Below are 57,671 nucleotides of genomic sequence, written 5' to 3'. Positions count from 1 at the left end.
GCCCCTACCCGAGCAGCCGCCCCGCCGCTCGTCGCGCGGCCGCCGCCCACGGGCGCGCGGGGTCCGCCTGGGCGCCGGCCATCGCACCGTCGTAGAGGAGGCACAGCTCTAGGGCGGCGGCGTCCGCGTCCTCGACACCGGCGTCGCGCAGGAGTCCCGTGAACAGGTCGCGGACCCACTCGCGGTGGCGCAGCGTCACGGCGTGCGAGACGTGGCCCTCGCCGTACTCCGCCTCCGCGTTGATGAAGGGGCAGCCGTGATAGCCGGGCTCGGCGAACCACTCGCCGAGCAGGTCGAACACGGCGAGCAGGCGCTCCGAGGCCGTCCGTCCGCGCCCGGGCAGCTCGGCCGCCACGTGCGCCTGCCAGGCGGCGCTCCGCCCGCCGAGGTACGCGACCACCAGGTCGTCCTTGGTGCGGAAGTACGTGTACAAGCTCGCCTTCGAGATGCCCGCCTCGGCGGCGATCAGGTCGACGCCGACCCCGTGGATCCCCTGCTCGTAGAAGAGGCGGTCGGCCGTCGCGACGGCGCGGTCGCGGGCCGGTCGGCGGCGGACCTTCGGGGACGGAGTCGAGCTCATGGGTTTGACTTTACCAAACAGATCTGTACAGTCACATCTCGTAGCCGAACAGATCGGTTCAGATAGGGATGATCATGACCGACCAGCAGAAGACCGCCCAGCAGAAGACCGCCCTCGTCACCGGCGCCACCAGCGGCATCGGCCGCGCCGCCGCCGAGCAGCTCGCCTCGCGGGGCCTGCACGTCCTCGTCTCGGGCCGCAGCGCCGAGCGCGGCGAGGCCGTCGTCCAGGGGATCCGCTCGGCGGGCGGCACCGCCGACTTCCTGCTCGCCGACCTGCGCGACGAGGCGAGCGCCCGCGACCTCGCCGGCCGGGCGACCGCGGTCACGGGGCGCGTCGACGTCCTCGTCAACAGCGCCGGCGTGTTCCCCTTCGGGCCGACCGCCGAGACCACGGAGGAGGGCTTCGACGCCGTCTTCGCCCTCAACGTGAAGGCGCCCTACTTCCTCGTCGCCGCGCTCGCGCCGGCGATGGCGGAGCGGGGCGAGGGCGCGGTCGTCAACGTGACGACCATGGTCGCCGAGTTCGGCGCCGCGGGGATGGCGCTCTACGGAGCGAGCAAGGCGGCGCTCGTCCTGCTCACGAAGGCCTGGGCCGCCGAGTTCGGAGCGGCCGGCGTCCGGGTCAACGCGGTGAGCCCCGGCCCGACCCGCACCGAGGGCACCGCCGCGATGGGCGAGGCGCTCGATCAGCTCGCCGCCGCCGGCCCCGCCGGTCGCCCGGGCGAGGCGTCCGAGGTCGCCGAGGCCATCGTCTTCCTCGCCACCGACGCCGCCTCGTTCGTGCACGGCGCGGTGCTCCCGGTCGACGGCGGCCGGATCGCCGTCTGAGTCCGCAGCCCGCGGTCAGCCGGCACGCAGGGCGAGAGGGACAGCCGGAACGGCACGCCGTGCGAGGCGAAGAGCGGGTCCGCGATGAAGCAGCCCCAGAGGATCACGGGCGTATCGAGGTCCACCGCCCCTCGGAGCCGGGTCTCGATACGCCCTTCGGGCTACTCGACCAGCATGGGGCGCCCCGCGGCCGCCTCGACCGGCAGGCAGCGCCCTTCGGGCTACTCGACCAGCACGCAGCGCCCTGCGGCCTCCTCGACCGGCAGGCAGCGCCCCTCCGCCTCCTCGACCAGCACGCAGCGCCCCTCGGCCCCCTCGATCGGCAGGCAGCGCCCTGCGAGCTCCTCGACCCAGGCGACGCCCCGTGAGAGGCTCGCCCGGTGGACGGCGGGGACGATCAGCGCGACGGCGCGGAGCCGAGCCCGGTCGAGACGACCGAGCGGCTCCTGCTCCACCGACCCGCCGAGGCGGACCTGGACGAGCTCTTCGCCCTCTACTCGGATCCCCGGCTGGCCGAGGGCGATCCCCTCCTCCTGCACCCCTCCCGCGCGCACACCCGCGCGGTGCTCGATCGGCGGCGGGAGCAGTGGGCGCGCGACGGGCTCAGCAGCTGGGTGGTCCGCGAGCGGAGCCCGCGCGGCGGACCCGGCCTGATCGGCGTCGGCGGCTGCTCGCTCCTCGCGGGCACGGCCTGGAACGTCGCGTTCACCCTCCACCCGGACCACTGGGGCAAGGGCTACGCGCAGGAGATCGCCACCGCGGGCATCGGCCGGGCGCGACTCCTCCGCCCGGAGCTGCCGATCACCGCGGTCGTCGCGGAGCAGAACCGGCGCTCCCACCGCGCCGTCGAGCGCCTCGGCCTCGTGCGGGCGTGGGCGGGCACCGACGCGCACAGCCCGGACCCGACGGCCCGGGTCGTCCTCTACGCCGACCGCCCGCTCTCGGCGGAGCAGATAAGACTGCTGACGAGCTGACGCCTCCTGTGGTTGGGTTGCCGCACCGACGACACCCGGAGGACGACGATGCCCGACCACGACGAGACCTGCGCCGCCGAGCCCCGCAGCCGAGCAGCGGCGGTCCCGGCATGAACGGCGTCGGCCCGATCGACGTCGCCTTCACTGCGCCGATCGGCGTCACCGTGAAGGGCGACCTCTGGTCGTGCGTGGAGGTGCCGGACTCCGCCGCGCTGTTCGGCACGGGCAAGGCCGTGAAGGTCGTCGCGACCGTCGACGGCGAGCCGCTCACCGCCGGCCTGATGCCCACCGGCGCCGGCGGCCACATGCTCTCGATCAGCGCCAAGCTCCGCAAGAAGCTCGGCAAGGACCTCGGCGACGACGTCGCCGTCCACCTGACGGAGCGCCTGACCTGACGGTGTGACCGCGGGAGAACGGTGGATCTCGATACGCCCGCGCTGCGGGCTACTCGATCAGCATGTATCGACGACCGGCCCCTGTGCATGCTGGTCGAGCAGCCCCGGAGGGGCGTATCGAGACCACACGTCCAGCACAGCGGCGGATCTACTTGGAAGAGACGCCCGCAGACATGCTGGTCGAGTAGCCCCGCAGGGGCGTATCGAGACCCACCACCGCAAGGACGTCGGTCTCTTCCCCGCCCTGCGCTGGCGCCGAAGGCGCCCCCTCCGCTCGATACGCCCGCGGAGCGGGCTACTCGATCAGCATGGGACGGCCACTCGGTCAGCACAGGGTCACGGCAGGACGCCGTCCGGACTCCGCCACTCCGGATGGCGGGCCTCGACCGCGTCGGTGGTGGCGTACTGGGTGTCCGTCGTCAGGGCGAACGGGCTCTGCACGTCGACTTGCACGTAGTCGAGGCGGTCCCAGACGGAGACGTGCCAGTCGCCCGGGGAGTCGCCGTCCCAGGTCGCGGTGCCCTCGGCGCCCGGCCGGGTGAACCACAGCTCCGCGCCCTCGCCGGTCTCCGCGGCGTCCCGCGTCAGCTCGTCCGCGACCCAGCCGTCATCGAGCAGCTCGCCAGCGATCGCCTCCTGGATCTCCCGACTCGCCTCGGGCCCCGCCACCTGCGGCACCAGGCGCAGGAACAGCTCCACCCAGCGCTCGTCGTCGTGCCGCGCCGAGGGCTTGCCGCCGCGCACCGACACCCGGAGGTCCGCACCGATCAGCACGGGATGCAGCGACTCCGCGGCGGTCACCGCGCTGTCGCCGAGCCCCTCCGCGGCGAGGATCTGCTCGTCGACGCCCGCCGTCGGCCCCGGCGCGCAGCCGGTCAGCAGCCCGAGCAGCACGGCGCCCGCGAACGCCGCCCGCCTCGATCTCATCCGCCCACCGTATCGACAGGTGCGGTCGGGCCCCGCGAGGGCTATGCTCCGCGAGACGCGACCCGACGCGGATGGACGGATCCTGGCCGGCCACGATCGTCGGTGCGCCCGCATTCGGAGACCCCTTGGACGCTCGACGACGCCTGCTGGTGGTGGCCGGGGCACTCGCGCTGGTGCTGGTCGCGGGGGCCCTCGTGCTCGACGCGACCGCCGGCGGCCCCGGCGACGGCAGCCCGATCAGCGCGGGAGCGACCGGCTCCGCGGGCAGCTCCTCCCCCGGCACACCCTCCTCCGGCACCACCTCCTCCCCCGGCGCACCCGCGACCCCGGGCGCGACCTCCACCGCCACCGTCACCCCGCAGGACCCGTCGAACCCCGCCGCCGTCGCCGACCCCTCCGCCCCGCTCGAGGTCTCCGGCCCCGCCCCCGTCGACACCGGCCTGCCCGACTCCACCCCGCGCGCCGCCCTCGTCTCCCTCCCCCTGCCCGCCGCCGCCAGCGCCACCCGCGCGCTGGTCGCCGGCTACCCCTCCGCCGTCGTCGCCCCGCTGCCCGACTCGGTCGTCGCCTCGAGCTCGGTCGAGCCCGCCGGCGACGCGCTGCGCTCGGGCCTCACCGCGACCGTCGCCCTCGACGCCGAGCAGATCGTCGAGAGCTACCGCCGCTCGCTCGCCGCGCAGGGCTTCACCTCCGCTGCCGTCGACGCGCCCGCCGACGGCGCCGCGATGGTCTTCACCGCGGGCGAGGACAGCGTGAGCCTCTCGGTCGCCCCCACCGGCACCCCGCGGATGAGCTACTCGCTGATCGCCGTCCTGCACCCGAACGGCGGCTAGGCGTGTACATCTCCCTGTCCGACCGACCCGAGGGCGCGGCGGAGCAGCCGGCGCGCGGCACCGGCCCGTCGCGCATCGCCCCCGCCGTCATCGCCCTCGGCATCGTCAGCCTCTTCACCGACATCTCCTCGGAGTCGACCGCCGCGATCCTCCCCTTCTACATCACCGCCGCGCTGGGCATGTCGACGCTCGCATACGGCTTCCTCGACGGCCTCTACCAGGGCGTCAGCGCGTTCGTCCGGATCGGCGCCGGCTGGACCGCCGACCGCACCGACCGGCCCAAGCTCGTCGCCCTCGCCGGCTACGGCCTGTCGATGCTCGCGCGCCTGGGCCTGCTGGCCGGCAGCGGCCCGGCCGCGCTCACGGCGGTCGTCACCGTCGACCGCCTCGGCAAGGGCATCCGCACCGCGCCCCGCGACGCGATGATCTCCGCCTCCTCCGAGCCGGCGTCGCTCGCCCGCTCGTTCGGCGTGCACCGGATGCTCGACACCGTCGGCGCGACGATCGGGCCGCTCCTGGCCTTCGTCGTGCTGCTGCTCGTACCGGACGGCTACTCGACGGTCTTCGTACTGTCGGCCGCGTTCGCGACGCTCGGAGTGGTGGTGCTGCTACTGTTCGTGCCGGACGTGCGGACGCGCATCGCCGGCGGTACGGCGCGGACCCGCCTGCCCTGGCGCCGCCTCTGGGACCGGCGTCCGCGCCGCCTCCTGCTCGCCGCCGGCTTGCTCGGACTGCTCACGGTCGGCGACGGCTTCGTGTACCTCGTGCTGCAGAGCCGCAGCGGCTTCGCGGCGCAGTGGTTCCCGCTGCTGTACGTCGGGACGAACGCCGCCTACCTCGCCCTCGCGATCCCGTTCGGGCGCCTCGCCGACCGCTGGGGCCGCGCGCGGATGTTCGCCGCCGGCCACGTGCTGCTGCTCGCCGTCTACGTGCTCGCCGCGTCGCCCGCCTCCGGCCTCGCGGTGACCATCGCCTGCCTGCTGCTGCTCGGCGCCTTCTACGCCGCGACCGACGGCGTGCTCGCGGCCGTCGCCGGAGCGAGCGTGCCCGCCGAGATCCGGGCGAGCGGGATCGCCGCGGCCCAGACGGTCGTCGCGGTCGCGCGGCTGTTCGCGTCGGTCGGCTTCGGAGCGCTGTGGCTGTGGCTCGGCCGGGAGGGCGCGATGATCGCGGTCGCCGTCGGTCTCACGGCGGCACTCCCCCTGGCGGTGCTGCTGCTGCGCGAGCGCTTCGCGGAGAAGAAGGGATGACGGCCGGGCAGGCGGGCCGTCTCTCGGACCGCGCGCGCTGGATCATCGCCGTGGTGGCCGCCGTCGCCCTGCTCGGCGGAGCCGCTGCGTACGGGGCCGGCGCTTGGACGCGGTACCAGGCGCGCGCCTCGGCCGACTCGGCCGTCGCCGTCTCGACCGGCGCCCCCGCGGACGGCGACCGGATCGTCTTCCGCAACACCGCGAGCGGCCAGGGCTACGGGCTGGTCGCCTCCGTGCCGCTGGCCGACCCGGGCGCCGCGCGCACCCTCACCGACCGCGCCTGCGACCGCGTCGCCGCGACCGAGTCGATGGAGCTCTGCCTGCGCACCGACCGCGGCGTGCTGACCACCTTTGAGGCCGTGCTGACCGGCGCCGACGGCGAGACCCTGCAGACGTGGCCGCTGCCGGGCATCCCCAGCCGCGCTCGCATCGGCGACGGGATGCTCAGCACCACCGCGTTCGTCACCGGGCACTCGTATGCGCCGACCACGTTCTCCACCCAGACCGTGATTCGCTCGCTCGACCCGGCGGTGCCGGATCCGGGGGATCTGGAGTCCTTCGCGCTGAGCGTCGCGGGGGCGCCGCTGACGGCCGCCGACCGGAACCTGTGGGGCGTCACCTTCGCGGACGACGGGGACACCTTCTATGCGACCGCGGCGTCGGGATCGCGGACGTGGCTGGTGCGCGGGAGCATGTCGGCGCGGACGATGACGGCGATCCACGACACGGCGGAATGCCCCTCGCTATCGCCGGACGAGACGCGGGTCGCGTACAAGAAGGACGTCGGGGACGGGGTGCCGGACTGGCGGATCGCGGTGCTGGATCTCGCGTCGGGGGTGGAGACCGTGCTGCCGGAGGAGCGGAGCGTGGACGATCAGGTGGTGTGGCTGGATGACGGGACGCTGCTGTACGGGCTCCCGCGGGAGGGGGCGGCCGGCGATACCGACGTCTGGTCGATCTCGGCCGACGGTGCGGGCGACCCCGAGCTGTACCTCGAGCACGCATGGTCCCCCTCGGTCGTCCGGCGCTGACATCGCACTCCCTGCAGGAGGCTTGCCTCCGCTCAGCTCCACGTGTCCTGCGGGCGGATCGACTGGCGCGGTTGCTGGCGCAGGCCATCGCTGGCGAACCGCAGGTATTCAAGGATCGCGTCGCGGCACGGCTGCCCAGCAGAAGTGTCCGGATGGAATCTGGGCCCGTGTCCGTCATGATTTCGGCCGACCCTTTTGCAGAGACATCCTGGATGCCAAGATCTTTCTATGCAAAATCCAGTGCCGAACTCCGATCTACCAGTGATGTGCCTGGCACACATTGAAGACACCGATCTACTCGGGCAGTTACAACACGTCTCCAGCCTCGCGGCATGCACCATCTGCGGCAAGGTGCGACAATCAGGTGAAAGAAATGCTGCGCTAATAGCAAATCTTGCCTCTGTCGTGAGACGCGCTGTTGAACTCAAATATGATCACGAAGGATTCGTCATTGACGACGACCACCTATCGGCACCCATGACCACCACTGAAGTAATACTGATCACACTCGATCCGAGCGTCGACGCCGTCTTCTCAAACCAAATCGTCGCTACCGTTACTGCTTATTTTGACCTGAGCGAGACCTGGTATGAGAAGTCAACAGAATACTTCGATGCCGACATTCAATTTGAATGGTACGACTTCGAGCAGAGCATCAAACATGAGTCTCGATTACTTGCGCCAGCACTCGACGGCAAACCGAAAACATCGCCCGAGAGAAACTACGCATTCGTCCGATCACTGCTTGTCTTTGCGGAGCAACGCTCAGGCCTCATTCGCACCCTGAAACGGGGAACGAAACTCTACCGTGCAAGAGCTGAACGCGATGTTCGGGCACTCGAGGAGAAGATTACAGCGAACCCATCGAGGGAACTGGGACCGGCGCCCTCTCACTCAGCAAGCGCAGGCCGAATGAACGCGCAGGGAATCTCGATGTTCTACGTCTCTCAACAGGTTGAGACTGCTTGCGCAGAAGTAGCATCACACAGCCCCTATAACGAAGTGGTCGCTGGCACCTTCGTCCTGCAACAAGAACTGCGTATTCTCGATCTGACTCAAGTTCCTCCTTCGCGTAGCGTCTTCAACACAGATCGAGCGGTCGGCGATGAACGCATCCAAGCACTGAACTTCTACAGAGAGCGAATCACACAACCAGTAATTCATGACCATAACCATCCGGTTGACTACGTTCCGTCACAAATACTCACGGATGCTTTTCGATATTGGACCAACCCTCCGCTGGACGGGATAGCCTTTTCGTCGAACGTGCACGAGGGAGGAACAAATGTCGTTCTCTTCTTTGGGGACCCGATTTGGTATGAGACCGACGGCATTTCAGCTCCTCGCCTGGCTCGGTTCCTCAGGGAGGACAAAAGGAAGCGACCAGGTCCCCTGTTCGTCATCCGACCAGACACCGTACGTCGCTACAAGGTGGAACGAACTATTCGTGTGCGCAACCGACGTCGACAAACGCTCTAGCTGAGTACCGCACGCGCCCCTTGCGCCTGGCCATACCAGTCGGCTAACTCGATGGCCAGTCGATGGGGCGTTGCGCGGAGCGGGCTTGGGGAAAGCGCCTAACGTCAGTGCCGAGCTGCCAGAGCGCCCACTTCGCGTGTCAGGGGTCCTGAATGGTCACTTCCATGCGCAGGCACCCGTCGGAATCGACTGTCTTGTGGGTAGTGGTCGCTCCTGCGGCCCAGGTCCTCTCGTCGGCGCAAACCTGTGAGGACGAGCGAGGTTAGCTGCGAGCCGTTAACTCGGCACTTCGCATGGCGCCTTCGCCAGAGTTCTTCGAGCTCGACGGCCCCGGACCCGTGGCCGGGCTCGTCCAGCTCTTCGGCGCTAACCTCTGGCGCGTCACCGTCGCCACCGACGGGGACACCTATCACGCGACCGCGGCGTCCGGCTCGCTGACGTGGCTGGTGCGCGGGAGCATGTCCGCGCGGACGACGATGGCGATCCAAGACCCGACGGAATGCCCCTCGCTCTCGCCGGACGACACGCGCGTCGCGTACAAGAAGGACGTCGGGGACGGGGTGCCGGATCGTTAGATCTCCGCGCAAAACCTGGCGTCGGGGGTGGAGACGGTGCTGCCGCAGGGATAGAGCGTGGACGAGCAGGTGGCTGGCTCGATGACGGGACGCTGCCGTGCGGGTTACCCCAGAAGATGTTGCGGAGACACAGGGATCCGTTTCATCTTGGTAGACGGTGCTGGTCCCCCGAGCTCTACCTCGAGCACGCGTGATCCCCCTGGATCGTCCGGCGCCGATACCCCATTTCCCCATCGGACTTGCCGCCGCTCAACTCGACGGGCACTGCCGGCGGCTCGACTCGAGCTCGACCGGCCGCACGGTGGACCGCGCGACATCCCAAACACGCCGTTGAAGAGGTACCGGATGAAGGACCTGGGCTAGGCGCTGGGGGAACGAGCCACCGGCTGTCCGACCATGTACGTCACTGACATATTGATGCCACCGAGACGGGTGACGTGCGCTGCCGACCTGCCATGTGTCCAGCGCCGGGCTCGCCTGCAAACGCGAGGACAGCCAATCAAGCTGAGCCGCCAGGTGTACGCGAGCGGTTCCCGAGGCGTTAATGCTCCCGAACGCTACAAGGACTCCGTCCGCGCGCCGCAAAGCATCCTCCAAGTTTTCCCTCGCCGACACCCACCCTGTCTCCGCCGCCCCAAGATGGCTGATGTCGCGGGAGCTGGGGCTGGGAATGTTGAAGACGTTCCCCAGCTCAACAACCTCAAAGCCGAGCAATTGCGCCGCCACCTCGACCTGGCGTTCGGTACGGGAACGGGGAGTGAGAGTGGGGTTAGCGAGGACGGCAAGAAGGGTCAAACCCCCACCATGCCGGGCAGAGTCGGCGCTCACGCCTTCTGCATGACGAGAACGGTCTCACGGATCATCGTCTCGCCTCGCGCGTTACGGGTAGCAATGCGCTTACGCGAGGGAAGCAACCGCTCAACGCGGGTCACCCACGTTAGGCCCGCAGCCTCGAGCACCTCCTGCGTGAACCGCACCAGGGGGACGTCGGCACCGCTTACGCGCCTCTCGCCCAGCGTCAGGAATGCGAACCCGCCGGCCCGAACACGTCCGATGGCGTGGCGCAAAGCTATCCGATAGTCGTCCACGAAGGTGACAACTTTCTGCGTCGTGGCATCCTGCACTTCACGTTCACTGAGCCACTTCACGAGGCTCGGCACTTCATCGCGTAAGTGCGCGGGCACGGGGCGAGCGGTGTACCGGTTACCGCCGAGGCTGAGGGTGTCCAAGCGCCCCGGCACCTCGAAGTCCGACGGATCAACATCACCCACCAGGTCAGCAGGATCGATCCATTGCAACGGCAGGTAGCTGTACTGTCCATAGGGGACGGTGGTGTGATTATCTCCGTAGGGAGGCGACGTCATCAGGACGTCTGCAAGTTCTGTTCGGGGGGGAAGCGCGTCATTCACACTCGCGCGCAGAAGCGTTGGGGCATGCGCCGTCCTTATCAGGGTTCGCTCATGCGCACGAATGCGTTCGACGTTGCTCACTAACACGGCTGCGAACTGGCGAACAGCGTCCGGTTTACGCGCGGCGAGGTCTGCGTCGCTGTAGAGGTGCAACTTGAAGGTGGACGGACGACTGTTGGAGACGAAGCGCACCGTCTCCGCCAGGCACACCCACAGGAACCGCCTCACCTGCTGGTCCGAGATCGCCTGGATCGCAAACCGTAGCCGAGTCAGGCCGAGGCTGACGTCCGGTTCGAACCACTTGTCACGAAAGTTGAAGGTGATGGGACGGCTCCGCCGAGACCGGCGGGCGCGGGCGAGAACCTCGACACCGGCCTGGCGAGCAGCATCGCTGGCCGGCGGGTCGGCTTTGACGGCGCTGAGCAACACCGCCATCGGGTTGATGTCGGAGCCGATGAAATCCAAACCGAGGTAGAGAGATTCCAGCATGACCGTGCCGGAACCCATGAACGGGTCGTACACCCGGCTGACCCGAGGATCGACGGCGACGAGGTCTTCGAGCAACGCGCGCTGCAGCTCCGGCACCATCATCGCGGGGTACTGGAAGTAGCCATGCCCACCATCGCGCCCGTAAATCGAGGAGAAATCCCAGAACGTGGCGTCGGCTGCGGACCGGGCGGCGAGTCGGGTCGCCAACAGAGCGGCCGTCGACGGCGGCGAGGCGGTCACGGTCGACATGGTGCAGCGAGGCAGGTCGACAAAATCATCTTCCGCTGAGCCTAGCGGCTGGTCGTTGGAGGGTTTCACTCAGGAGCCGCCTTCGCGCCTCGCGACACCGAGCTGACGCGCCAGCTTCTATTTGCTACTGCAGCGTCTTAGGCACCTTCGCTTTGCGAGGATCGACCGCCTTGAGCAAAGACTGAGGCAGGTCCGGGCGGGTGTGGAAGTGCGAGTACTGGATGAGCAGGGCCTTCGCGTGCGCAGCGGATAGGCGCCCGACGCGGCGGATTCCGGCCACCAACTCGTGATTCTTCCCCTTATCGTTGGAGTCGACCGACGCGTTGATACTGACCTTTCCATCCACGAACTGACGGCCTAGGTCGCCCTTCACCACCAGGTCGACGACTGCCTGCCGATGCTCGATCTTCAGTTGCGAGCCCGGAAACTGTCGGTAGGCCTGACGGGCCGAGTCAACCTTTCTAATGCCCCACGCGTCGACCTTCTTACGCCATTTCGCCCACGATTGCGTCGGGATGTCTTCGTCGGGGACTCCGGTCGGGATACGGCTAGTGCCGTCGAAATTCAGCACGCAAGCATCCAAGAGCTCAGGCGGCATGAACGCTCGATCGGCGAGGTTAATCTTCCAGTTACCCGCGCGCCCCGGGAGTATCCCGACGCTAAGGGTGCGAGGCGCGTCGTGGTAGTCACTGTCAATATCTTCTTCATCATCGCCACGAGGCGGGATGGGCTCACCCTCCTGTATAAGTCGCGCCAGGACGAAGTACCCGCTGCTGGCATTATCCCGGGCGCCGCGGCTGCGCACCTGTAGGTCGCATGGCTGAGCGAGCAGGATGTAGAGCATTGACGCGCCGTTCGCGCCGGAGAACTCGTAGATGTCGCCCACGTCGGTGGGCGATAGCGCCGCGCAGAGATGCTCGGCGTTCTCGAAGGCGTCCTCGACCGGCCCTACCTCAGCCGGGTCTGGGTGCCCGAGGTCCAGCTCAATATCCATAACCTGACGGATACGGTTTACCGCCTCTTTCGGAACGTTTGAGACGAGCGCTGTCTCCACATTACGGCGAAGGGCAGTTGACATCATCCGGGCAACGCCGGAGCCTTCGTACAAACCTTCGCCGTACGCGCTTCGCGCCGCCGCGAGCAAGGTAACGTAAGCGAGGTTGCCGGTGGTGCTGAGCGCCGCGGTAAAAGCCACCGCCGTTGCATCTAATACGTGACTGCGTAGCCGGTGCAGGTCGTGCGCGAGAATGAACGCCTGCATCCCGAGGGCGAACTGTTTCGCGGAGTCGAGACGAAACTTGCCGAGAACAGGGACGGCTTCGTCCGCCGTGCCTAGGCGAGAGGATGCCTCGCTTTCACTTTCAAGATTGCGAACCTCTTGGGTGAGAAGGCCACAGAAAACACTTGCGAAATTGTGAGATTTAAGATCTCTCAAAAGCCGTTCCCCGCCCTTTTCACCCAGACCCGCGTCGGTGAGATTTTGATCGAAGAACACTAAAGTAGGAGTATTTTCTTCAAAAAGGGAAAGATAGCTTTCAGAGTGCCAGCCTCGCGCACCTTGGGGAAGAAAGGTGACATCCTTCGGCAAATAGTGCGCAATACGGTTGAGGTAGGGCGTCTCGACCCCGCGGGTCGCATCCTGCAGGCGGTGACGCTCCTCGTCTTGCAGATCGCCCCACAGTGCGGTCAGAGCGTCGCGAAGTTCGTCGTCATTATGGAGTAGCTCACCTCGGATATCAGTCAGGTCGGAGTCCGGGTACGCCCCGGCCAGGTCTACTAGAACCTTCCGAGCGGCCGAGATGTCGCTGCGCACCCGAAGGAGCGCGTTTTCGGCCTCCGCAGCATCAACTTCGTCGTCGATGACAATGACCCGGGTCACGCCTAGAGCGTGCAATGTCTCGGCGATCATAGTGTTTTCTAGCGCTTCCGTCATTCCCCCTCCAACGGGTGCGTGAAGTCGACGCGGAACCTGAATCGGTTCCCACGGTCGTTGCGTTCATGGTCAAGACTTGCAATAAGACCTTCAGTTTCGAGTAGCTGCTTGGTGACAAACAACCCGAGACCTCTGCCGACTCCGCGGGGCTTGCGGGTGGTGAAGGGGTCCCACAGCGCTGCTTCGACGCTCTTTTCCACGCCCGGACCATTGTCTTCGACGGTCAGGTATGGGGCGTCAATGCTGATGCGGATGCGCGGCTCGTGCCCGTCAGTGCCGTTGATGTTCACCCAATACGACGCGTTCAACAGCAGGTTGTCCAGAGCCTGCGAAAGTTTACCTTCGCTCGTTTTCACTCGAAGCGGCGTCCGTTCCACCACTTCGAACTGGATGCCGGGGGCGGTCGCTGCCTCCTCGAAGTAAGAAACCAACCTGCGGGAGAGATCGCCGACATCCACGAGGGCGCGACGCTCCCGCACGTACCGCAAGGACGCGTCCATTCGCGAGGCCTGCTTCTGCAGCGATTGAGTAGTAGAACGCACGTGCTCTACGTAAGTCCCCATCCGCGCGTCCCGCAGTTGCATATCGTTATATTTTGCGATCTGACGGCTTGAAGCGCCCAGGCGCCCCGTGAGATTGAGGATTTCGTGGGAGACCGTTTCCGCCGTAATGCCGAGAGACATCAGCTCCCAACCGTCGGAAACTTGATCCCGCGCCTCCTGCAACCTCCCGAGGAGCAGATCGACGCTGTTTCGGCGCTCAACCGACTCGGCAGCCGCTTGGCGGACAGGCTCGGTCGCGGCGTTCAACTGCTCTATCGCCTCGGTCACCTGGCGTGCGAGGTCACGCACCCGAGCAACAAGCCCCGGGTCAGAGAAAATCTCCCGCTCCAGCGTTTCGGCCTCGGCCACCAGGGCATCGGCGGCACCGGTGAGATTTTGGCGAGCGAATTCACCTTTCTGCACATTCTCAGCAGCAGCGGATACTTGGCCGAGAGCATGCTTGATATCCTGGCCGATCTCCGCGGAGGTGGAGGTAGGCGTGATTCCCGCGGGGGTCGGCGTCATCTTCTTGACATAGTCAAGATAGTCACGTCCCAGCGCTGTCTGAAACTCCTCGGTAATGCTCAACCAGTGACCAAAGAGGCGGACAAAGTTCCGGAAGTGCGCGGTGTCGCGAAACTCTTCTCGACTAGTCGTCTCTTCCAGTTGCGCGTTGGCTTGAGCGCCAATGTCGACGTAACCAATTACATTACTGGGACGGATAGCATAATAAGACAAGCCCGTCATCCACCGCTCGAAATTCAACCAATCCGATTTGGTGCGGATACCAAAACCATCTCGGTATATCCGTACGCCTGCGGCTTCCTTTATCCAACTTCTAAACTCGGCACTCGAGTCGAAATGACTAGAAGCAGCGCGTCGCTGAAGAACATCAACGCGGGCGGTGAAAGGCCCCGGGTCCGCTAGCTCAGGTCGACCACGCTGGTCGAGATCTGCTTCAGCCTCAACGTCGGCGAGAACTACCTCGGTCGTGAAATGGCAGAAACGCTGATCGTCACCGTGCTCGACCCCAAGCTTGCTCAACCTGCGCCCGGAGGCGAGCGCCTCCTCGAGGAACGCAAAACCATTATCAGGGCGGATGAGGCGTTCCCACTCTGCAGTTTTGTCCTCATCGCGGTCAGGTAGAAGAAATTCGGCACGTACAGATCCCCTGATGGTGAGGACACCGTCGCGGTAGTCGAGGAGGTAGCGGACCGCCGAGGCATCGAGAACGCGTTGCGACACGTTCTGTAGGTCAATACTTTCACCATTGAGGCGAAAACGTACCCGGAAGCCGCGGGCTGGGGAGTACGGGGAGATCAGTTCGGCAAGTTTGGCTTGCAACCCGCGCACATTCGACCAAGCGTCCAGTGACGACAGGCCGCGAATGGTGATGGCGGTACCCACTTGCGTTTCCTCAGGGGCGCGGGTGATGTCGATGTTGATATCGCGTAGCGCGTGAGCCGTATGAAAGCGCGCCCAGTCGATTGTGCAGGCCAACGGTGCGCTATTTTGCGTTCGCGTGACGAGGTCGACGACGCGGCCCAGTCGTTGTACGCCGAGACGCCCTAGGCCTTTGTCACCCAAAGGCGTGCGGGTGGAGTTCGACCCGACGACCGGAGTATTCCGCATGCGCCGTTTCAGTTCGCGCTTGGGGCTGGCCGAGACGGTGAGCCAGCCACGCTCAATATCGGTCCGGTCCATGCCAGACCCTGCATCCGCTACGATGATGCGGCCGCGAAGGTACGTCGCCTGGGAGCGAAGGAGCGCAGCCGCGTCCGCCACCTGATTCGCGTCATTCGAAGAAAGGGTGTCGTTTGTCGAGGCCAGCAATTCCTCTGACGCAGCAAGAAGCGCTGGGATGAACTGGATGTCGTCCTCGCTCAGATTGAGCTGAGGTGAGTACGTTGCCGGCAACAGGCGAACGAGTTCGGCGCTCAGACGAGCGGCCTCGGTGTTTGCCTGTTCGGCGACACTGGACGGTACATCGCCACCCTCGGCGTCGGTCCACACACGGGTGTCGACGCTCACTTCCGCGCCCGGAGACCCTGCATCGTAGGAGTTCTTGATGAGTTCGACGAGAGCTTGGAGGTCGTCGGTGATGAGGTCTTCCCCCAGCTTGAAGACGACGGTCGGATGGACACTCAAGGTCATAGGACCGAGGTCGCTCACAAGCGCTCCGTTCGTCGACGTACCAGCACGTCCAACTTTACTCATTGTTCTTCGCCGGGCTGCATCGGAGGAGCCGTCGACATACGCGTATTCGTCCGGAGCCCGTGATGTCCTCGCGAAGTTTGAGCGGTCGCAGTAGCGGGTGCGCGAGGTGGTGAACGGGGCAAGGGGGTACGCAGGGCCGCCGCTTCGCTGCCGCCGGCGTCACATGGCTGTGGGGTACCCGGCCTAATTCAAGTCACGTCTATCAAACCGATCGTGTCGGTCTAGGAAAATTCATCCGCGGCTCTGATGATGTTGCCTGCTGAGACGAGGGCCGTGATTCGCAACATGCCTTGGAGGGGGTTGCGGTGATCCACAGTGCTTGGGGGCGCTCTGGCGCGCGAGTGCAGTTTGCCTGTTTCTCGCCATGCACACTCCGCGATCTTGGCGAGACACACGCAGGTTTGACTTTCAGCTCGGGTTCGTCAGCCGGTCGCTGACGGGGGCCGAAGGGACCGCGGCGTCCGCACCTCGGTTGCGTTCGATTCAGGCTCGGAATTGGTCGCGTTCGACGGCGATACAACCAGCGTCCACCGCTCTGGCGATGACGACGTCACGGCTCATCAGTGCGGCGTAGAGTGCATCGCGGTCTTCGTCTTGTCATTCGTCGTGCCCTCAGTACACCTCGAGCGGGGTCAACAGCGCTGCCGTCGGATGGCGCCCCTGCCCGCGGCACAACACAGCGTCCGTGTCGCCTGTGCTCAGCGACCCCGTCACGAGTACCACTGCCACATTTCTCGTCGGCCGTACCACTTTCGGCAACACCTAGTCACTGGTCGTACGTCAACACCGAGCTCGATCACCTCCCCCCACTCCACAGAAGGACCCACCCACATGAGCATGGAAGGCGTCGCCTGGAGCTCCCTCTACCGGATCTCCTCCGCCCAGAGCGGCAAGCACGGCATCTCCCGCGAGTCCGTGCGCCGCATCATGACCTTCGCGGTCCCCTACCGCGCCCGCCTCCTCCTCTTCATCGGCCTCAGCGTCGTCGGCGCGTTCCTCGCTGTCGCGACGCCGGTGCTCGCCGGGCGGGTGGTCGACACCATCGTCGCCCGGGGTGCGGTCGAGACGATCGTGCAGCTCGCCGTGGTCATCGCCGTCGTGGCCGTGGCCGACGCCGGCGTCTCGCTCGTCACGCGCTGGTACTCGGCGCGGATCGGCGAGGGCGTCATCCTCGACCTGCGCACCGCCGTCTTCAACCACGTGCAGAAGATGCCGATCGCGTTCTTCACCCGCACTCGCACGGGCGCCCTCGTCAGCCGGCTCAACAACGACGTGATCGGCGCGCAGCAGGCCTTCAGCGGCACGCTCTCCGGCGTCGTCACCAACGTCGTGGCGCTGGTCCTCACCCTGATCGTCATGCTCAGCACGTCCTGGCTCGTCACCGTCCTCGCGGTGATCATGCTGCCGATCTTCCTCATCCCCGCGCGCCGGATGGGCAGCCGCCTCGCCGCGCTCCGCCGCGAGGCCGCCGACCACAACTCCGCGATGAGCACGCAGATGACCGAGCGCTTCTCGGCGCCCGGCGCCACTTTGGTCAAGCTGTTCGGCCGGCCGGACGAGGAGGCCGAGGAGTTCCGCGTCCGCGCCGCCCGCGTCCGCGACATCGGGGTCCGCACGGCGATGCTGCAGCTCGTCTTCGTCACCGCGCTGACCCTCGTCTCCGCGCTCGCCCTCGCGCTCGTCTACGGGCTCGGCGGCGTCCTCGCGCTCGGTGGGCAGCTGGACACCGGCGCGGTCGTCACCCTGGCCCTCCTGCTCACCCGCCTCTACGCGCCGCTGACCAGCCTCGCGAACGCCCGCGTCGAGATCATGAGCGCGGTCGTCAGCTTCGAGCGCGTCTTCGAGGTGCTCGACCTCCAGCCGCTCATCCAGGAGAAGCCCGACGCGGGCACCGTCCCAGAGGGCCCGGTGTCCGTCGAGTTCGACGACGTCCGCTTCGCCTACCCGTCCGCGGACAAGGTGTCGCTCGCCTCCCTGGAGGAGGTCGCCGTCCTCGACACCCGCGGCGGCGAGGAGGTGCTGCACGGCCTCTCCTTCCGGATCGAGCCGGGGCAGACCGTCGCGCTCGTCGGCACGTCCGGGGCGGGCAAGTCGACGATCGCGCAGCTGCTCTCGCGCCTCTACGACGTCGACAGCGGCGCGGTGCGCCTGGCCGGCACCGACGTCCGCGACGTCACCTTCGCCTCGATGCGGCACACCCTGGGGATGGTGACGCAGGACGGCCACCTCTTCCACGAGACGATCCTGTCCAACCTGCGCCTGGCCCGTCCGGAGTCGACCGACGACGAGGTGTGGGACGCCCTGCGCCGCGCGCGGCTCGAGCCGCTCATCCGCTCGCTGCCCGATCAGCTGGACACCCTCGTCGGCGAGCGCGGCTACCGCCTGTCCGGCGGCGAGCGCCAGCGGCTGACCATCGCGCGGCTCCTGCTCGCCCAGCCGCGCGTCGTCATCCTCGACGAGGCGACGGCGGCGCTCGACTCCACCTCGGAGGCCGCGGTGCAGGCGGCGCTCAGCGAGGCGCTCGAGGGCCGGACCGCGATGGTGATCGCCCACCGCCTCTCCACCATCCGCAGCGCCGACCTGATCCTCGTGATCGAGGACGGCAGGATCGTCGAGCGCGGCACGCACGAGGAGCTGCTCGCCGCGGCCGGCCGCTACGAGGAGCTGCACCGGACGCAGTTCGCGGTGCAGAAGGACGTGGCGGCGGAGGAGGAGGCGCTCAGCGGGTCCTGACCCCGACCGACGTCGCTGGGGTGGGTGGGTCTCGATACGTGCCTCCGGCGCTACTCGACCAGCAAGTGTGCGGGCGTCTCGAGCAAGGCCCACCGTCGTCTGCGGGGCTGGTCTGCACACTCGCTTTCAGCAGGGACCGCGACGGACGCACCAGGAGCCCTGCTTCAGCGGCTCTCGGCTCGGCCCCGCCCGCCCTCCTCCCCGCCTCCGGGCGGCCACTGCCCTATCGTTACCGCTAACACGGGATCAGGCGGCGGGGGACGAGCATGGCCGACAGGCAGCAGCGCGCGGCGACCATCTACGACGTCGCCCGGGCGGCGGGGGTCTCGCATCAGACGGTGTCGCGGTTCCTGACGGGGACCGGCGGCATCCGCCCGGCGAACCGGGTCCGGGTCGAGGAGGCGCTGCGGACGCTCAACTACCGGACCAACGCCACGGCGCGCTCGCTCGCCACCCGGCGCACGCACCGCCTCGGGGCACTGGTGCACGAGCTGTCCGGGACCGGCCCGGGCAAGACGATGCAGGGGGCGAGCGACGCCGCCCGCCGGGCCGGCTACTCGCTGGACATCATCAGCCTCGACACCTCCGACGACGTCGAGCTCGCCGACGCTCTGGACGCGCTCGGCAGCCGTGACCTGGAGGGCATCCTCGCCACCGCGCCCACCGACGAGGTCGATGCGACGCTGCGCACGCTCGACCTGCCGATCCCGATCCACATCGACCGCGGCGGCGAGCGGACGGACGGCTCGTCGGTGGTCGGCACGCGGCTCGCCGTCTCGCACCTGCTGGAGCTCGGCCACCAGCGCATCGCGCACCTCGCCGGCCCCGAGCGCTGGATCTCCGCGCAGGACCGCGCGCGCACCTACCAGCAGTGCATGGCCGAGGCGGCGCTGCCCACCCGTCCGCTCGTGCACGGCGACTGGTCCTCCCGCTCCGGCTACGCGGCCGCTCCGCAGCTCTTCGCGGAGGCCGGCGTCACGGCGGTCGTCGCGGCGAACGACCGGATGGCGCTCGGGCTGCTGCTCTGGCTGCACGACAACGGCCGGCGGATCCCCGAGGACGTCAGCGTCGTCGGCTTCGACGACATCGCCGAGGCGGAGTTCTTCCACCCGCCGCTGACGACCGTCCGCCAGGACTTCACGGCGATGGGCCGCGCCTCCGCGCTGGCGCTGATCGCCCTGGTCGAGGAGTCCGACCGGGCGGGCACCGTCGACTACCCGGCGCCGGAGCTCGTCGTGCGCGCGTCGACCGCCCCTCCCGCCTGAGGGATCCGCGAGCCCGCGGAACCTCGACCGCTGACCCTTCGATCCCCGAATCGTGACCGGTAACGATTAATCCTTGCGGAGTCGCGGACGGCGCTCTACGGTGATCCTGTCGCACAGTTCGTTACCGGTAACGAAACCCGGATCCACGACGCGACGCGCCTTCTGCAGAGCAGCAGAGGATTCACGCAGGGATGAAGACACCGATGAGAACGACGAAGTTCCGCAGGCCGCTCGCGGCCGTGACCGCCCTCGCCGCCGCCGCCCTCCTGGCGGGCTGCACCGGCGCGACCAGCCCGGCCGCGACAGGCGACGCCGACGGCCCCGTCACCCTCGAGTACTGGTCGTGGGCCCCCAACATCGAGAAGATCGTCGACGTCTGGAACCAGGCGAACCCCGACATCCAGGTGGAGGTCAACACCTCGACCGGCGGCGCGGAGATCGTCGCGAAGCTCAGCGCGGCGAAGCAGGCCGGCACCCTGCCGGACCTCTCGAACACCACCTACGAGAACCTGCCGAACCTGATCACGAGCGAGATCGCCTCCGACGTCACCTCGATCATGGGCGACCGGGAGGCGGAGACGGCCGGCCCCGCCTGGGAGCTGACGACGTTCGACGACGTGAACTACGCCGTCCCGCAGGGCACCGCGCCGATGTTCCTCTACTACCGCACCGACATCTTCGAGGCCAACGGCCTGGCCGTCCCGACCACCTGGGACGAGTACGCCGACGCCGCCCGGGCCCTGCACGCCGCGGACCCGACGAAGTACCTCGCGACCTTCCCCGCGAACGACGCGCAGCTGTTCGCCGGGCTCAGCCAGCAGGCCGGCGCCGAGTGGTGGAGCCAGGAGGACGGCACCTGGACGGTCGCGATCGACGACCCCGCCTCGCAGAAGGTCGCCGACTACTGGCAGGGCCTGGTCGACGACGGCAGCCTCGCGACCTTCAAGACCTTCACTCCGGAGTGGCAGGCCGCGCTCGCCGACGGCACGCTGGCCAGCTGGCTCGGCGCGGTCTGGACTCCCCCGCTGCTGCAGAACAACGCGCCCGACACGATCGGGAAGTGGGCCGCGGTGCCGATCCCGCAGTGGACCCCGTCCGACCCGAGCTCGGGAGTCCTGGGCGGCAGCGGCACGATCGTGACCACCGGCTCCGACCACCCGGAGCAGGCGCGCGAGTTCGCGCTCTGGCTGAACACCTCGACCGAGGCCCTCGAGGCGTACATCGAGTACGCCAGCATCTGGCCCGCCGCGCTCTCCGGCCGCGAGCTGCCCGAGCTGCAGCAGGCCCCGGCGCTGCTGCCCGAGCAGACCGACTTCTACGCCACCGCCGACGAGATCGACCAGATGACGGCCTCGGTGACCTGGGGGCCGAACGTCTCGGTCGCCTACGACGCCTTCAACAACGCCTTCAGCGCCGCCGTCAACGAGAAGGGCAGCTTCGCGGAGGCCCTCGCGAGCGTTCAGGAGGCGACCGTCGCGGACCTCGAGAAGTCCGGCTACGACGTCGCCGGGCAGTGAGGCTCCCGTGACGACCACCGCCGCGCCCCGGACCGGGCGCCCCTCGACCCTCGCCCCGCGCGCGGCACCCTGGTTCTTCGTCGCCCCCGCGGTCCTGCTCGCCGTCGCTCTCCTCGCCCTCCCGCTGCTCTACACGGTCTGGCTCAGCTTCCGCGGCAACACCGTCAGCGGCAGCGGGCTGGGCGTGAAGAAGGAGACGTTCGTCGGCTTCGACAACTACGCGCGCACCCTCGCGGACCCCGCGCTCTGGGCCGGCTTCGGCCGGATGCTGACCTATGCGCTGCTCTCGGTCCCGGTGACGATGATCCTCGCGCTGGTGTTCGCGCTCCTGCTCGACAACCTGTCCACCCGCTTCGGCCGGTTCTCGCGGATCGCGATCTTCGTGCCCTACGCGGTCCCGGGCGTGATCGCCGCGCTGATGTGGGGGTTCCTCTACCTCCCGGGCGTGAGCCCCTTCGTCGATGCGGCGACCGCTCTGGGGCTGCCCGCTCCGATCTTCCTCGGACCGGACTCGGTGTTCCTCTCGGTCGCGAACATCGCGATCTGGGGCTCGGTCGGCTTCAACATGGTGATCCTCTACACCTCGTTGCGCGGTCTGCCGTCCGAGATCTACGACGCCGCCCGCATCGACGGCTGCTCCGAGCGCCAGCTCGCGCTGCGCATCAAGCTGCCGCTGATCGTGCCGGGAGTGATCATGACCGGGCTCTTCTCCGTCATCGGCGCACTGCAGGTCTTCTCGGAGCCGAACACGCTCGTGACGCTCACCACGGTGATCGGCTCGGACTGGGTGCCGATGATGCTGATCTACCGCGACGCCTTCGTGACCAACGACCTGTTCTCCGCTTCGGCGACCTCGGTCGTGGTCACCCTCCTCACCCTCATCGCCTCGCTCGGCCTGCTGCGGTTCCTGCAGTCGCGCGCCTTCGGAGAAGACTGACCATGACCGACACCCTCACGAAGCTCCCGCCCGTCCTCGAGGACCCGCGCCGGGCCGCGCAGTCGGTCCGCTCCCGCCGCCGGGGCCCCACGATCACCCGGCCGCGGGCCGCGTTCTGGCCCACCGCGGTCCTGCTCGTCGGAGCCGTCTACTGCCTCCTGCCCGTCTTCTGGCTCTTCACGGCCGCGACCAAGCGCTCGGGCGAGCTGTTCACCACCTTCTCGCTCTGGCCGAGCTTCACCGGCGGGTTCCAGGAGAACTTCGCCCTGCTGCTCGGGGTCGGCAACGGCGCGTTCTGGTCCTGGTGCCTGAACAGCCTGATCTTCGCCGGCGGCGGCGGACTGCTCGGCACCGCCGTCTCCGCCCTCGCCGGCTACGGCCTCGCGAAGTACTCCTTCCGCGGGAAGAAGCTCGTCTTCAACTTCCTGCTGATCGGAGTGCTCATCCCCGGGGTCATCCTCGCGATCCCGCAGTACCTGCTGCTCTCCTCCGTCGGGATCGCCGGCACCTACTGGTCGGTGCTGCTGCCCTGCATGATCAGCCCGTTCAGCATCTACCTCTGCCGCATCTACGCCACCGCGGTGGTGCCCACCGAGATGCTCGAGGCCGGGCGGATCGACGGGGCGAGCGAGTGGCGGATCTTCTCGCGGATCGCCGTCTACCCGATGGTGCCCGGGCTGATCACCGTGTTCCTGCTGCACTTCGTCGGCATCTGGAACAACTTCCTGCTCCCCTTCATCATGCTCTCGCGCACCGACATGTTCCCGCTGACGGTCGGCTTCTACTCGCTGATGAACCAGGGCAACGACCAGCCCAACACCTACAACGTCGTGATCATGGGCTGCCTCGTCTCGACCATCCCGCTGATCGCGCTCTTCCTCTTCCTGCAGCGCTACTGGCGCCTCGACCTCGTCAGCGGATCCCTCAAGGGCTGACCGCCCGGTTCCGCCGACCTCGCCGACCGCTCCGCCCGACCGCTTCTCCGCGCCGACCACCTCTCTCACACCGAAGGATCGACATGACCACCACCGAGACCGCCATCGCCCCGAAGGCGACCGGCAGCACCCTCCCCCACGGCGGCTGGCCCGTCATGCTCACCCCGTTCCGCGAGGACCGCTCGCTCGACTTCGAGCAGGTCGACGCCCTCACGGACTGGCTGATCGACAACGGCGCCGCCGGCATCTTCACCGTCGCGCTCTCCAGCGAGATGTACGACCTCACCGAGGAGGAGCGCCTCGCCCTCGCGACGCGGGTCGTCGCCCGCTCCGCCGGCCGCGTCCCGGTGGTCGCCTCCTCCGTCTCCTCGGGCACCCCGGACGAGCAGGCCGCGTCCGCTGCCGCGATGGCCGCGACCGGGGTCGACGCGGTCGTGCTGATCTCCTCGCTGGTCGGCGGGCTCACCACCACCGAGGAGGAGTGGCGCGCGACGGTGCAGCACATCCTCGACACCGTGCCGGGGGTCGACTTCGGGATCTACGAGTGCCCGGTGCCGTTCAAGCGCCTGCCCTCGACCGAGACCGTCGCCTGGATGGCCGGGACCGGCCGCTTCGTCTTCTACAAGGACACCTCGCACTCGCTCGAGACCATGCAGGAGCGCCTCGCCGCGATCGCGGGCACCCGCCTGAAGCTCTACAACGCGCAGATCTCCTCCCTCACCGACTCGCTCCGCGCGGGTGCCGCGGGTCTCAGCGGCTACGCCGCGAACATCTACCCGGAGCACGTGGCCTGGCTCTGCGAGCACTACGACGACGAGCCCGCCGAGACGGCCGTCGCCGTGCAGCGCCTGCTGACGGTCGCCGAGCACACGATAAACTCCCGCTATCCGACCTCGGCGAAGTACTACCTCCGGCACAGCTCGCGTCTGGCGATCGAGCCGATCAGCCGCTGGAAGCCCGAGGGCATCGGCGCGCACGAGGGCGCACCGCTGCTGGAGCTCGCCGCCTACATCCGCGACCTGCGCCTGCCCGGGGCGGCGCGGGTCGACGGCGCCCGCTAGATGCTCGTCGGGGCGTACCCGTCACTGCCGGAGCACGCGCGTCGCGACGCCGTCGCCTTCGACGCCTTCCACGAGCGGATCGCGCTCGTCACCGGGTGCTCGGGGTTCGAGATCCCGTTCGGCAGCGCCTTCGTGCCCGACGAGGCGGAGCTGCTGCGGCTGCTGCGCCGCGGGGGGACGCACGTGCTCACCCTGCTGCCGGCGGTGCTCGAGCGCGGGGTCGGGCTGGCGGATCCGGTCGAGGAGCCCCGGGGCGCGGCGGTCGCGCTGGTGCGACGGGCCGTCGCTGCCGCAGTATCGGTGAACGAGAGCGAGCGTCGCGCGGTCGTCGACGCGGTGCTGCTCCACTCGGCGCCGCGGGTGACGCGTGCGACGGCGGACGCCGCCCGAGCGGCGTTCTCGCGGAGTCTCGCCGAGATCGCCGGCTGGGACGCGCACGGCGTGCGGTTCGTGATCGAGCACTGCGACTCCTTCGAGGGGCCCGGCCCGGCGAAGGGCTTCCTCGACCTGCCGACCGAGCTCGACCTCGCCTCCCGCCACGGCTTCGGCACCGCGATCAACTGGGGCCGCTCCTACCTCGAGACCCGCCGCCTCGACGGCCCGCTCGAGCACGCGCGGGCCGCGCGCGACGCCGGCACCCTGGCGATGCTCGGCGTCTCGGGAGTCAGCGACACGGCCACGCCACTCGGCCCCGCGTTCAGCGACAGCCACGCCTCCGTCCGCACCGACGACACCGTCCCGAGCCTGCTCGATCCCGACACCCTGCAGCGCTTCCTCGAGGTGGATCCCGGAGCGCGTGTCGTCACCAAGGTCGCGGGCGGACCGCACGCACTCGCCGCCTCCGCCCACGCCGCCCGCCGGCCCTTCCTGCCGGCCGAGCAGCCCCGCAGGCTTCCCCTGCCGGCCGAGCAGCCCCGCAGGCCTCCCCTGCCGGCCGAGCAGCCCCGCAGGCCCCACATGCTGGTCGAGTAGCCCCGCAGGGGCGTATCGAGACCCGCCGCCCCCAGCATTTCCGCCCTGAAGACACGACGCCGACCACCTCACCGCTCTCGGGAGACACGCCATGACCCACCACCCCGCGGACACCCGCTACGACCGGATGACCTACCACCGCACCGGCCGCAGCGGCCTGAAGCTGCCCGCCCTCTCACTGGGCCTGTGGCACAACTTCGGCGAGACGAAGCCGATCGAGACCCAGCGCGCGATCGTCCGCCGCGCCTTCGACCTCGGGATCACCCACTTCGACCTCGCCAACAACTACGGCCCGCCCTACGGCTCCGCCGAGACGGCGTTCGGCCGGATCCTCGCGGAGGACCTGCGCCCGTACCGCGACGAGCTGGTCCTCTCCACGAAGGCCGGCTACGACATGTGGCCCGGCCCCTACGGCGATCACGGCTCGCGCAAGTACCTGCTGTCCTCGCTCGACCAGAGCCTCGGCCGGCTCGGCGTCGAGTACGTCGACGTCTTCTACTCGCACCGCCCCGACCCGGAGACCCCGATCGAGGAGACGATGGGCGCGCTGGCGAGTGCGATCCAGCAGGGCAAGGCCCTCTACGCGGGTGTCTCGAACTACTCGCCCGAGCAGACGATCGCCGCCCGCGACGCGCTCGCCGCGCACGGGGTGCCGCTGCTGATCCACCAGCCCCGCTACTCGATGCTCGACCGCCGGCCCGAGGAGTCGGGCCTGCTCGACCTCGTCGAGCGGGAGGGCATCGGCGCCATCGTCTTCTCCCCGCTGGAGCAGGGCCTGCTCACCGACCGCTACCTCTCCGGCGAGATCCCGCCGGACTCTCGCGCCGCGGTCGGGCACTTCCTCAAGCCCGGAGCCCTCGAGGGCGACTACCAGCGGCTGATCCAGGGCCTGAAGGAGATCGCGGACGGGCGCGGCCAGAGCATCGCCCAGCTCGCCCTGAACTGGGTGCTGCGCTCCTCCGCCGTCACCTCGGCGATCATCGGCGCCTCGAGCGTGCAGCAGCTGGAGCAGAACGCGGCGGCCCTCGACGCACCGCCTCTGACCGGCGCCGATCTCGAGGCGATCGAGACGGCCCTGCCGAACTGACGGAGCCCGCCCTGCGACGCCTGCGCTCGCGATGCTCACCGGAGGCTCCGGCGGCCGATCCGCCCTCGGACTCATGGCCTGGATTCGAGGCATAGTGAGCGCAGCAGGGTCGGCACCCGGGCGCCTCCCCCGCCGCTCAGAACAGCCGGACCGCGTCCTCCGGCTCGTCCAGCCCGCGCACCAGCGTCGGGATCCGCTTCTTGAAGGCGAAGAAGCCGCGCGACGCCGAGGGCCACGCGGTGCCGTCCCAGCGGCGGCGCACGGTGACGAGCGCGATGCCCTCCTGAGCGAGGGCGGAGCGGAGCGCGTCCAGCCGCTCCTGCACGGGGCCGACCGGCGCGTACGGGAACACCACGGTGTCGAGCCGCTGGGACGCCGCCCAGTCGACGACGGTCGCGGGCAGCGCATCGGCCAGCACCCGCGCCGGCCGGCCGCCCTTGTCCGGCGTGTGCTCGGCGGCGTCGGCGATCGCCGCGGCCGTGAAGTCCTGCACCGCCTCGGAGACCGCGAACGGCGAGCGCTCCCCCGGGTCGGCGACGACCGCGGTCGCGATCAGCCGCTCGGCCAGCCCGGGCTGCTCGGCGAGGAGGCTCCCCGCGTCGAGGTCCTCCTCGTGCAGCAGGAGGCCGGGGCGGGTGCCGAGGGTGCCGACGACGTCGTCCGGCTCGATCGGCGTGCGGGGCGGGAAGTGCTCCTCGCTGAGCGCGGGCGCCGAGCCGGCGAGGCCCTGCGGCGAGAAGCGGCCCTCGGTGTACTTGGCGATGTTGGACGCGGTCGCGAGGTACGTCTTGCCCGGGGTCTGCAGGCCGGCGACCCAGCGCCAGGACAGGGTGTTGGAGGCGGCGTCGCCGTCGAGCAGGTGCCGGTAGAAGAAGTCGGCGCCGAGCTGCCAGGGCAGGCCGAGCGTGAAGACCCAGATGCTCGCGAACCACATGCGCGTGTGATTGTGCAGGTAGCCGGTCTCGACGAGCTCCTGCACCCAGGCGTCCATCGCGTCGATGCCGCTCCGGCCGCCGATCGCGTCGGCGTAGCCGGTCGGGAGGTGTCCCTCGGACTCGCGCACCTCGCGGCGGTAGCGGCGCCACACCTCCGGGTTCTGCTCGAGCCAGCCCTTCCAGTAGGTGCGCCAGAACACCTCCTGGACGAACTTCTCCGCGGCGGTGAGCTTGTGGCGGGCGAGGACCGCGGCGACGACCTCCCGCTCGGTGACGAGCCGGTGGCGGAGGTACGGGGAGAGCCCGGAGACGTTGCTCCGGGACGGTCCGTGGTCGTGATTGCGCTCGCGCGTGTAGGCGGAGCCGGCGCGCGCGACGAAGTCGTCGAGCGCCTCGAGACCGGCGGCTCGGGTCGGGATAAACATCCCGCCATCATGCGTCGCGCTCCGGGGCGGGGGCTGACAGCGCCTTGCCACAACCTGTTTGGTCGGATCAACCACCGGCTGCCGCCGGGCCTCCTCAGACGTGCCGAGAGCGCCGTGAAGATCCGGTCTCACCAATGTCGGTAGTGGATGGTTCGATCTTCTCAACCAAGAAGGAGCGAGTCGTGTCAACAGGATTTATCAGGTTGCGCCACCCGTCGACGCCGACGCCGGACGGATGCCGTTGGTGCGGTACCGCTCCGGCGGGACACGGCTACATGTGGGTGCGATCGATAGGAGGCCACCTTTGGGAAGCGCCGACTAGCGCTCAGCGGCTTGCTCGCATGCGCCATCGGGGAGTCATTGCGCGCGCCGCATGAGCTCCTCGAAAACTTCAATCAGTGCGGCAGGGACCTCGTCCTTCGTCTTCAGGCGTAGGACCAAGGAAAGCAGCATGTCCGGCTTGCCCTTCGGGGCGCCGCTCGAACCTCGTTGAACCATGCGAAGGACGTCGGTACTGAACTTCTTTCCCACCCCTCGGTGCGATGCGAAATCGGCCTCCGACCAAGTGTCAGATGGGACGTCATCCCCATCTCGAATCCACAAATCGTTCGCTGCGGTCACCCATTGCGCGTCAGAAAAGACGTCCTCGATCTCGTTGGGATCGCCGACATAGAGGCAATGCTTGCTGGGATGCAAGCCCGACTTCATCAATCGCTCGTCGCTGAAGACGTGCTTCGCGACGGTCTTTGAGTCGGTATCAACGAGGAACGAGACCTTCCTCTCGTGTCCTGCGAGAAATTGAGCAAAGCGCAACGCGCCTTCGTTGTTGTGGCACGGCCAGAGCGCGATACCGCACGATTCAAGATGGCGACCGGTAGCGAGTTTGAAAAGAACCGGAATCACTCTCGCTTCTGTCTCCCCTTCCACGCCAACAAAAAGCCGCTCATGCAACAAGACTGTATTTCGGAGGCCGACGCTGGCCGCGATGGCGCCGAGGTGCAGGCCGACCTGAGAGTCGTCGGCGAGGTGCTCAAGTATCGTGCGATGCTCAGCGTGCTTGACATGGACGACATCACTGATGTCGGTGCCATCGATGAGGTTCATCGAGTGAGAAGCTATGACGACAGTGACGTTCGGATGCGTAGTCTGCTCGTGGATCAGCCGCATCAATTCGCGTTGATGTCCGTAATCGAGATGTGTGTCCGGCTCATCGTAGAGAAGAACCACGTCCTCACCTGAGCGAGCGAGCACGGTAGAATTGTGCTCCCAGACCGCCAACGCGATGCGGCGTGCACGCCCGGCGCCTGAAACCTGAAGTCCAATCTCTTCTCCCGCGGGGTTCAACACCGTGATCTGAGTCGACTTCAGACCATTAGCGCTTGTGAAACTGACGGTTGGTCTAATCGTGACGTCACCGATATCTTGCACCTTCTGCATGATATGGTCGCGAATCTCCTCCGCATCTTGCGTCAACTTTCGTTCGAGTTCCGCCTCAATCGTGCGGACATCGCCTTGCAACTCGTCCGACTCGAGGTGACCTCGGTACGCTGTCTGTAGCGTCGACTGAATGGCCGTCTCGGCGTTGACTGCACTAGCAGCGTCGAAGCGCTGGCCAGCAGGTAGCGCCCGGTCCAGAGTTGTCTCCGCGGGGCTCCACATTTCCTCGGTGTCGGCCGCCGTAGCAGCTTCATCCAGCCGGCTTACGAGGTCGGCCTTGTATCCGTCTGTCGGCAAGCCAAGTCCACTGAGCCGATCCTTCAACACATCGACCTTTAGGGCGGCATAGTCCCGCAGGCGTACGTCGGCTGGAACCTGCTTGAGCACCTCTAGAGACGTAGTTCCATTTCGGTGCACGCGCCGGACTCGGAGAGGCGACGACCCAAGTCCGCTTTCCGTGTCGCGGAGCTCAAAGGTTCCCTCCACCCACGTTTCGGCAACACGACGAACCGCTTCGTCGTCATCCAGGACGCCACCCCGAAGATAGGTGCGATCCGAATCGTCTAGCTTTCGGGACCCGAGTAGAAATGAAATCGCGTCAATAATGGCGGTCTTGCCGGCATCATTGTGCCCGGCGAGCACCGTCGGAGAACCAATCGGCAACGGTCCCAGGGCTTCGACCGACCGGAAGCCGGCAATAGACACACTAATAAGCTTCATCATTCCCCCGTACGACTGCTGTCCCGAGATAAACCTATCGCTAACTGCCCGGCCACGCACCCTGTGGTCCTGCGCGGAGCCACTCAACGTCAGGCGCCTGAGCGCGATGGCGTTTCGATCTTGCGGTCCTGACAGCCCGACAAGTCGCGCCCCCAGCGAACCGTCAGTGCGCCAGCTGGGCAGGCCGACCAACACCACAATAACTACACCGACATTCGGACAGCGCACTCTCCCGGATGCCTGTTTGAGGAGGTGACAAACAGGACTTGAATCGGACCGTTCGCCATGGCGCCGGGAGCAGCCGGTCAGGCGGGGGAAGTGGATTCTGCGTCGAACGGAAGCTCAAAGACGCGCGCCTTCACCTTGGGCGCTACTCCTTTTGACTACTAGAAGGCAGCTGATTCACGCACCAGCCCGCCCAAGCTGTTCCGGCACGCCACGGTCGTCAGACGTCCGGGTCGCCACGGAGGAAGGACTCGACGGCCTCGATGACCTCGCTGCCTCGGTCTTCACGGATGGCGGTGATGGGCGTGTCCTCGTGGAGCACGGGGTTCCCGCCGAGGAACCACTGACGCGCGACGTGCTCCGACTCCGACTCCGACAGCGCGACCCAGACGCGATGGCCGAGCTGCAACCGGCGCGTGAAGTCCGCGGACGGGCGCGGGCCGTCGGGTTTGGCCCATTTGCTCGGCAGCTTCCGGTCCTTCGAGCCCGTCATCGCCGCGACGAGGGTCGGCCCCAGACCCTGGACGAGCACGGCAGCGACCTCGTGGACGTCCATCCGCGCGGTTCTCGCGTGCTGACCTGTCGTCACTGCAGTGGGCATGGCACCCTCCCTCGGGAGCATCGTTACCCCTACTTTACCCCCGAGTTCTCCGACGGCGGCGGTGTGACGAGGCCCTCCCGCCGTCGCCGCGCACCTACCCCTTCGCCTGGAAGTACACGTCCACGAAGTAGTTCGTGGAGTTGTACGACGACGACGGCATGACCCCGCCGGATCCGTAGCGGTAGACGCCGTTGTCGCCGGAGGCCGACGTCAGTGCGCCGTTCGTGACCGGCGAGGCGAGCCCCGCTCCGGTGGCGGCGTAGTAGCCCGCGGGCGCGAGGTACGAGACCGTGTAGCGCGCGCCCGGCACCAGCTCGACCGGTGTCGCGAAGGCGGCGCTCTGCCAGCCGGTCGCGGTCTCGCCGGTGAAGGTCACCTGCGCGATCCGCGTGCCGGAGGCGTCCCACAGCGAGCCGACGTGGGTGCCCGTGTTGCGGGAGCCCTTGTAGAAGGCGATGCCGGTGGCGCTGCCCGCGGTCGACGCGGTGAAGGCCATTCCGACCTCGACCGAGGACGAGTCCTCGGCGGAGGCGGTCGCGGGGGTCGCGTCGGCGAAGAGGCGCGTGCCCGACGGGGTGACCGGCGTCGGCGTCGGGGTCGGCGTGGGCGCCGCCGACGGCGTGAAGGAGACGTCGACCAGGTAGTTCGTGGTCGAGCGCTGCCCCGCGAAGCCGCCGGAGTAGGTGTACGCGCCGGAGTCGCTCGCGGTGACGAGCGGGCCGCGCGTGGATCCGGAGCCGAAGCCGTTGATCGTGGCGGAGTAGTTGCCGGTGGTCGTCGTGTAGGCGGCGACGTAGTCGGTGCCGCCGGTCACGGCCACCGGGGTGGCGAACGTCACCTGCTGCCAGCCGGCCGTGCTCTCGGCGGTGAAGGTCGCCCGGCCGATCTCGGCGCCGGTGTCGGCGTTCGAGAGCGTGCCCACGTGGGTGCCGGTGTTGCCGGGGCCCTTGTAGAAGCGGAGCGACGTGATCGTGCCGTCCACCAGCGGGGCGAAGCGCGTGCCCAGGGTGACGGGCGTGCCCTCGGCGACCTGCGCGATGCCCGGGGTCGTCGAGTCGTCGAAGAGCCGGCAGGGGCAGGCTCCCGCGACGGTGTCCGGCGCCTGGGTGGTGAAGGTCCAGCTGCCGCCGGCGGTGACGGTGCCGCCGCCGGTCGCGGTGCCGGCGAGCGTCGCGGTGTACCCGGTCGACGCGGCGAGCGGGGCGGTGGGCGTGAAGGTGGCGGTGCGGGTGGTGGCGTTGTACGCGGTGCTGCCTGCGACGCTCGCGCCGGCCGCGGTCTTCAGGGTCATCGCGACCGTGCTCGCCGTCACCGCCTTCGAGAAGACGGCCGAGACCTTCGTCGACGGCGCGACGCTCGAGGAGCCGGCCAGCGGCGACTGCGAGCCGACGCTCAGGGGCGTGGCGTCGACCGTGCTGTAGACGGCGTCGACGTAGTAGTTGTTCGCGCGGTAGCTGTCGGTCGGGAAGCCGCCGGTGGTGCTGTAGACCCCGGCGGGCGTCGCTCCGAAGCCGCCGGCGACCGTCAGCGGGGCGGCGGCATAGCCGGTGCTCGACCAGAACCAGTCCGCGGCCGAGTAGTGGCCGGTCGTGGTCGTGTACGAGACGACGTAGGTGGTGCCGGCGTTGACGGCGACGGGCGCGCCGAACGTGGCGGTCTGCCAGCCGCTCGCCGTCTCGTTCGCGAAGGCCACGGTGGCCAGCTGCCGGCCGTCGACACTCCAGAGGGTGCCGGTGTGCGGGCCGGTGTTGGCCGCGCTCTTGTAGAAGCGCACGCCCTGGATGAAGCCGTCGGCGCTCGGGGTGAAGCGCAGGCCGAGGGTGGCCGGATCGACGTCGCCGGAGTCGGCGGTCTTCGGCACCTCGGCGCCGAACACGGTGGCGGTGCCGGTGATGGTGACGGCGCGGCTGGTGACGGCGCCGATGTTGGCGCTGTCGTCGACGGCGCGCACCCGGATCGAGCCGGTGCCGGCGCCGTGCTGGACGTAGCTGTACGACCAGGACGTCGTGCCGGTCGCCGGGTGCCAGGTGGCGCCGTCGGTCGAGACCTCGACGCCGGCGACCTTGCCCGCGGCGTCGGTCGCGGTGCCCGAGACCGACACGGTGCTGCCGTTGGCCTTGCTGGTGGCGCCGGAGGGGTTCGAGACCGCGACGGTCGGGCCCGCGGTGTCGGTGCTCTTCGTCGCGGCGACCAGGCCGCTCATCAGCGTGGTGGGCTGCACGCCCATGTCGGCGAAGAGGTTCACCTGCGCCTGCTGCATCCGGACGTCCGCGGCGGCACCGTTGCCGTCGTGCTGCTGGTCGAGGCCCCAGGTCCACTGCACGGAGCCGGCCGAGAAGACGAGCGCACCGCTCGCCGCCTTGTACAGGGTGAGGTTGTGCCGGGTGGTGCCCGCGGCGACGGTGGTGCCGAAGTCCTGCAGGTACTCGGGGACGGCGCCGGTCGTCGTCGAGAGGCGGATCAGGCCGGGCGGCCGGGCGCCGTTGTCGACGTCCTCGTTGGACTCATAGCCGATGGTGTGCGGGGCCAGCGCGGCGCTGCTCCCGGCGGCGAGGCCGGTCAGCGAGGTGTTGCGCCAGAGCCGCAGCTTCCCCTCCGCGGCGCTGACGGTCACCGGCAGATCGGAGTAGTTCACCATGTAGAGCGTGCCCGCGAGGCTGTTCTCGGGCCGGCCGCCGCCGTTCGCCACCGAGGCGAAGCGCGGGTCGCGCCAGGTGCCGGTGGACTCGGGCGACGGGTCGGTCTTGGCGTTCGCCCAGGTCTCCTTGTAGGTGACGACGGTCCGGTAGTCCTTGCCGCCCGCGGTCGGCGAGGGCTCGTAGCGGGTGCGCCAGTAGTTCTCGTTGCCGGAGAGGAACTGGAGGTTCACGCCGGCGTCGCGCGCGGCGGTGACGTTCGCGCGCTGGGCGCCGGACCAGTACTCGTCGTGGCCGACCGAGAGGAAGGTGCGGTGCTGCTTCAGCGCCGAGCCGAAGCGGTCGGTGTCGACGCCGCTGAAGTAGCTGACGTCGTAGCCGTTGCGCTCGAGGAAGCGCACCAGCGGGAACTCGTTGGCGAAGTAGAAGTCGCGGCCCTGGTTGTCGCCGCGGGTGGTGACGGGGCGGTTGTAGCTGAGCTTGTAGGCGCGGCCGTTGGCGCCGCCGCTGTAGAAGTTCGAGCCGCCGAAGGTGTTGTAGGCCTGCCAGGTGGGGTCGGAGGTCTGGAAGAGCACGGCCGAGGTGCTGGCGGTGTCGCGCACGACGAAGGTGATCTGGCTCCGGCCGCCCGTGTCGGCGCGGGTGAGCAGGGCGACGTAGACGCCGGAGACGGCGGTGCTCGGCACGTCCCAGCCCGCCGAGACGGCCCACGTGCCGCAGTCGTAGAGCTCGGCGGTGACGTCGGAGAGGCACTCGGGCTGGACCTGCGGGAGTGCCGCGCTCGGGGTCACCGAGGTGATGAGGCGCGCGCCCTTCCCGGCGTACCAGCCGGTGCGGTAGACGTCGATGGAGTACGCCGCGGCGTCGGTGTCGATCTTGAAGTCGATCCGCTGGCCGACGTTCACGCTGATGTCGGTGGAGTAGCCCTGGATCGACGGGTCGCCGGCTCCGGTGATGTCCCAGACGGAGGGGTCGGTGCCGGGCTTCGCGTTCTCGCAGACGATGGCGTTCTGCCCCGGCGCGCACGCGGTGTCGGCGCTCGCGGTCGGGACGACGAGACCGACGACGACGAGGGCTGCGGCGGCGGCGATCGCGAGGAGCGACGCGCGGAGGCGGCCCCGGCGGGTCGGCGGGAGGAGCCGCGGCGTCAGCGCGGTGCGCGGCGTCAGCGAGGTCCGCGGCGTCAGGGGGGTGCGCGGAGCGGGGGCGGGGTCCATCGGGGACGCCTTTCGGGGGTCGTTCCCGCGTCGGGTACGCGGGAGCCGGCGACGGGGCGCGTCCGGGGACGCGCCGAGCCCGGGTCCGCGAGGGTCCTGCAGCTCCCCCGCCAGGATCGGGGAAGAGGGGGACGCCGGGCGGGTGGACCGGGAATGCCGAGCGCTTCGAAGCTACCGGAAGCGGCGGGTGTCGGGGAGGGCGATCCGCTCCGGCGTGACCGCTGCAGGGACGCCGGCCGCGTCTCCGCCCGATCCGACGCCGGATCGTTACCGAGAGAGCGCTCTCTAACGACGTACTCTGGGCAGACGCAGCTGGGGGGCTACTCCCCCTCGTCGCTCCATCACTCAACGAGGAGGAACCATGCGGTCATCCCTGCACCGTCGTCTCACCCTTCCGGTCGCCGTACTCGCGGCCGCCGGGATCGCCCTCGCGGGCTGCTCCAGCAGCAGCGACCCCAACGACCCGAACGCCGGCGGCGGCGCGAGCTCCGGCGGCGCCGCGGGCGACGGCTCGGTCACCGTCTACGGCACGATCAACGGCGACGAGGCCACCCTGCTCGAGCAGTCCTGGGCGGACTGGGAGAAGGAGTCCGGCATCGATATCAAGTACACCGGCGACAAGGGCTTCGAGCAGCAGATCGGCATCAAGGTGCAGGGCGGTGACGTCCCGGATCTCGCGATCTTCCCGCAGCCGGGACTGCTCGCCGACACCGTCGCCTCGGGGAAGGTGAAGGAGCTGCCCGAGGGCGCCCTCGCCAACGTGAAGCAGAACTGGTCGGAGGACTGGCAGAAGTACGGCCAGGTCGACGGCACCCAGTACGGCGCGCCGCTGATGGCGAGCGTGAAGGGCTACGTCTGGTACTCGCCGGCGAAGTTCGCCGAGTGGGGCGTCTCCGTCCCGACGACCTGGGACGAGATGGAGGCGCTGGGGAAGACCATCGCCGAGAAGTCGGGCGGACCGTCCTGGTGCGCGGGCTTCGCCTCCGACGCCGCGTCGGGCTGGCCGGGCACGGACTGGATCGAGGACGCGGTGCTCCGCGAGTCCGGTCCGGACGTCTACGACTCGTGGGTCGCGGGCGACACCCCGTTCACCGACCCTTCGATCAAGACAGCGTTCGACAAGGTCGGCTCGATCCTGCTCGACCCGACGCTCGTGAACGCGGGCTACGGCGACGTATCGTCCATCAACTCGACGGCCTTCGGTGACGTGGCGCAGAACATGGCCAACGGCTCCTGCGCACTGACCCACCAGGCGTCCTTCTTCGAGGGCTTCCTCACCGGAGCGGACGCGACCGTGGCCGAGGACGGCGACGTCTGGGCGTTCCTCACCCCGCCGATCGACGCCGACGACGACCAGGCCGTCACCGGCGGCGGCGAGTTCGTCGCCGCGTTCGCGGACGACGCGGACACCGCGAAGGTGCAGGAGTACCTGGCCAGCGCCGACTGGGCCAACAGCCGCGTGAAGCTCGGCGGCGTCATCTCGGCCAACACCGGCCTCGACCCGGCGAACGCGAGCAGCGACCTGCTGCGCAGCTCCATCTCGATCCTGCAGGACCCGGGCACCACGTTCCGCTTCGACGCCTCCGACCTGATGCCCAAGGCCGTCGGCTCCGACAGCTTCTTCAAGGGCATGGTCGACTGGATCGACGGCTCGAGCACCGACCAGGTCCTCGACACCATCCAGGCGGGTTACACCTCGTAGCGCGCGCGCCGATCGCGGGCGCCGAGCACATGCTGATCGAGTAGCCCGCGCAGCGGGCGTATCGAGATCCACCGTCTCCAGCGGGGTGGTTCTCGATACGCCGCCTCCGGCGGCTACTCGACCAGCATGAATGGCGCAGCGGTCCTCTGCCTGCTGATTGGACGGCCCGCGGAGCGGGTCCTCCCCATGCTGATCGAGTAGCCCGCGCAGCGGGCGTATCGAGATCCACCGTGCTCAGCAGGGCGGGTCTCGATACGCCGCCTCCGTCGGCTACTCGACCAGCATGGAACGGCGCAGATCGGGCTACCCGCCCAGCTCACGCTGATCGAGCAGCCCGCGGAGAACATGCTGATCGAGTAGCCCGCGCAGCGGGCGTATCGAGATCCACCGTCTCCAGCAGGGTGGGTCTCGATACGCCGCCGGAGGCGGCTACTCGACCAGCATGAACGGCGGCACAGCCCGCGGAGCGGTCCTCCGCATGCTGATCGGACGACCGTCAGCGGCCGGCGCCTCAGCGGCAGGTCAGCGCGGGGTGCGGCACGGTCTGCGTGTGCGCTCCTGCTCCGCCACCGGAGCGGCTGACCGCCACCGACACCTCGCCGGCGGGCAGCACCGCCAGGCGGGTGCTGAAGGCGTGGGTCGCCGCCTTGGTGGGCGCGACCGAGGCGAACGACTTCACGGTCGTCGCCCGGGTCATCGTCACGTCGACCGGCACGGTGTCCCGGTTGACCGACGTGACCGTCACGACGGCCTTGCCGGCGATGCAGCGCACCGCGGCCGTGCTGACGACGTCCAGCTTCGTCTCCTGCGCCGGCAGGACGAACGGAGCGAAGTCGATCCAGTCGACGTCCGGCGCGACGGCGTAGCCGGGCAGGACCCGGTCGTCGTTCGTGCTCGTCGTCGGGCCCTCGTCGATGAACAGCGTCGCGCGGGTGTTGCCGAAGGTCACCGGACCGGAGTCGGTCGCGAGGTCCAGCGGCAGGACCGCCTCCCAGAAGTTGCTCGAGGAGTAGGTGTACCGGAACGTGGTGCGGCCCACGAGGCCGGTGGTCCCGGCCTCCTCGGCCTGCAGCCCGAGGTCGACGACCTGCGGGTTGTAGTCGTGCGTCCCCTCGATGTCGTCGTTCGAGTAGTGCACGACGGCGTCGTAGGACCCGGCCCTGTCGAAGCCCGGGAGGCGGGGCACGGTGAGAGTGCCCTCGTTCGCGGGGTCCGCATCGGTGATGCCGAGGCCGGTCACGTAGCCGCTCCCGGAGCCGTTCGTGAGCGCTCCGCCGAAGCCGGCGACCGCGGCCGTGCCGCCGAGGTCGACCGTGGAGAGGTCCTCGGCCTGGACGCGGACGATGGACGCGTCACCGTCGACCGCGCGGGTGGTCGTGACCGAGCCGACGCGGACGCTGCCGGCGCTCGCGAGCTCGACCTCGCTGATGCCCTCGGGCAGGTGGACGCGGACCGTCGTCGTGCCCGGCGCGAAGGTCGCCGCTCGGCGACCGTTCACGTCGACCGTCAGCGAGGTGCCGGCGGCACCCTCCCACGCCACGGCGAGGTCGTAGTAGCCGGATTCGAACGTCGACGGGTAGAGGTCGGCGCGCTCGCCGGCCTCGAGCGAGAGACGTCCGCCCGAGAGCGTCGCACCGTCGATCAGACGGAATCCGGTCGCCGGGTACTCGACGGACTCGGCGTTCACCGTGCTGCCGACCCGGACGAGCTCGAAGCGGTCGAGCGTCACTCCGCCGTCGGCTCCGGCGCCGGGCAGGAGGGTGGTCCCGTCCTTGCTGGTGCGCACGCCGACGGTGTGGCTGCCGGCGCTCAGGGCGACGTACACCTCGGCGCTGCCGCGGGCGACGGTGCGGACGTTGCTCGGCTTGATCGCGTTCGCGCCGTACTGCGCGAGCGTCGAGAACGCTCCGTCGACGAAGACCGCGTGCTGCGCGGCCCTGCCGGGAGTGGCTCCGAGGATCTGCAGGCGGTAGAGACCCGCCTGCGCCACCGTCACCGACCAGTCGGCGCGCGAGCCCACGGCGGCGAAGCCGGAGACGTCGCGGTCGCCGGAGGCGCGGTAGCCGTCGGGCGTGCGAGTGGCCGCGGCGGTGAGGCGGGTGGCCTCGGCCTCGATCACGTGGCGCTCGCCCTGGGCGGCGGCGGCCGCCTCCACGTCGCGGGTCGCGGCGGGAGTGACGACGACCTGGTAGGCGCTCGACGAGTTCGCGGAGGGGATCCGCAGCTCGACGCGCCCGTTCACGACCGACACCGCGTCGTCGGCCAGGACGACCCGGGGGGTTCCCGCGATGCCGTCGGTGCCGCTGACGACAGCCTCGCGGACCTCCACGTCCACGGAGGAGCCGAACGTCGCGCTGTCGAGGCCGTTCAGCGTGAGAGCGCCGTCACGGCCGTCGGGGATCCCCGCGACGATCACCTGGGCGCGGTCCGCGTCCCGGTCGATCGCGGCGATCGCCTTCTCGCGGTTCGTGGTGACCGCGACCGTGCGCGATCCGGTCAGGTCGCCGTACCACTTGAAGAGCCACCAGCCGCCGTTCGCGGCGTTGACCTTCGCCTGGTTGTCCGAGAGCGTGCCGGAGGCGGTCCAGTAGGCCGTCTGCGCGTCGATCTTGGCGGCCTCGAAGCCGGCGAACCAGCGCAGGAGGTTGGCGGGCGAGCTCATGTCGGTGCTCGCTCCCCACTCGGTGATGTTGATCGAGGGGATGTCGGCGGCGGCGATGCCCACCTCGGCGGCGTAGCGGCGGAAGTCGGACGCGCGGTCCGGCAGCCACTGGTAGCCGCGGAGCTCGTGCCAGACGTAGATGTCGGGCACCGTGCTCGTCGCCCGGGCCATGTTCAGGAAGGACTTGATGTTGCCCTCACCGCGCCAGGCCGCGTCTCCGGGGCCCGCGATCTGCGGACGCTCGAGGCCGTGCTTCGCGTAGGTGTCGGTGATGACCTTCCAGGCGGCCGCCCAGTCGGTCGCTCCGCCGGGGGTGAAGCTGCCGGGCTGGTTGCCGACGTGCATGTAGCGGTTGTAGAGGTCGTCCGAGTTCAGCCACTGCAGGTCGACCTCGTTGAACGGGATGAAGACGTACTTCTCGGGGTTCTCGGCCTCACGGGCGACCTCGTCGACGACGATCTCGAGCACCTCGAGGTAGTCCCAGACGCCGTTGGGCGCGGCGGTGTACTCGTCGGTCAGACGGCCGCTCGCGTCACGGACGTAGCTGCGGTCGTCGCCGGGGCGCTTGCCGCCGTTGTAGGGCCAGTCGGGGTAGTAGTCCTGGGTGTAGAGGTAGAGGTCCTCGCCGTACTTGTCGAAGAAGGTCTTCTCGACGGTGAAGGCGTCGCCGCCCGGGTGCTGCGTGCCGAACGGGGGCTTCTGCGACACGTTGGTCATCGCCGCACCGTTGACGAGCGCCTGCGTGGGTGAGCCCTCGTCGCCGAGGCCGTAGAGGGTGCCGGAGGCTCCTCCGCGGAACTCGCCCGTGTCCTGGCCGAAGTCGACGGCGATCGACTCGGTCGGCCGGGCCGTGACCGTGACGGTCGTGGTGAACGGGGTCGACCATCCGGCGACGGTGCCGTTCACGGTGAACGTCGCTCCGGCCGTGGCGTAGGCGGAGGCGGGGACGACGCTCCAGGTGATCGCCGCGGTGGTGGGACCCGATTCACGGGTGACGTTCACGGTCGCGGGGAGGGTCGGCGCGACCTGCGCGGCGGTGGACGCGGTGAAGCTCTGGCGCTCGACCGAGACGATCGCGCCGGCGTCGTCGAGGTAGGCGTTCGAGACCTGCTCCGCCGTGAGCGCGCTGCGGTAGATCGCGAAGTCGTCGAACTCGCCGCCGAAGAACGCGGCGTACGGCCCCGCCCACGGCACGCGGCCGATCAGGCCCGAGCGCGTGCTGGAGGGCGAGGCGAGCTTCGCGAAGTCGAGCGCGACCGCCTCCGTCCGCACGAGCGAGCCGTTGATGTAGTACGAGACGGAGTCGGTCGTGGCGACCGTGGTGATCTGCGCCCACGTGTTCGTGGGCAGCGGAGTGGAGGACACCGCCTTGACCTCGGTGCCGGTGTTGGCGGCCGCCTTGGACTGACCGCCCTCGTTCGGCACGTGGTACAGCCCCCAGTTGTCGGCGGGGAGCGCATCGCTGCCGATGATGTACGACCACGGCAGCTGGCCGGCGTTCTTCCCGTCCCACTTCACCCAGGTCGAGACCGTCATGGCGGAGGTGTCGGCGAAGAGCCCGGCGGGGATGTCGAGGTACGGCGCGGCGGCCTGCGACGAGCCCTGCGAGCCTCCGGGGAAGAGGCCGGAGGCACCGGAGCCGGCGACCGGGCCCGTCCCGCGGGGCAGCGACGTCGCGTTGCGGACGCGGGCGTCGAAGGCGGAGCCGAGGGAGCCCTGGTTGGCGACGGTGGCCGCCGAGGGGTTCTGGTCGAACGTGTAGAGGACGGCGGGGGCCGGCAAAGTGTCGACCGCTGCAGCGGGACCGGCGCCGACGAGTGTCGAGGTCGCCAGCACGGGAAGTGCGACGAGGGCGGCGATCGAGGCGGTGATCCGCCTCGAGAAGGAGTGGGGAGTGTGCATGGGTTCCTCAACGCTGAGAAGGGATCCGACATCGCCGTCGAGACGAGCGCGGAAGGAGTCGATCGCTGCACGATATCGATTTCACGCGGCGATCTCCAGACATTCCTGAAATCGATACCAAGTCCGGCGGCGTGAAGGCGGGCCCGGGCAGATAACGCTTTCATCTCAGGCTTGCGCTTTCGTGAAATCGGTATCAGTATCTGTCCAGTCCCGAATCCGGGACGACGCCCTTCCCACTCCACGACGACGAGGAGCCCCTGTGCCGAACGACCTGACCTGGGGAGACCCCGAGGCCCTGCAGCTGACGTTCGCCTGCGACGCCGATGCTCCGTTCCGGCTGGTGGCGCTGACGGCCCGCGGTGTCGCGCTCCGGGCGACGCACGCCGCTCCGTTCTTCGAGATCACCACCGTCGCCGCCGGTCACGCCCCGGCGAGCAGCCGGCTGACCCACTCCCAGCTCGGCACCGCACTGCGCTACGTCTCGCACCGCGAGAGCGTCGTCGACGGCCTCGACGTGCTGGAGGTCACGGCCGAGGCGCCGGGACTGGTCGCGACCGCCGTGCTCCGGAGGGTGCCCGGCGTCGCCGCCGTCACCTCCGAGGTCGTCGTCCGGGCTGTCGAGCGGCAGGTGCTGCGGTCCGTCGCGTCGTGGAGCTGCGACCCGGGCGCCACCGCCGGCACCGGCACCGGCACCGCGGGGCCGACCGGCAAGGAGTCCTTCGCCCGCTGGTCGCTGCTGCGCGGCCGCAACGACTGGCTCGGTGAGGGCCGCTGGAGCAGCACGCCGCTGCGCGAGGCCGGCCTGGTCACCCTCCGCGAGGACATCACCGGGCACGACCCGCGCGGCGCGGTCGGCGCGGTCTCGACCGGCAGCTGGTCCACCGGAGAACAGCTCCCGGTCGCCGGCCTCCACGCCCCCGACACCGCCCTCCTCTGGCAGATCGAGCACAACGGCGCCTGGCGCTGGGAGGTGGGCGAGGACATCGACGGCGGCTCGATCGCCCTCTCCGGCCCCACCGACCTCGACCACGGCTGGCTCTGCGTGCTCGAGCCCGGCGAGGAGTTCCGCTCCGTCCCCGTCACGGTCGCCGTCGGCGCCGACACGACGGCCGCCGCGGACGCGCTCACCCTCAGCCGCCGGGCCCGGCGCCGCGCGCACCCGGACAACGCGGCGATGCCCGTCGTCTTCAACGACTACATGAACACCCTCGACGGCGACCCGACCACCGAGAAGCTGCTGCCGCTCATCGACGCGGCGGGCGCGGCGGGCGCCGAGATCTTCTGCATCGACGCCGGCTGGTACGACGACAGCGGGGTCGCCGGCGGCTGGTGGAGCAGCGTCGGCGCCTGGCAGCCGTCCACGGTCCGCTTCCCGGACGGCCTCTGCGAGGTGATCGAGCGGATCCGCGCCCGCGGCCTGGTCCCGGGGCTGTGGCTGGAGCCCGAGGTCATCGGCGTGGACAGCCCCCTGGCCGGCGAGCTGCCGGACGACGCGTTCCTGCAGCGGGCCGGCGCGCGGATCGAGGAGCACGAGCGGTTCCACCTCGACCTGCGCCACCCCGCGGCGCGCGCGCACCTCGATGCGACGGTCGACCGGCTGATCGCCGACTTCGGCATCGGCTTCTTCAAGCTCGACTACAACATCGACGCCGGCCCCGGCACCGACCGCGACGCCGACTCGATCGGCGCGGGCCTGCTCGGCCACAACCGCGCCTACCTCGCCTGGCTCGACGGCGTGCTCGAGCGGCACCCGACCCTGGTGATCGAGAGCTGCTCCTCCGGCGCGATGCGGCAGGACTGGGCCGTGATGTCCCGCCTGCAGATGCAGTCGACCTCCGACCAGCAGGACTTCCGCCGCTACCCGCCGATCGCGGCCGCCGCGCCGATGATGCTCCTCCCGGAGCAGGCCGCCAGCTGGGCGTACCCGCAGGCCGACATGGACGACGAGGAGATCGCGTTCTGCCTGGTCACCGGGCTCCTCGGCCGGTTCTACCTCTCGGGCTACCTCAACCGGATGTCCGACCCGCAGCTCGCCCTGGTGCACGAGGCGGTCGCCGCGGCGAAGCGGCTCCGCGCTCCGATCGCGGCGTCCCTCCCGCGCTGGCCGCTCGGGCTGCCGGGCTGGACGGACGACGCGGTCGCCCTGGCGCTGCGGACCGAGGACGAGCACCTGGTCTCGGTCTGGCGCCGCAGCGGCAGCGACGACGTCGTGCTGCACGTCCCGGAGCTGCGCGGGCAGGACGTCGACGTCTCGGTCGTGTTCCCGGTCGCGCTGACGGCCTGGCCCGTCGAGTGGGAGCCCGTTACCGCACGCCTCACCGTCCGGCCCACCGGCTCCGGTCCCTCCGCCCGCACCTTCCGCCTGTCCCTCCGCACCACCTGACCCCTGCCGGATCCACCCGTCCCGGCACACCCTCTCCCCTCACAGAAAGCTCGAGTATTTCGATGAAGAAGTCACTCCTCAGCGCCGCCGTCCTCACCGCGGCCTCCGCCCTGCTCCTCGCCGGCTGCAGCGACCCCGGGGCCGGCGGCGGCACCGCGGGCGGCGACGCCGCACCCGCCTCCTGGCCCGCCCAGGACGCCGACCTCTCCGGCACCGAGCTCACCATCTGGGCCGCACAGAACTCCAACACCGTCCCGGAGTCGGTGATCGAGGGCTTCGAGGAGCTCACCGGCGCCAGCGTCGACGTCGAGACCATCCCGGACCCCTACGAGCAGGGCGTGCAGACCAAGGTCGCCACCGGCGACAAGCCCGATCTCGCCTTCTGGCAGCCCACCGCCTCGCAGCTCACCGCGCTCAACGCCTCGACGAACCTGCAGAGCCTCGACGGAGCGCCCTGGCTCGAGGACGTCGATCCCTCGCTGAAGGACATCACCGGCCTGCTCGACGACACCCGCTACGCCGCGCTGGTGACCACGCCCGCGGTCGAGGGCGTCTACTACAACAAGAAGGTCTTCGAGGCGAACGGCATCACCGAGACGCCGACCGACTGGGACTCGTTCGTCGAGCTCGGCCGGCAGCTGAAGGACAAGGGCGTCACCCCGTTCTTCGAGATGGGCGCCGACCGCTGGGCCACCCAGTGGTGGGTGCAGGTGCAGCTCGCCGACGCCGCGAAGGACGGCCTCTGGGACCGCGTGAACTCGGGCGAGGAGAAGTTCACCGACCCGACCATCCAGGGCACGATCGACACCTACAAGGGCCTGATCGACGAGGGCCTGTTCAACGAGGACATCAAGACCGCCACCTTCGAGGACCAGGGCGCGGCCCTGCTCGCCGGCGACGCCGCGATGGTCGTCCAGGTCAACTCGTTCTTCGGCCAGCTGCAGTCGCTCTCCGACACCGCGACGCTCAACGACACCATCGGCTTCTTCCCGATCTCGCCCTCGGGCAACGTCGGCACCTTCATCCCGGACCAGTCGAACGCGCTCGTCGCCTTCGCGACCGGAGACGAGAAGAAGGAGGCGGCCTCGCGCCAGCTCCTCTCCTACTGGCTCGGCGACGGCTACTCGGACTTCGTCACCGCGCAGGACACCATCTCGCTCCAGCCCTCGGTCACCACGCCCGACACCGTGCCCACCGCGCTCGTCTCGGTCAGCGACTCCGTCGGCGACTCGGTCGGCTCGATGCAGGCCCAGGCCATCGCGAACCCCGACCTGTACATCTACCTCGCCGACATGATCCAGGGCACCAAGACCCCGGAGCAGGTCGCGCAGGCCACGCAGGACCAGTTCGCGCAGCTCGCGAAGGCGCAGGGCGCCACCGGCTTCTAGCCGCTCGACACCGGGGCCCGGCCACGACGGCGGGCCCCGGACCCTCCCGCGCACGACCCCCTCTCTCGAAAGGCAGTGCCCCGCGTGTCCACCACCCGAGCCGCCGCGCCACCCCGGGTCCTCGCCCGGGCCGTGAAGACCGGCGGCATGCCGAGCGGACGCCGCTCCGACCACCCGCTGGTCTTCCTCGTGCCGGCCCTCCTGGTCCTGATCGTCTTCTTCTTCGTGCCGACGGTGTTCAACTTCGTCTACGCCTTCACCGACTGGTCCAGCTTCAAGGCCGCCATCGGCTTCGTCGGCGTCGCGAACTTCGTCGACCTCTTCCAGAGCGGCACGCTGATCCAGGCGCTGCGGGTGACGCTGGTCTACGCGGTGCTCGTCGCGGTCTTCCAGAACGTCTTCGGCCTGATCCTCGCGCTGCTGCTGGAGAAGGACACCCGGGTCAACCGCTTCGCCCGGGTGATGTTCTTCATCCCGGTGATCATGTCCGCCCTCGCGGTCGGCTACGTCTTCCAGGCGCTGCTGAAGCCCGACGGCGCGCTGAACGGGATCCTCTCCTTCGTCTCCGGGCAGCCGGTCTCGATCGCCTGGCTCGGCGACACCACCTGGACGATCGTCGTCGTCGCCCTGATCCACTCCTGGAAGTGGATGGGCCTGTCGATGCTCATCTACCTGGCCGGGCTCAAGACGATCTCGGGCGACGTGCTCGAGGCCGCGCGCCTGGACGGCTCCTCCTGGTGGCAGACCTTCCGCGACATCCGCTTCCCGCTGATCGCGCCGGCACTGACCTTCAACGTCGCCACCGCGCTGCTGGGCTCGATGAACGGCTTCGACATCGTCCAGGCCACCACCGAGGGCGGCCCCGGCGGCACGACCGAGCTGCTCAACATCTTCATCTTCCGCACCTTCGGCCAGGGCCTGTTCGCCCAGGCGACCACGATGAGCCTGATCCTCTTCGTCACCGTCGCCGTCCTCGCCTTCCCCGTCATCCGCACCCTGCGCCGTCGAGAGGACGTCCTGTGAGCACCGTCATCGAGCGACCGGTCACATCCGCTCCCGCGGCCCCGGAGTCGCGGGTCCGCCGCTCCCGCCGCCCGCTGCTGCAGCCGATCGCCGCCCTCGCCAGCGTCGCCCTGCTGCTCGGCGTGCCGTTCTGGCTGATCGTCAGCACCGCGGGCAAGACCCAGGCGGAGGCGCTGAACCCCAACCTCGCCGCCCCCTCGCAGTGGCAGCTGCTCGAGAACTTCGCGACCGTCTTCACCGACGGCCGCATGGTCCCCGCGTTCCTCGGCAGCGTCCTCGTGATGGTGCCCTCGGTGCTCGGCGTGCTCGTGCTCGGCTCGATGGCCGCCTGGATCCTCGGCCGCCGCACCGGTCGCGGGATGGCCGTCGTCTACGCGCTCGCCATCAGCGGCATCGTCCTGCCGCCCGCGGTCGTCACCGTGGTGCTGCTGCTGCGCCAGCTCGGCCTCGCCGGCACCGCCGTCGGCATGGTCGGCGTGTACATGGGGATGTACCTCTCGACCGTGATCTTCTTCGTCACCGGCTTCGTCCGCACCATTCCCGCGGAGCTGGAGGAGGCGGCCCGCGTCGACGGCGCGCGGCCGATCCGGGTGTTCTTCACGATCATCCTGCCGCTGCTGATGCCGGTGCTCGCGACCGCGACGATCCTGATCTGCCTCTACATCTGGAACGACGTCTTCTACGCGCTCTTCGTGGTCGGCGGCCGGCTCGACACCCTGCCGCTGAACCTCTACCAGGTGGCCAGCGCCGGGCTCTACCTGCAGAACTGGCACCTGATCTTCTCCTATATCATCCTGATGAGCCTGCCCCTGCTCCTGGTGTTCGTCTTCGCGCAGCGCAAGATCATCTCCGGCATCACGAGCGGCGCGGTGAAGTGACCACCGCCGGAGCCCGCGGCACCGAGCCGGTCGCCCTCGCTCCGTCGTGGCTCGCCGGGCACTTGCAGGACGGTCGAGGACGGAAGCGGGACGGCGTGACGCGCGACAGGTCGACGAGGGCCCCGGTCATCGCCGACGTCGCCCGCCTCGCCGGCGTCTCGGTCCCGACCGTGTCGCGGGTGCTGACCGGTGCCGCGCGGGTCGCCCCCGACAAGCGCGAGCGAGTGCTCGCGGCCATCGCGGAGCTCAACTACCGGCCCAGCGCCGTCGCCCGGAACCTCGTCACCCGGCGCTCGCGCACCATCGCCGTCGTCGCCGGCAACACTTCGCAGTACGGCTACGCCGAGGCGATCCGCGGCATCGAGGAGGAGGCGCGGGCCGGCGGCTGGACCGTCACCATCACCGTCGTCGAGTCGGCGGACCCGGAGCACGTCGAGCGGGCGCTCTCCTCGGTGCTCGACCAGAGCCCCGACGGGATCGTCGTCCTCAAGTTCGACCCGCCCGGCGTGGCCGTGCTCGCGGCGATCCCGGAGACCGTGCCGGTCGTCGCGCTCTCGGGGGTCCGCGGGCGGCGGCCGCAGGCGGTGCTCGACGAGCTCCGCGCGGCCCAGGCGCTGACCGAGCACCTGCTCGAGCTGGGCCACGCGACGGTGCACCACATCCGCATCCCGCCGTCGCGGCGCGAGGACGGCCGGACGACCGGCTGGCGCCGCGCGCTGAAGGCCGCGGGAGTGGCCACCGCGCCGACCCCGCTCGAGGCGACGTGGGAGCCGGAGTCCGGGCGACTGCTCGCCGCGCGGCTGGTCGAGGACCCCAGCGTCACCGCCGTCTTCTGCGGCAACGACGAGATCGCGATGGGAGTGATCAAGGGCATCACCGAGGCCGGGCTGCGCGTCCCCGAGGACATCAGCGTCGTCGGCTTCGACGACCACCCGCTCGCCCGGATGTGGACGCCGGCCCTGACGACCGTCCGCCAGGACTTCGCCGGCCTCGGCCGCCGCGGCTTCGGCCTCCTGCTCCCCGCCATGGAGGGCCGCACGGGCGCCGCCTTCTCCTCCCAGCTCCCGGAGCTCGTCCTCCGCGAGAGCGCCGCGGCCCCGCGCCCGCGCGCCTGATCGCCGGCTGCTCGAGGAGAGGCACGCCTCCCGGAGGGGTGGGTCTCGATACGCCGCCTCCGGCGGCTACTCGACCAGCATGCACGGCGGCGCAGACCGTCCCCTCCCCCGTGGGTAGGGCCGCCCGAGTCCATGCTGATCGAGTAGCCCGCTCCGCGGCCCCCTGCATGCTGATCGAGTAGCCCGCGCAGCGGGCGTATCGAGATCCACCGTCCCCAGGAGGCCGGGTCTCGATACGCCGCCTGCGGCGGCTACTCGACCAGCATGATCTGCACGCCGTCTCCCCTTCCATGCTGACCGAGCAGCCCGCGCAGCGGGCACCCGCATGCTGATCGAGTAGCCCGCGCAGTGGGCGTATCGAGATCCACCACCGCCGGACACGTCGCACGCCTTGCTCCTGCCGCAGCGTCATGTGGTCTGCTCGAAGCACGTCCCGACCCGACCCGGAAGGCCAGCCATGCTCTCGTTCCCGACCCCGCCCCGTGAGGTCCTGATCGGCGACGCCGCGGCGTTCGTCGGCATCACGCCCCGGACGATCCGGCACTACCACCAGATCGGCCTGCTCCCCGAGCGGGAGCGGGGCGGCGACGGGCGCCGCCGGTACGGGCACGCGGAGATCGTCCGGCTGCTCTGGATCCGCCGGACGGCCGACGCCGGGATCGCCCTCGACGACATCCGCGACGCCTTCGCCGGCGCCGAGCCGGTGGCCGCGGACGACGAGGACGAGGTCGCCGCCGTCCTCGCCCGGCTGGAGGAGACCCTCGCCGCGCAGGAGGCCGAGCTGCAGCGGCAGCGGGCGTCGGTGCAGCGCATGCGCTCCCTCGGCAGCCGGCTGGGCCTGCTCGACGACCTCGTCTCCGGCCGCCTCGAGAGCGCGCCCGAGGGCTCGCTGCGCCAGGACGACCTGGACGTCCTGCTGGTCACCGAGCGGGTGTTCGGCCCGCTCGGCGCCGCCATCCAGGCAGGCCGCTTCGCCGCTCTCGCCGCGCACCCCGACCTGCGCGCCGCGTCCGACCGCGTCGACGCCGCCGAGGAGGCCCTGGACGATACCGTCGCTGTCGACGATCCCCGGGTCGCGCAGGTGGCGGCCGAGCGGCACGCCTTCGAGACGGAGCTGCTGCGCGTCTGCGCGGATTCCGGCCAGCTGGAGGAGGACGACGCCCTCGCCGAGGCCTGGGACGAGCGGCACCCGCCCGAGGAAGCCGAGACGCCCGCCCCCGCGGCCGATGCGCGCGCCCGAAGCGCGGCGGACGTCATCCGGAGCCTGCCCTACGACTTCTCCCCCGCCCGCGTGCGCTGCATGGAGCTGGCCGTGCAGCTCGGCGTGGAGGAGCCGCCGGCGTCCTGACCGCTCGGGTCAGCCCGCGCGGATGCGATCGGCGAGCTCCTGCGCGTCCTCGTCGCCCGGGAGGATCTGCACCGAGTCGCCCTCGATCGCCTGCATCACCGCCACGGCCGAGACGACCACGTCGCCGGCGCGCAGCAGAACCCGCGCGTCCGGGCCGGCGCCGGCCGCCTCCGCCGTCGCGTCCCGGAAGAGCTCGGCGCCGTCCTCGTCGAAGCGCACGTCGACGGTCCGGGCGTCGCCGGTGCCGGACACCTCGACCGAGGCGACACCCGCCCGGGTGAACGCCGCCGGGTCGACGAGCACGTCCTGACCGCCGACCGCGACGCACTGCGGATCCGCGCCGGCCTCGCAGACCGCGGACACGGCGAGGTCGAGCCCGCCGCCGACCGCCTCCGGCGCGGGCGGCGTGCAGCCGGCGAGCGCGAGCAGGAGGACCCCGGCGGCTCCTGCGGTGACGTGCGGACGGTTCACGATGCCCCCTCGGGTCCCGGAGCGCGCCACGATACCGAACGCCAGCGGGCACCGCACCCGCCGACCCCATCGACCCCCTGCCGATCGAGCTGCCCCTTCATGCTGATCGAGTAGCCCGCGCAGCGGGCGTATCGAGATCCACCGTCCCCAGCACGCCGGGTCTCGATACGCCGCCTGCGGCGGCTACTCGACCAGCATGCGGCGGGCGCGCGAGTGGACCCGGACCGGGTTCCGGCCCGGGCGCAGGGCCCGACGCGCGTCCACTCGCGCGAGCCGGCCCCGCCGAGTGGACGCGTGCAGGGGCCTGCTCGGGACTCGAGGCCCGTCGCGGGTCCACTCGAGGATTCGTGCTGGTCGAGGAGGCCGCAGAGCGGGTCCGATTCATGTTGATCGAGTAGGCCGCGCAGCGGGCGTATCGAGATCCACCGGCGCCAGATGATGAGTCTGCAGACCCGCCCTTCTGGTGACGGCGGGTCTCGATACGCCGCCGCAGGCGGCTACTCGACCAGCATGGAAAAGGCACGCAGGCTCACTCGAAGAGCGAGAGGGTGAGGGTGGAGCTGTAGTCGCCGGCGTCGACGGTGGTGGGGGTCTTGAGGGTGAGGGCCGCGTTCGCGGTCCAGGAGCCCTCCTCGGCGACTCCGGCGCTGTCGTTGGTGATGGCGAGCAGCTCCTGGTCGACGAGGCCGACGCCGTCGGGGCCGCCGTCGAGCGCGGTGTCGACGACGTCGCCCTCGGCGACGAGGCCGGAGTCGCCGCCGTCGATCAGGTTCGGGGCCCAGCCGAGGTTCTCGGCGCCGATGGTGTCGCCGGTCGACGAGGTGAAGTCGCTGGCGGTTCCGAGGACGTACCAGCCGGCGCCGGCGGGGATGTCCGCGGCGTCGCGGGTGTCGGTGACGGTGACCGTGGGCAGGGTGCCGGTGAACTGGCGGGCCACGCTGTTCGAGCCGTTCTCGGTCAGGGCGGTGGAGTCGCTCGCGACCGTCATCGACAGCGAGCCGGGCGTCGTCAGCGGGGCGATCTGCACGTTGACATCGACGTCGTCCGCGCCCTGCTGCTCGTCGGCGAACGCGGTGCCGGCGACGCCGAGCAGGAGCAGGCCTCCGGCGAGACCGGCGGCGCCGCGGGTGAGAAGGGGGCGGATCCGGGTGGGGCGGGTGGTCATGGCGGGGGTTCTCCGTTCTCCGGCCGGCCTCGTCGCCGACTCGTCGTCGCGCGTCCCGCCCCTCCCGTTCGATCATTATCGATCATCGAGGAAGGGCGTTCCGCGCTGCCGAGCAGACTATCCCGTGGTCGCTCCAGGAGGAAAGACCCTGCTCGCGCGCCGCTTCGAGCCGTTGCGCCCGCGAAACCGCTCGGATACGGTGACCACAGCGATCGCTCTCCGCATGTTCTGAAATGATCGGAGTTGGCGGATCGCTCATCCCATTCGACTCGACGACGAGGCGCACTCATGCTCAACCGCTCTCCCCGGCACGCTCGAGGCTCGCAGCCCGAGCCCCCCTCGCACAGCAGGCCGCACCGCAGGAAGGAGGGGAGGGGACGGACCCTCGTCGCGGCGACCGCGCTCGGCGCCCTGCTCGCGGCGGGGCTCGCCCAGGTGCCGGCCGCCCAGGCCGCGCCCTCGGACGTGCAGGCCGTCACCGTCACCGCGGCCGACGTCGCCGCCGCCGCGGAGAGCGTCAACGCGCTGACCTTCAAGGGCTTCGGCATCCTCTCCGCGAACTCGACCAGCGCGCTGCTGCTCGACTACAAGTCGCAGCACCCCGAGAAGTACTGGGAGCTGATCGAGACGCTCTTCGGCGGCGAGCACCCGATCATGACCACCATCAAGATCGAGATGGGCAACGACCGCAACACCTCGACCGGGCCGAACGTCGCGACGATGCGCTCGCGCGACGAGTACCCGAACGTGCAGCGCGAGCCCGACTTCCAGCTGGCCGCGGACGCGCAGAAGGTCGCCGAGGGCGACGTGCACGTCAGCATCCTGCGCTGGAGCCGCCCCACCTGGGTGACCAGCGACGAGGACCAGTACATCTGGTTCAAGAACACCGTCCTGGCCGCGGAGCGCGAGTACGGGATCATGGTCGACTCGATCAACCCGGACACCAACGAGACCACGAGCCCGAACGCCGCGCTCTACAAGAAGTTCTCGACCTGGCTCCGCACCGACACCAAGGGCTACGAGGGCGCGAGCGCGCAGGACCCGAGCAACGGCTTCGCCTCGGCGGACGAGGGCGAGCGCTACCGCGCGATCCGCACGGTCGCGGCGGACACGGTCGGCACTCCCCCGACGTCGTTCGGCGACCAGCTGAACTCGGCCACCGACCCCTCGCTCCGCGACGCCGTCGACGTCGTCGGCTTCCACTACGCCACCTCGGACGACGCGAACGGGAACCTCAAGAGGTTCGCGCAGACCTACGACAAGGAGATCTGGAACTCCGAGGGCCAGGCGACCTTCTCCAACTCCGCCGACCGCCCGAACAACACCAACCCCGACGGCCAGGGCGGCACGGGCACCGAGTTCGGCGGGACCAACAGCGCGCTCGAGATGAGCAACTGGGTCACCTCCGGCTTCGCGAAGTCGCTCCGGACCCTGAACATCTTCCAGCCGGCGATCGGCTCCTTCTACGACGGCTTCCAGTACTCCTCGAAGGAGCTGGTCAGCGCCCGCGACCCCTGGTCGGGCTGGCTCTACTACGACGGCGGCCTGGCCGCGGTCGAGCAGTACACGCAGTTCGCGCAGCTCGGCTGGGAGAACGAGGACAACACGGCCGGCGTCTGGCGCGGCATCCCGCAGGCCTCCGGCAGCGCGCTCGGCGGCGGCAACCCGCCCAGCGGCGCCTCGACCGGTGCGGTGTCGTACACGACGCTCGCCGCGCCCGACGGCTCGGACTTCTCGACCGTGATCGTCAACGACAGCCCGTTCGAGAAGACCTACGCGATCTCGGCGAAGGACCTCGACCTGGGCGACGACCGCACGATGGAGGTCTGGGAGACCCGCGCGGCCGACGCCGGCGAGGCCTACGACGCGAACTACGTCGTACCCGTGTCGGAGCTGTCCGCCGTGGACGGCGTCTACACGGTGACGGTGAAGCCGTGGTCGACGGCGACCGCGACCACGCTCGACCACGCGGCGAGCGCCGGCGGTGTCCTCACCCCGCGCGAGGGCTACGGCTCGACCCTGCCGACCTCGCCCGAGTACACCGACGCCGACGGCGGCCGCGACGTGCTCGACACCGACGCGAGCGGCGACGTCAACGGCGTCACCACCGACTCCGTCCTCTACGCGGACGACTTCGACTACACCGAGGCCGCGGACATCCGCTCCTACGACCCGGCGACCGGCGCGCTGAGCGACTCCGGCGAGTCGTTCCTCGACAGCCGCGGCGCGAAGGCGAAGCCCGCCGGCACCCCCGCGGTGCAGCCGGAGGACGACGGCGCGATCCCGCGCTACACGAACGACACCAATGGCGCCTTCGAGTCCGTGGCCACCGGCGACGCCGCGCGCGACCGCGTGCTGCGCCAGCAGGTCGGCCCGGGCATGAACGGCTCGGCCTGGAACGGCGGCGACCCGAAGACGACGATCGGCGACTACCGCTGGGCGAACTACCGCGCCTCCGTCGACGTGCTCTTCGAGAACGGCGGCACCCCGTACGCGACCCTCGGCGCCCGCGAGCAGGGCGGGACGCCCAACGGCCAGAACGTCTCCGCGGCCGAGCTGCGGGTCGACGCGACCGGCGCCTGGAGCCTGCTGCGCTACGGCACCTCCGTCGCGTCCGGCACCGCCTCCGCCACCCCCGGCACGGCGTTCCGCACCGGCACCGGAGTGTGGAACCGGATCGCCGTGCAGGTGGCGGGCGACCGCTACACCGCGTACCTCAACGGCGTGCAGGTCGCGGCCTACACCGACCCGGCGCCGCAGGCCGCAGGGCGCGTGCAGCTCGGCTCGGCCTTCACCTTCACGCAGTTCGACGACCTCGTCGTCGAGCAGGTGCCCGGCTTCACTCCCTACTACTCCACCGTCGTCGACGGCATGCACCAGACCAGCTGGAGCGACGGCTCGACGCCGATCCTCGAGTTCGACGAGCAGTGGACCCACGTCAACGGCCAGGGCATGTTCGAGTGGCAGCGCACGGCGTCGAAGAGCACCGGGAAGGGCGCGGCACTGAGCTACTCCTTCACCGGGACCGGACTCGACGTCCTCGGCAGCAACACCGGGGCGGCGACGCTGAACGTCACGGTGGACGGCGTCCGGGTGGCGACGAACGCGCCGACCTGGGCCGCGGGCAGCGAGCGCACGGCGTTCCAGCTCCGCGGTCTCGCGGACGGCGCGCACACCGTGGTGCTGGAGACGGCGAACGACGGCGTCCTGAACGTCGACGCGGTCGGCGTGGTGGTCGCGAACGCGGACTCGTCCGCCGTCGACACCACCGCCCTCGCGGCGGCGCTGGCCACGGCCGAGCGCTTCGTCGAGGCGGAGTGGAGCGCCTCCTCCTGGGCCCCGTTCGCGAGCGTGGTGGGTTCCGCGCGATCGGCGCTGGCCGATCCAGCCGGCTACGGCCTCGACGCGGAGGGGGCCGCCGCTCTGGTGGCGCGCCTCAGCCGGACCGCCGCGGAGCTCGTGCCCGAGGGCGTGAGCACCGACGTCCGCGACCTCGGCCTGATCGCCGGGACCGCCTCCGCCGGGCTGCCGAAGACCCTGACCCTCGAGGGCGCCGAGCGCGCCGTGACCTGGGACGCGGGAGCCGCGCAGGCCCTCGCCGGGACGGCGGAGCTCGGCACGGTGCGGCTGACCGGCCGGACCACCGAGAAGGTCGCCTCGACCGGAGTGTTCCAGCGCTTCTCGGTGCCGCTGCTCGTGACTCCCGCCGACCTGCGCTACTTCGTCGACTCGGGGTCGAGCGGCTCGGCGGCCGGATCCGCCTACGCGGCCGTGAAGGCGAGCCAGCCGGGCGTCCTCAACGACGCCGCCGACCGGAAGTGGGACGGGGTGTCCGCGGGGAGCACGTGGGGCTACTCGACCACGTCGACCGGCGCGGTCGTCCCGGGCAACCCCGCGGATTGGAGCTCCTCGTACGTGCCGGCCGACTTCGGCAAGCCCGTCGTGACGCACCTCACCCTGCCCGCCGGCACCTACGACGTCGTCGCCGTGCAGGCGCCGCGGGCCGGACTGACCACCAACGTCGTCTCGACCGTCACCGCGGCCGGCACGACGAAGCGCGCTACCGCGGTCTCGACCGGGGCTGCCACGCCGGTCCGCCAGCAGGTGACCCTCGCGACACCGGGCGTCGTGGACGTGTCCTTCGGGACCGACGGGACGAGCGGCTACAACGCGCGGCTCGCGCTGGTCTACGTCCAGAGCGTGACCCGCGACCTCGGCTACCAGGGCGCGCTCACCGCGAGCGCCGCCCTGCCGACCACCGTGACGGTCGACGGCGCCTCGACCGGCGTCACCTGGGACGCGGACTCCGCGGCCCAGACCCGCACCGACTACGCGCCGGTGACCCTGCGCGGGACGCTCGCGAACGGCGCGAAGGTGACCGCGCGCTACGAGGTCGTGCCCGAGGGGCTCGTCTACTACATCGACTCCGGTACCGCGGCGACCTCCTCGCCGCAGTACGGCGCGGTGCAGGCGGCCGTCCCGTCGCTGCTCAACGCCGTGTCGGACCGGGCCTCGACCGCCGCCGACCAGTGGGGCTTCGCGCCCGAGGGCATGAAGGTGAAGACCGGGACGGACGTGAACGACAAGTTCTCGACCGGTCTCTACCAGGACACGACGCAGCTGATCTACCGACTGCCGCTGGCCGCCGGGACGTACACGCTGACGGGCGGGTTCACCGAGTGGTGGAACCTCAGCCGGACGATGAACCACACCGTCTCGGCCGGGGGCGTGGAGCTGGCCAAGGGCAACATCCCGCTGTCGGGCACGAACACGCCGCTGACCGGGGCGCTGACCTTCACCCTCGCGGCGCCGACCACGGTGGAGTACCGGGTGACCAACGAGGGCGCGGGCGGCGAGAAGCCGGTCATCTCATGGCTCGGAGTCGCGGCGGTCGCCCCCGCCGCCCCGGCGCTGCCGGACCTGGACGTGACGGTGCAGAGCCGGTGCGTCGCGGGCAAGGTGCAGCTGGGCGTCACCGCGGTCAACACGGCCGACGTGCCGGTGGGGATCACCATGACGACGGCCTACGGCGAGAAGGCGTTCACCGCCGTCGCGCCCGGCAAGAGCGTGTTCCACTCCTTCACCACCCGGGCGAAGGCGGTGCCGGCCGACGCGGTCGACCTGACCGTGACGGGCACCGTCGACGGGGAGGACGTGACGCGCGAGCAGAGCGAGGAGTACCCGGCCGCGAGCTGCTGAGGAGCGGTGCGGGAGCCGGCGTCGCCTTCGTGAGGAGGGCGGCGCCGGCTTCCGGCGTGTGCGGGGGCTGGAGCCTGGGGTGAGCCTGTGCGAGTTCTCAGTGTCCACTCCACGGACCTCGGGCGGGCGGCGGTCGCGCCTACGGTCGACCACGAGCACGACGGCGTGCGGCACTCCCCCTCGAGATCCGCTCCGACCGGAAGGCACGCCATGACCACCACGCTCGACCGCCCGACCCCCTCCTCCACGGCCCGTCGCGGCGCGCTGCCGGGAGCCTCCGCCGGACTGCTCGTCCTCCGCCTCGCGCTGGGCGCCGTGTTCCTCGCGCACGGCTGGCAGAAGATCGCCGTCGACGGCCTCGCCGCGACGACCGAGGGCTTCGGAGCGATGGGGATCCCGTTCGCGGCCGTCCTCGCCCCGGTCGCCGCCTTCACCGAGCTGCTCGGCGGCGCGGCGATCATCGTCGGCCTGCTGACGCGGATCGCCGCCGCCGGCCTCGCGATCACGGCGCTCGTCGCACTCGTCGTCGTCCACCTGCCGGGCGGCTTCTTCGCGGCCACCGGCGGCATCGAGTTCGTCCTGGTGCTGGCCGCCGGAGCGGTCGCGCTCGCGCTGACGGGCGCCGGCCGCCTCTCGGTCGACGCCCTGCTGCGCCGCCGCCGCTGACGCGGATCTGCTCGGGAGGGATGCCCGCAGAATGCTGGTCGAGTAGCCCCGCAGGGGCAGCCCATGCTGGTCGAGTAGCCCGAAGGGCGCATCGAGACCCACCACCGCCCGCTCGGTGGTCTGCCGGCTCCGGTCTCGGCCCGGGTGGATCTCGATACGCCCGCTGCGCGGGCTACTCGATCAGCATGAGGAGGAACATTCCGCGGCCACGGTGCCTGGCCGACCGCCTCATGCCGGTCGCGCAGCCCGCAGGGCTCTCCCTGCTGGTCGCGCAGGCCGCAGGTCGATTCATGCTGGTCGAGTAGCCGCCTCCGGCGGCGTATCGAGACCCACCTTCACCGAGACATCCGGGAGCAAGCCTCCTCCCCAACCCCCGATCCGCCTGCCCTCTCCCCCGATCGGCCCCTGCCCCCGCTTCGATGTCGGTGGCGCCTGGTTCAATACGCGTATGTCAGAAGATGAGAATGCGGCAGCACTCGCGGAGGTGCGCAACTGCTTCGACTACTCCGCGGCCACCGAGCGCGCCGCCTCCCCGACGCGCCTGAGGGCGGCCGAGCGGATGCACCGCGGCTACCGGCTCGCGCTCACCGTGCAGGAGGGCTTCGCCCGCGGAGCGTCCCGGAGTGAGACCCGCGACCTGGCCGAGCGCTCCATCCGCGCCGAGCTCGCGGTCACGATCGGCGTGTCCGAGCGGGAGGTCTGCCGCCGCCTCGAGACCGCGCAGATGCTGATGGAGCACCTGCCGCTCACCCGCGCTCTGCTCCGCGACGCGCGGATCCTCTGGGAGGTCGGCGAGGCCGTCTGCCGGACGGCGAGCAGTCTCCCTGAGGCCTCCCGCGCGGCACTCGACGAGCGCGCCGCCGACGCCGCCCTCACGATGACGACGACCCAGCTGCGCCGAGCGTTGCAACGCTGGCGCGAGGAGCTGCACGAGCAGCCCCTCGCCGAGCGCCACGCCCGCGCGAAGGAGGACCGCGCCGTCTGGGTCACCCCGGACGTCGACGGGATGGCCACGCTCTGCCTTCACGCCCCCGCTCCGGCGGTGACGGGCGCCTACGACCGGCTGCGCCGCATCGCCCGCACCCTCCGCGACGACGGCGACCCCCGCACCCTGCAGCAGCTCAGCGCCGATGCCGCCGTCGACCTGCTCTGCGACGGCGACATCGCGGGAACGACTCCGAACGAAGAGCACCGGCCCGACCCGACCTTCGTCCCCGGAGTGCGGGCCGAGGTGCGGCTCACCCTCGCGGCGTCCACCGCCGCAGGTCTCGACGACGCACCCGCGGACCTCGACGGCTACGGACCCGTCCCCGCGGACGTCGCCCGCGAGCTCCTCCGAACGGGAGCCTCCTT

The 57,671-nt window shown here is 69.9% G+C and carries 38 protein-coding genes (1 of these 38 cut by a window edge); 26 read left to right on the top strand and 12 right to left on the bottom strand.

The features are described from left to right. Nucleotides 1-4 precede the first annotated feature (4 nt). Entirely contained in the window at nt 5-580 is a 576-nt protein-coding gene (locus EDF17_RS14860; RefSeq protein WP_123447385.1) for a TetR/AcrR family transcriptional regulator, read from the bottom strand. 74 nt (nt 581-654) lie between these two features. Between EDF17_RS14860 and EDF17_RS14855 the strand changes: the two genes are divergently transcribed. The 3 genes from EDF17_RS14855 to EDF17_RS14845 all read left to right on the top strand — a co-directional run bounded on the left by EDF17_RS14855 (nt 655) and on the right by EDF17_RS14845 (nt 2,779). Beyond that, complete coding sequence (locus EDF17_RS14855) at nt 655-1,410, top strand: SDR family NAD(P)-dependent oxidoreductase (protein WP_123447548.1); 756 nt, start codon at nt 655-657, stop codon at nt 1,408-1,410. Nucleotides 1,411-1,790: 380 nt separating this feature from the next. Then, nucleotides 1,791-2,384: a GNAT family N-acetyltransferase gene (locus EDF17_RS14850; RefSeq protein WP_123447383.1), complete on the top strand. Its 594-nt coding sequence runs from the start codon at nt 1,791-1,793 to the stop codon at nt 2,382-2,384. 110 nt (nt 2,385-2,494) lie between these two features. Continuing rightward, the gene (locus EDF17_RS14845; RefSeq protein WP_123447382.1) at nt 2,495-2,779 is read left to right on the top strand and encodes a DUF1905 domain-containing protein; all 285 of its coding nucleotides are present in this window, start codon (nt 2,495-2,497) and stop codon (nt 2,777-2,779) included. 336 nt (nt 2,780-3,115) lie between these two features. Here EDF17_RS14845 and EDF17_RS14840 read toward each other — a convergent pair whose 3' ends face one another. Beyond that, nucleotides 3,116-3,706 (bottom strand): hypothetical protein, encoded by a 591-nt coding sequence (locus EDF17_RS14840; RefSeq protein ID WP_123447381.1) that lies wholly within the window; start codon nt 3,704-3,706, stop codon nt 3,116-3,118. 125 nt (nt 3,707-3,831) lie between these two features. Between EDF17_RS14840 and EDF17_RS14835 the strand changes: the two genes are divergently transcribed. The 5 genes from EDF17_RS14835 (at nt 3,832) to EDF17_RS14815 (ending at nt 8,874) form a co-directional block, all read left to right on the top strand. Next, complete coding sequence (locus EDF17_RS14835; RefSeq protein WP_133672092.1) at nt 3,832-4,539, top strand: hypothetical protein; 708 nt, start codon at nt 3,832-3,834, stop codon at nt 4,537-4,539. A gap of 8 nt (nt 4,540-4,547) precedes the next feature. Then, entirely contained in the window at nt 4,548-5,789 is a 1,242-nt protein-coding gene (locus EDF17_RS14830) for an MFS transporter (RefSeq protein ID WP_243732924.1), read from the top strand. Further along, nucleotides 5,786-6,820, top strand: coding sequence for a hypothetical protein (locus tag EDF17_RS14825; RefSeq protein WP_166649700.1), 1,035 nt, complete (start codon nt 5,786-5,788; stop codon nt 6,818-6,820). Before EDF17_RS14830 ends, EDF17_RS14825 begins: the two co-directional genes overlap by 4 nt. A 240-nt stretch (nt 6,821-7,060) precedes the next feature. Continuing rightward, the gene (locus tag EDF17_RS14820; protein ID WP_166649699.1) at nt 7,061-8,299 is read left to right on the top strand and encodes an RES family NAD+ phosphorylase; all 1,239 of its coding nucleotides are present in this window, start codon (nt 7,061-7,063) and stop codon (nt 8,297-8,299) included. Nucleotides 8,300-8,592: 293 nt separating this feature from the next. Further along, nucleotides 8,593-8,874: a hypothetical protein gene (locus EDF17_RS14815; RefSeq protein ID WP_123447377.1), complete on the top strand. Its 282-nt coding sequence runs from the start codon at nt 8,593-8,595 to the stop codon at nt 8,872-8,874. An 824-nt stretch (nt 8,875-9,698) separates the two neighbouring features. Here the strand turns inward: EDF17_RS14815 and EDF17_RS14805 are convergent. From EDF17_RS14805 to EDF17_RS14795, 3 genes are read right to left on the bottom strand one after another with little or no spacing between them, the layout of a single operon-like run. Next, the gene (locus EDF17_RS14805; RefSeq protein WP_133672090.1) at nt 9,699-11,090 is read right to left on the bottom strand and encodes a DNA methyltransferase; all 1,392 of its coding nucleotides are present in this window, start codon (nt 11,088-11,090) and stop codon (nt 9,699-9,701) included. Nucleotides 11,091-11,145: 55 nt separating this feature from the next. Beyond that, nucleotides 11,146-12,930, bottom strand: coding sequence for a hypothetical protein (locus tag EDF17_RS14800; protein ID WP_133672088.1), 1,785 nt, complete (start codon nt 12,928-12,930; stop codon nt 11,146-11,148). Between the two features lie 20 nt (nt 12,931-12,950). Beyond that, nucleotides 12,951-15,668: a HAMP domain-containing sensor histidine kinase gene (locus EDF17_RS14795; RefSeq protein ID WP_166649697.1), complete on the bottom strand. Its 2,718-nt coding sequence runs from the start codon at nt 15,666-15,668 to the stop codon at nt 12,951-12,953. An 876-nt stretch (nt 15,669-16,544) separates the two neighbouring features. Here EDF17_RS14795 and EDF17_RS14790 point away from each other — a divergent pair. The 8 genes from EDF17_RS14790 (at nt 16,545) to EDF17_RS14755 (ending at nt 26,220) form a co-directional block, all read left to right on the top strand. Further along, complete coding sequence (locus tag EDF17_RS14790; protein WP_123447371.1) at nt 16,545-18,446, top strand: ABC transporter ATP-binding protein; 1,902 nt, start codon at nt 16,545-16,547, stop codon at nt 18,444-18,446. A gap of 266 nt (nt 18,447-18,712) precedes the next feature. After that, nucleotides 18,713-19,711, top strand: coding sequence for a LacI family DNA-binding transcriptional regulator (locus EDF17_RS14785; protein ID WP_123447370.1), 999 nt, complete (start codon nt 18,713-18,715; stop codon nt 19,709-19,711). Between the two features lie 203 nt (nt 19,712-19,914). Beyond that, a complete protein-coding gene (locus EDF17_RS14780; RefSeq protein WP_166649696.1) occupies nt 19,915-21,228 on the top strand; it encodes an extracellular solute-binding protein in 1,314 nt (437 codons plus the stop codon). 7 nt (nt 21,229-21,235) lie between these two features. Further along, on the top strand, nt 21,236-22,165 hold the full coding sequence (locus tag EDF17_RS14775) for a sugar ABC transporter permease (protein WP_123447368.1): 930 nt from the start codon (nt 21,236-21,238) through the stop codon (nt 22,163-22,165). A gap of 2 nt (nt 22,166-22,167) precedes the next feature. Then, on the top strand, nt 22,168-23,100 hold the full coding sequence (locus tag EDF17_RS14770; RefSeq protein WP_123447367.1) for a carbohydrate ABC transporter permease: 933 nt from the start codon (nt 22,168-22,170) through the stop codon (nt 23,098-23,100). Between the two features lie 83 nt (nt 23,101-23,183). Continuing rightward, nucleotides 23,184-24,161, top strand: coding sequence for a dihydrodipicolinate synthase family protein (locus EDF17_RS14765; RefSeq protein WP_123447366.1), 978 nt, complete (start codon nt 23,184-23,186; stop codon nt 24,159-24,161). Then, on the top strand, nt 24,162-25,133 hold the full coding sequence (locus EDF17_RS14760; RefSeq protein ID WP_123447365.1) for a DUF4862 family protein: 972 nt from the start codon (nt 24,162-24,164) through the stop codon (nt 25,131-25,133). Nucleotides 25,134-25,224: 91 nt separating this feature from the next. Further along, nucleotides 25,225-26,220 (top strand): aldo/keto reductase, encoded by a 996-nt coding sequence (locus tag EDF17_RS14755; RefSeq protein ID WP_123447364.1) that lies wholly within the window; start codon nt 25,225-25,227, stop codon nt 26,218-26,220. Nucleotides 26,221-26,356: 136 nt separating this feature from the next. On the opposite strand, the gene EDF17_RS14750 is transcribed toward EDF17_RS14755, so the two are convergent. The 4 genes from EDF17_RS14750 to EDF17_RS14730 all read right to left on the bottom strand — a co-directional run bounded on the left by EDF17_RS14750 (nt 26,357) and on the right by EDF17_RS14730 (nt 34,416). Further along, complete coding sequence (locus EDF17_RS14750; RefSeq protein ID WP_123447363.1) at nt 26,357-27,580, bottom strand: FAD-binding domain-containing protein; 1,224 nt, start codon at nt 27,578-27,580, stop codon at nt 26,357-26,359. A 357-nt stretch (nt 27,581-27,937) separates the two neighbouring features. After that, nucleotides 27,938-29,722 (bottom strand): SAP domain-containing protein, encoded by a 1,785-nt coding sequence (locus tag EDF17_RS14740; RefSeq protein WP_166649695.1) that lies wholly within the window; start codon nt 29,720-29,722, stop codon nt 27,938-27,940. Between the two features lie 460 nt (nt 29,723-30,182). Continuing rightward, nucleotides 30,183-30,563, bottom strand: coding sequence for a hypothetical protein (locus EDF17_RS14735; RefSeq protein WP_123447545.1), 381 nt, complete (start codon nt 30,561-30,563; stop codon nt 30,183-30,185). Between the two features lie 94 nt (nt 30,564-30,657). Next, on the bottom strand, nt 30,658-34,416 hold the full coding sequence (locus EDF17_RS14730; RefSeq protein WP_123447361.1) for a DUF4082 domain-containing protein: 3,759 nt from the start codon (nt 34,414-34,416) through the stop codon (nt 30,658-30,660). Between the two features lie 361 nt (nt 34,417-34,777). Between EDF17_RS14730 and EDF17_RS14725 the strand changes: the two genes are divergently transcribed. Continuing rightward, nucleotides 34,778-36,118 (top strand): extracellular solute-binding protein, encoded by a 1,341-nt coding sequence (locus EDF17_RS14725; protein WP_123447360.1) that lies wholly within the window; start codon nt 34,778-34,780, stop codon nt 36,116-36,118. Nucleotides 36,119-36,629: 511 nt separating this feature from the next. On the opposite strand, the gene EDF17_RS14720 is transcribed toward EDF17_RS14725, so the two are convergent. Continuing rightward, nucleotides 36,630-40,682: a LamG-like jellyroll fold domain-containing protein gene (locus EDF17_RS14720; protein WP_123447359.1), complete on the bottom strand. Its 4,053-nt coding sequence runs from the start codon at nt 40,680-40,682 to the stop codon at nt 36,630-36,632. A 259-nt stretch (nt 40,683-40,941) separates the two neighbouring features. Here EDF17_RS14720 and EDF17_RS14715 point away from each other — a divergent pair, with 259 nt between their 5' ends. The 6 genes from EDF17_RS14715 (at nt 40,942) to EDF17_RS14690 (ending at nt 48,817) form a co-directional block, all read left to right on the top strand. Beyond that, nucleotides 40,942-43,065, top strand: coding sequence for a glycoside hydrolase family 36 protein (locus EDF17_RS14715; RefSeq protein ID WP_123447358.1), 2,124 nt, complete (start codon nt 40,942-40,944; stop codon nt 43,063-43,065). A 62-nt stretch (nt 43,066-43,127) separates the two neighbouring features. Continuing rightward, a complete protein-coding gene (locus tag EDF17_RS14710) occupies nt 43,128-44,453 on the top strand; it encodes an ABC transporter substrate-binding protein (protein WP_123447357.1) in 1,326 nt (441 codons plus the stop codon). An 84-nt stretch (nt 44,454-44,537) separates the two neighbouring features. Beyond that, nucleotides 44,538-45,476: a sugar ABC transporter permease gene (locus tag EDF17_RS14705; RefSeq protein WP_243599493.1), complete on the top strand. Its 939-nt coding sequence runs from the start codon at nt 44,538-44,540 to the stop codon at nt 45,474-45,476. Further along, complete coding sequence (locus EDF17_RS14700) at nt 45,473-46,354, top strand: carbohydrate ABC transporter permease (protein WP_243732910.1); 882 nt, start codon at nt 45,473-45,475, stop codon at nt 46,352-46,354. The genes EDF17_RS14705 and EDF17_RS14700 overlap by 4 nt, the downstream gene beginning before the upstream one ends. 95 nt (nt 46,355-46,449) lie before the next feature. Further along, nucleotides 46,450-47,469, top strand: a complete 1,020-nt coding sequence (locus EDF17_RS14695) for a LacI family DNA-binding transcriptional regulator (protein ID WP_123447542.1) — start codon at nt 46,450-46,452, stop codon at nt 47,467-47,469. Nucleotides 47,470-47,926: 457 nt separating this feature from the next. Beyond that, complete coding sequence (locus EDF17_RS14690) at nt 47,927-48,817, top strand: MerR family transcriptional regulator (protein ID WP_123447356.1); 891 nt, start codon at nt 47,927-47,929, stop codon at nt 48,815-48,817. A gap of 9 nt (nt 48,818-48,826) precedes the next feature. On the opposite strand, the gene EDF17_RS14685 is transcribed toward EDF17_RS14690, so the two are convergent. Continuing rightward, nucleotides 48,827-49,288, bottom strand: a complete 462-nt coding sequence (locus EDF17_RS14685; protein ID WP_123447355.1) for a hypothetical protein — start codon at nt 49,286-49,288, stop codon at nt 48,827-48,829. A gap of 529 nt (nt 49,289-49,817) precedes the next feature. Further along, nucleotides 49,818-50,453 (bottom strand): hypothetical protein, encoded by a 636-nt coding sequence (locus EDF17_RS14680; RefSeq protein WP_123447354.1) that lies wholly within the window; start codon nt 50,451-50,453, stop codon nt 49,818-49,820. Nucleotides 50,454-50,741: 288 nt separating this feature from the next. On the opposite strand from EDF17_RS14680, the gene EDF17_RS14675 reads away from it, so the two are divergent. The 3 genes from EDF17_RS14675 to EDF17_RS14665 all read left to right on the top strand — a co-directional run. Continuing rightward, nucleotides 50,742-55,652, top strand: coding sequence for a hypothetical protein (locus EDF17_RS14675; protein WP_123447353.1), 4,911 nt, complete (start codon nt 50,742-50,744; stop codon nt 55,650-55,652). Between the two features lie 210 nt (nt 55,653-55,862). Further along, nucleotides 55,863-56,318, top strand: coding sequence for a DoxX family protein (locus EDF17_RS14670; protein ID WP_123447352.1), 456 nt, complete (start codon nt 55,863-55,865; stop codon nt 56,316-56,318). Nucleotides 56,319-56,766: 448 nt separating this feature from the next. Beyond that, nucleotides 56,767-57,671, top strand: the 5' portion of a protein-coding gene (locus tag EDF17_RS14665; protein WP_123447351.1) for an HNH endonuclease signature motif containing protein. 400 nt of this gene lie beyond the right edge of the window; 905 of the gene's 1,305 nt are visible here — the first part of the coding sequence; its start codon is at nt 56,767-56,769; its stop codon lies off the right edge, out of view.

It is taken from the genome of Rathayibacter sp. PhB1, from assembly GCF_004362935.1.
GTDB classification, from domain to species: Bacteria; Actinomycetota; Actinomycetes; order Actinomycetales; family Microbacteriaceae; genus Rathayibacter; species Rathayibacter festucae.
Note: the sequence above shows the minus strand (reverse complement) of the source record. Positions and strands in the feature narration are given on the sequence as shown.

Coding starts and splice junctions, on each gene's coding strand:
- EDF17_RS14785 (WP_123447370.1), top strand. CDS start 18,713: ATGGCCGACAGGCAGCAGCGCGCGGCGACCATCTACGACGTCGCCCGG.
- EDF17_RS14765 (WP_123447366.1), top strand. CDS start 23,184: ATGACCACCACCGAGACCGCCATCGCCCCGAAGGCGACCGGCAGCACC.
- EDF17_RS14800 (WP_133672088.1), bottom strand. CDS start 12,930: ATGATCGCCGAGACATTGCACGCTCTAGGCGTGACCCGGGTCATTGTC.
- EDF17_RS14860 (WP_123447385.1), bottom strand. CDS start 580: ATGAGCTCGACTCCGTCCCCGAAGGTCCGCCGCCGACCGGCCCGCGAC.
- EDF17_RS14730 (WP_123447361.1), bottom strand. CDS start 34,416: ATGGACCCCGCCCCCGCTCCGCGCACCCCCCTGACGCCGCGGACCTCG.
- EDF17_RS14725 (WP_123447360.1), top strand. CDS start 34,778: ATGCGGTCATCCCTGCACCGTCGTCTCACCCTTCCGGTCGCCGTACTC.
- EDF17_RS14675 (WP_123447353.1), top strand. CDS start 50,742: ATGCTCAACCGCTCTCCCCGGCACGCTCGAGGCTCGCAGCCCGAGCCC.
- EDF17_RS14825 (WP_166649700.1), top strand. CDS start 5,786: ATGACGGCCGGGCAGGCGGGCCGTCTCTCGGACCGCGCGCGCTGGATC.
- EDF17_RS14690 (WP_123447356.1), top strand. CDS start 47,927: ATGCTCTCGTTCCCGACCCCGCCCCGTGAGGTCCTGATCGGCGACGCC.
- EDF17_RS14735 (WP_123447545.1), bottom strand. CDS start 30,563: ATGCCCACTGCAGTGACGACAGGTCAGCACGCGAGAACCGCGCGGATG.
- EDF17_RS14710 (WP_123447357.1), top strand. CDS start 43,128: ATGAAGAAGTCACTCCTCAGCGCCGCCGTCCTCACCGCGGCCTCCGCC.
- EDF17_RS14770 (WP_123447367.1), top strand. CDS start 22,168: ATGACCGACACCCTCACGAAGCTCCCGCCCGTCCTCGAGGACCCGCGC.
- EDF17_RS14845 (WP_123447382.1), top strand. CDS start 2,495: ATGAACGGCGTCGGCCCGATCGACGTCGCCTTCACTGCGCCGATCGGC.
- EDF17_RS14670 (WP_123447352.1), top strand. CDS start 55,863: ATGACCACCACGCTCGACCGCCCGACCCCCTCCTCCACGGCCCGTCGC.
- EDF17_RS14840 (WP_123447381.1), bottom strand. CDS start 3,706: ATGAGATCGAGGCGGGCGGCGTTCGCGGGCGCCGTGCTGCTCGGGCTG.
- EDF17_RS14750 (WP_123447363.1), bottom strand. CDS start 27,580: ATGTTTATCCCGACCCGAGCCGCCGGTCTCGAGGCGCTCGACGACTTC.
- EDF17_RS14760 (WP_123447365.1), top strand. CDS start 24,162: ATGCTCGTCGGGGCGTACCCGTCACTGCCGGAGCACGCGCGTCGCGAC.
- EDF17_RS14815 (WP_123447377.1), top strand. CDS start 8,593: ATGGCGCCTTCGCCAGAGTTCTTCGAGCTCGACGGCCCCGGACCCGTG.
- EDF17_RS14680 (WP_123447354.1), bottom strand. CDS start 50,453: ATGACCACCCGCCCCACCCGGATCCGCCCCCTTCTCACCCGCGGCGCC.
- EDF17_RS14780 (WP_166649696.1), top strand. CDS start 19,915: ATGAGAACGACGAAGTTCCGCAGGCCGCTCGCGGCCGTGACCGCCCTC.
- EDF17_RS14855 (WP_123447548.1), top strand. CDS start 655: ATGACCGACCAGCAGAAGACCGCCCAGCAGAAGACCGCCCTCGTCACC.
- EDF17_RS14755 (WP_123447364.1), top strand. CDS start 25,225: ATGACCCACCACCCCGCGGACACCCGCTACGACCGGATGACCTACCAC.
- EDF17_RS14720 (WP_123447359.1), bottom strand. CDS start 40,682: ATGCACACTCCCCACTCCTTCTCGAGGCGGATCACCGCCTCGATCGCC.
- EDF17_RS14790 (WP_123447371.1), top strand. CDS start 16,545: ATGAGCATGGAAGGCGTCGCCTGGAGCTCCCTCTACCGGATCTCCTCC.